The following is a 56,911-nucleotide window of genomic DNA, read 5'->3' on the forward strand; positions in this document are numbered from 1 at the left end:
CCATGGCGGCACGGGCGTCACGGGCCCTGACGTGCGGGAACGCCTTGGCCAGCCGGTCGGTCTCGGCCGGGTCCATGGAGAGCGCGGCCCCGACGTCCCGGATCGCGTGGCGCACCCGGTAGGTCTCGGGCATGGCGACGGTCGCGACCCGCTCGGTGCCGAAGCGCCCGATGATCGCGCGGTAGACGTCGAGGCGCCGGGCCGACTCCACATCGATGTCGATGTCGGGCAGCACGAAGCGCCGCGTGGAGAGGAAGCGCTCCATGAGCAGCCCGTGCTCGACCGGGTCGGCGTGCGCGATGCCGAGGAGATGGTTGACCAGGGAACCCGCACCGGAGCCACGGGCGGCGACGCGGACACCCATGTCCCTTATGTCATCGACGATTTGAGCGACCGTCAGGAAGTACGAGGCGAAGCCGTGGTAGGCGATGATGTCCAGCTCCTGGTGCATCCGCTCCCAGTAGTCACGCCTGCGGTCCAGGCCGCGCAGCACCATGCCCGCGGCGGCCCGGGAGGCCAGCACGCGCTGGGCGGTGCGCCGCCCCGCGCCGACGAGGTGCGGTTCGGGGAAGTGCACCGCGCCGATCCCGAGGTCACCGGCGGGGTCGACACGGCAGGCGTCGGCCGTACGACGGGTCTCGGCGAGCAGCGCCGCCCCCGCGCCCGGCCCGAGGCCGGCGGCGGCGGTGATCCGCCCGGCGGTCTCCGCCATCGCACGGGCGTCCTTGAGCCAGCGTTCCCCGCTGTCGAGGGGAGAGCGGCGCGGGTCGACCGGGACGAGTCCGCGGGCGGCGTCGAGCACGTCGGCGATCCGGTTCTGCCCGGCGTCGGCGTACCGGACGGCGTTGGTCAGCACGGCCCGTACCCCCTGGTCCGCGGCGAAGCCGACGGTGCGGGCGGCGAGCCGCAGCGAGCCGGGGCCGGTGCCCTCCCTGCCGTGGTGGACGGCTTCGAGGCGCAGGCCGTCCCCGTAGATCTCGCGCCAGGGCGCGAGCAGCGCGGCGGCCAGGTCCGGCCGTCCGGCGGAGAGCGCCCTGCCCACCTCGGAGTCGGGTCCGAGCAGCACGGTGAGCCCTTCGGCGGGCAGTTCGGACCAGCCGACCAGGGGCTGCCCCGCACCGGTGGGCGGGGCCGGCGGACCGGCCGGCGCGGCATGGGCGGCGGTGACGAGCCGGCACAGCTCGGCCCAGCCCTGGGCGCCGTCCCGGGCGAGAAAGGTGACCCGGGGTGCGGATTCTTCGACGAAGGCGCCACCGCGGGCCGGTGTCCGCCGATGCGCGCGGCCGTCATCCGCCGTACGCCGCGCCACCGCGAGGTCCACCCCGAACAGCGGCCGCACCCCGGCCCGCCCGCACGCCTTGGCGAAGCGGACCGCGCCCGCGAGGGTGTCGCGGTCGGTCAGCGCGAGGGCGTCCATCCCGCGCTCGGCGGCGCGCTCGGCCAGCCGCTCCGGGTGCGAGGCCCCGTACCGCAGGGAGAACCCGGACACGGTGTGCAGATGCGTGAACCCTGGCATCCGCACCTCCTGGACCGATCCGTACTCGCCACCCCCTCTCTCTCCACCATAGACCATGTTCGAACACTCGTACGATAACCGGGGCAGGTGTCACCGGTCCCGTTCACCTAGGCCATCCGGTCCCCTCCCGCCTGCGCGAACACCGGGCCGCCCGGACCGTGGGGACATGACTTTCGTCGACGAGGTGAAGAACGCCGTCACTCCACGAGCCGCACTGCTCGTCCTGGGCGTGCTCGCGCTGCAACTGCTGTTCATCGCGTCCTACGTCGGGGCGCTGCACAGACCCGAGCCGACGGACGTCCCCTTCGCCGTGGTCGCACCCCCGCAGATCTCGGAGCAGCTCGTCACCCGGCTCGACGCGCTCCCCGGCGGCCCGCTGGATCCCCGCCCGGCCGACGACGCGGCCGAGGCCCGCGAACAGATCATGAACCGCGACATCGACGGCGCCCTGATCGTCGATCCCACCGGCACCACCGACACCGTGCTCGTCGCCTCCGGCGGCGGCACCGTCCTGGCCGACTCCCTGACGAGGATCATGGAGAAGGTCGACGCGACCCAGCGCCGCACGGTCAGGACCGTCGACGTGGCCCCGGCCTCCCCGGACGACTTCGACGGGCTCTCGTCCTTCTACCTCGTGGTGGGCTGGTGCGTCGGCGGCTACCTCTGCGCCTCGATCCTGGCGATCAGCGCGGGCACCAAGCCCGCCAACCCGCAGCGCGCGCTGATCAGGACCGCCACCATGGCGCTGTACGCGATCGCGGGCGGAATCGGCGGCGCGGTCATCATCGGACCGGTACTCGGCGCACTGCCCGGCAGCGTGTGGGGGCTGTGGGGCCTGGGAGCACTGGTCGTCTTCGCGGTCGGCATGACCACCCTCGCCCTGGAGGCCCTCACCGGCATCATCGGTATCGGCCTGGCGGTCCTGATCATCGTGATCGCGGGCAACCCGAGCGCGGGCGGCGCCTTCCCGCTCCCGATGCTGCCCGACTTCTGGCGTGCGATCGGCCCGGCACTGCCCCCGGGAGCGGGCACCTGGTCGGCCCGCTCGATCGCCTACTTCAAGGGCAACGCACTCACCGGCCCGCTGCTGGTGCTCTCCGCCTGGGCCGTCGCGGGCACGGCCCTCACCCTGCTCCTGTCGATGCGCCGCAAGCCGGCCGACACGCACGACGGAACCCCCACCGCCGACTCGGCCACCGGCACGGCGCCCGGCGGTCCGACCGCCGCCTGAGGCCACCGGACCACTGGCAGCACGTACGTAGAGCGGGGCTCCGGGGAGGCCTGTTGTGAGGCCGCACGGAGAAGGGGCAGATTCACGATGGCGGACACCACGGCAGCCGAGTGGTGGGAACTGCTCCCGGCCGGTATCCGACGACAGGCCGACGGATACGTCCTCCAGGACGCGCGCTTCCAGGCGATCCGACTCGTCTGGGAAGCCGGCCGCGCTCAGGGACTTGGCCTGAACGACGCCCAAGTCGTCGTCCACGAGCGCTACGTCCACTTCGGTGAGGCCATAGCCCGCACCCCCGACAGTCCGCTCGACCTGGAGTCACTCGCCGCCCGGGCGGCCGGTGCCCCAGGACGCGTAGTGGCGATCGAGGCGGTATGGGACGGGGACACCGTCCACGACTGGTTCGTGGACCTGGTCGCCGTGACCTCCGAGCCGGCGGGCGAGCAACGACTGGCCACCATCTGCCGGGACGCCGCCGTGCGCTACCTCGGTGACGAGGACCGTGGTGCGCGCCACCCGGCGGCGGTCGCGGCGGACCGGGCCGGGAAAGCCCTGTCGGCCCGCCTCTCGGTCCCGTTCCACTTCGCGAGCCCGCACACCCCGGACGACAGCGCTCCTCGCCGGCGGCCCTGAGCCGGCCCCGGTCAGGCGGAGGACGTCGAGCGGGGCGCGTCCGCCGGGCCGCCCGGTGCCGGTACCCGGTCCCGCGTGGCGGAGAGTTCCGTGACCTCCGCGCGCAGCGCCCGTACCTCAGCCGTGAGTGCGATGATGGCCTCCGTCTGCATACGGTCCACGGCGCTGTCGCTCTCGAAGCGGGAGATGAACCAGGCCGCGATGTTCGCCGTGACCACACCCAGCAGCGCGATGCCCGACAGCATCAGGCCGACCGCGAGCATCCGGCCCAGACCGGTGGTCGGGGCGAAGTCGCCGTAGCCGACGGTCGTCATCGTGGTGAAGGACCACCACACCGCGTCGCCCAGGGTCTTGATGGTGCCGTCGGGGGAGTCCCTCTCGACCTCCAGCACCGCGAGCGAGCCGAACATGAGCAGGCCCACGCACGATCCGGCCACGTAGGTGGTCAGCTGCACCTGCGAGGCCATCCGGGCCCGCTGCCCGGCCAGCAGCAGGGTGGACACCAGCCGGAGCAGTCGCAGCGGCTGCACCATCGGCAGCAGCACGGCGATCAGGGCCAGCGGATGACGGCGTACGAACTGCCAGCGTTCGGGCGCGAGCAGGAGCCGCACGGCGTAGTCGACGGCGAAGGCGCCCCACACCACCCACTCCACGCCCCGGCACAGCCGCAGCGTCACCTCGCCCGCGCCGGGCGCCATGACGGGCACGGCGTACGCGACGGCGAACAGGAGGGCCAGTACGAGCAACGGCAACTGGGTGCGTCGCTCCCAGCGCTGCTCGGCTCCCGTCGCGTCCCCTCCCGTCGCGTCCCCGGATTCCTTCTCCGTCGTCTCCGTGCTTCTCATGGAGTCATCGTAAGGAGCGGAATCCGGCCGGAAATACCTGGCAGACCGCGGGGCCGGACGTTATGCTCCCCCACGATGACCACTCGATCCGTAATCAGATTGGGGGACCCGTCCGCGCAAGGTGAGTGCTGATGCTCATCGGGAACGCGACGGGGAACTCCCTCCCTTCCTTCTGGCCGCGCGTGCGAGAGTTCGCCGTGCCGCCCTCCATGATCGATACTGCGACCGCCCGTCGTTCCACCGGGGACTGGGCAGGAGCGTGCGCCGCCGCAGGCGTCGATGTCGATCTCAGCCTTCGGGCCGTGGCACGTACCCACGGCCAGGACCTCTCCGCCCGACTCCGGGCCGATCTACGGCAGTTGGTCCCCGACCTGCTGCGCTGGCATCTTCCGAGAATCGCGCCGCACGGCCTTCTGCGGCCGGGACTGACCCTCGCACTGGCCCGGTACGACGACGCCGGGCCCGACGAAGGCGCGCATCCGGTGCACCTCGTGGTCCGGACCGCTCCCGCCTGGGCGGATGCCGGTCAGCGGATCAGCCTCGCGCTGTGGGACGGCTCGCGCTCCGACGCCGGTACGCGTCGCCATCCGCACCCCCGTCCGAGCCGGCGGTTCCGTCTGGACCTGCACCGTCATCTGTGGGACGCGCGCAGGACCGACGAGCTGCGGGTCCGGGCCGGGGCCGGCTGTCCGCCCGGACACCATCCTGATCTCCTGCAACTGGTACCGCCGGGACGCAGTTGCGCCGTCGAGCGGTGGGCCGCCGAGGCGGAACTGCTCCTCCGTGCCGAGGGCCGGTGCACCGGTACCGTCGCCGTGCGGTTCAGCGGTCGCCACCGGCTGCTCCTCGACCTGTTCAGGGACCCGGACGATCCCGCGACACCCCGTCTTCGGGTCTCGTCGGCCGCGGACGGCGACGTCCCGATGCCACCCGTCCTGCCCGACGCGGCGACCTGGGTCCTGCCCGACCTGGAGCTCCTGCGCGGCGGTGCGATCGACGCCGACCGGTTGCACCCGCTGGTCGCCTCGGCACTCGTACCGGGCCATGAGCCGTCGGCTCCGTCCCGGGCGCCGGACCGGGCGGGGCACCCGCATCTCGTGGACTGCCGGGGCCATCAGCACCGGATCGGTCTGGTCGACGGGGTCCTGGCCCCGCTGGACCACGATCCGGTCGAGATCCGCCGGGAAGAGCTGCTGGTCGCGCTGACCGGCACTCCACTGCCCTGCCTCCAGGCCATCGACGAGGCGCACCGCCGTCCGGACTGCCTCGCCGGTGTACGGGGGCGGCTGGACCACGGCGACATCGCCGGGGCACTGGCCGTCGTCGAGGGTCTGCTCGGCCCCGGCGCGGTGCTGCGCGCCGGCGCTCTGCGGGACGAGCTGGAGGCGGCCGCGCGACGGCGGATCACCTACGGGCTGTTCAGGGCCGGCCTGGTCGGTCCCGGGCCCGGGCGCCACGGCCCTGACCGCACGCATGTCCCCGACCGCCTCCCGCGCCCGCGCCGGACCGAATCCCGCCACCGGGCAGCTACGGCCTGAGCCGGTACGACGCCCCACCTGCCCCACCGCCCCCTCCTCCCTTCCTCCCTCTTCTCCTCCCGCGACTCCTCCCGCGACTCCAAAAGGTGATCACTCATGCCCACACGCACCCCGTTCGCCCTGCCCGGAACCCTCGAATCCCCCGCCGCATCCGCTCACGCCTCCCAGCTCGACATCGCGGGAGAGCTGACGGCGCTGCTGCGCGACACCACCACCGAACTCCGCCCCGACGACCAGCTGGAGGCGCTGACCCTGGCGGTGGCCGCCGACCTGCCCGTCCTCCTGTGGGGCGAGCCGGGCATCGGCAAGACCGCGGCCCTGACCCAGCTCGCCGCGTCGCTGGACCTTCCGCTGACCACCGTCATCGCCAGCGTGCACGAGCCGTCCGACTTCTCGGGGCTGCCGGTCGTCGGTGACGATCCGGCGGAACAGGGCGTCCCGATGGCCCCGCCGGACTGGGCGGTCCGGCTGGTGCGGGCCGGGCGGGGGCTGCTGTTCCTCGACGAGCTGTCCACCGCTCCCCCGGCCGTCCAGGCCGCGCTGCTCCGTCTCGTACTGGAACGGCGGATCGGTTCGCTCCAACTGCCTCCCGGCGTACGGATCGTGGCCGCCGCCAACCCGCGGTCCTCGGCCGCGGACGGCTGGGAGCTGAGTCCTCCGCTGGCCAACCGGTTCGTCCATCTGCGGTGGACGCACGACCACGAGGTCGTGGTGCGCGGCCTCGGCGGGACCTGGCCGCGGGCGGCGATGCCCCGGCTCGACCCCGGAAAGCTGGCGCACGCCGTGGACTTCGCCCGGCGCGCGGTGTGCGGACTCCTCGCCGTCCGCCCCAAGCTCGTGCATCAGCTGCCCAGCAGCGAAGCCCGTCGCGGCGGCGCCTGGCCCTCGCCCCGGAGCTGGGACATGACGCTGAACCTCATCGCCTTCGCGACCGCGGCCGGCTCCTCACGCGACGTGCTCTCCCTGCTGATCAGGGGCACCGTGGGCGACGGCCCCGGCCTCGAACTGCTGGCGAGCCTGGACCGGATGGACCTTCCGGACCCCGAGAGCCTGCTCGCCGACCCGGCGGCTGGCGAGCTGCCCGAGCGGGGGGATCTGCGGCAGGCCACGCTCGACGGCGTGGTGGCGGCGGTGCGCAACCGCCCGGACAAGCCCCGCTGGGACGCCGCCTGGGCTCTGCTGGTGCGGGCGCTGGAGACCGGAGCCCCGGACCTGGTGGTCGTCCCCGCGACCACACTCGCCGCGCTGCGCCAGGAGGACTGGGATGTTCCGGCTTCGATCGAACAGCTCGCCGGCGTGGTGTCGCTGTCCCGGCGGGCGGACCGGGCTGCCGACCGTGCCACGGCCCGCATCGCGGTCGCCGCCAAGGCGGGCCGGTGACCCCGGACGCGCCGGGGGCACTGGACCTCGACAAGCTCTTCGCCGCCCGGCTGCACGCCGCCCGGGCCCGGCCCTACCTCGCGACGGCGCTGTTCGCCCTGCACACCGTGGAGTCGCGGCAGGTACCGACGATGGCGGTCGACCGGCACTGGCGGTGCTACGTCTCGCCCGCGTTCGTGGACGCGACCCCGGTGGAGGAACTGGCCGGTGTGTGGGTCCACGAGGTGTCGCACCTGCTGCGCGACCACCACGGACGCGGCGACCGGGCCGCCCGGGTCCTCGGGCTGACCGGGCCCGGTGACCGGCTGCGGATGAACATCGCGGCCGACTGCGAGATCAACGACGACGTGTTCGGTGACGGGCTGGTCCGACCCGAGGGCGCTGTCGAGCCGAGCGCTCTGGGGCTCGCCGAGGGTGAGCTCATGGAGGACTACGTCCGGCAGTTCAGGCTCGGGCCGTACACGCAGCGGTTCGCCTGGCTGGACTGCGGCAGCGGCGCCGACGGGCTGGACCGGGAGTGGGACCTGGGGCCGGACGGCGCGCACGGACTCAGCGCGCAGGAACAGGACGCGGTCCGGTTCCGGGTGGCGCAGGGCATCACCGGCCGCCCGGGCAGCTCCCCGCAGGGCTGGAAGCGGTGGGCGGAGGAGGCGTTCCATCCGCCGCAGCCATGGCGGGAGTTGCTGGGTGCGGCCGTGCGCTCGGCCGCCTCCGGCTCCGGTGCGGGCGAGGACTACAGCTACGGCCGTCCGTCGCGGCGCTCGGCCGGGCTGCCCGGCGTCGTCCTGCCGAGCCTGCGGCGCAGACCGCCCCGGGTCTCGGTGGTCATCGACACCTCGGGATCGGTCAGCGACGCCGAGCTGGGCAGCGCGCTCCTGGAGGTCGCCGCGATCTCCGCCGCCGTGGGTGGCCGCCGCGACCTGGTCAGCGTGCTGCCCTGCGACGCGGCGGCCCGGATCGTGCACCCGCTGTGCCGCGGCGAGGGCATCCCGCTGGTGGGCGGCGGGGGTACGGATCTGCGTACGGGCTTCGCCAGGGCGCTGCGCGCGAACCCCCGCCCGGACGTCATCGTCGTGCTGACCGACGGGCAGACGCGGTGGCCGCGTGCGCAGCCGCCGTGCCGGACGGTGGTGGGCCTGTTCCCGCGGCCGCACAAGCGCACCCCGTGGGACGAGAGCGATCCCGACTACGTACCGGACTCACCGCCCGAGTGGGCGCGCACGGTCACCATCGGGTGATCACCCCGGGTAATGTCCGCTTGTTCGAACAGAGCCCCGGGTCGGGGCGGCACGCGGAGGGGCGTCATGAGCGGTGCGGAGTCGGTCGGAAGCACGTGGAAGCTGAGCGACGAAGAGGGCGGGAAGCTGGCGGGCGACTGGTGGAAGTGGGCCTTGTCCGCCCCTGACGACCGCAGTCCGGTGAGTGACACGACGGGCGAACACGCGGCCTGGAAGCAGCCGAGCGGCCTCTGGTTCCTCGCCGGCACCTACGGCGGGCGTGTGGTGCGGCGCTGCGCGGTGCCCTCGGACCGGCCGTTCTTCTTCCCGGTGCTCAACATGCAGCACACCAGGGCGTATGCGAGGGTCCCGCAGTCCATGAAGGTCGTGGAGGCCACCGCGTCGCTCAACAGCGTCCCGCTGCCGCTGCGGGAGTTCACGGCGCCGTTCAGGACGGGGCTGACCCAGCGCTACGCGTGGGGCATCTGGGGCGGCTTCGCCCCGCTGACTCCGGGCGCCTACGTGCTGGAGATCAAGGCCAGGGCCACGAACGGATTCTGGGTCGACACGACGTACCACCTGGAGTCGACGGCCCTCTGACCCCCGTGCCGCCGTGGCGGGCGGCGGCCGCTCGGCGACTGCCGCCCGACCTCCGGAACAATTCTCGGCGATCAGTTGACGCAACGACTAGGCATGACAGGTACATGGCGTCATTCTTGGGGTCCTCCTCGCGAGACCCGCGGGGAGCAACGCCGTTTCCAACTCCCTGTCATCCGTCGGAGGTTGTCCATGCGTCGCCGTTTCGCAGTCCCGCTCGCCACGGTCGCCCTGTCGCTCCCGCTCGCCCTGCTCCCCGCGGCGTCCGCCTCGGCCGCCCCCGCGGACAAGCCCCAGGTCCTCAGCTCGTGGACGCAGACGAGCCTCTCCAGCTACAACGCCTGGAACTCCGCCCGCAACAACCAGGGCGCCTGGTCCGCGTACGGCTTCGACTGGGGGACGGACTACTGCAGCAGCTCGCCCGACAACCCCTTCGGATTCCCCTTCCAGACGGCCTGCGCCCGCCACGACTTCGGCTACCGCAACTACAAGGCCGCCGGAACGTTCTCCGCCAACAAGTCGCGTCTCGACTCGGCCTTCTACTCCGACCTCAAGCGCGTGTGCGCCGCCTACACCGGCGCGAAGCTCACCTCGTGCAACAGCACGGCGTGGACGTACTACCACGCCGTGGACATCTTCGGAGTGGCACCGGCGAAGGCGAGCCCCGACAGACTCGCGCCCGCCGCCTGACCCCGGACCGGCGGAAGGGCCCGCCCGCCTCACACGGAGTGAGGCGGGCGGGCCCGTTCGTGGCGTCGGCCTGATCAGCCGATCTCGGCGCCGTACGCCGCCAGCGCCTCCGGCACCGGCTGGAAGAACGTCTCGCCGCCCGAGGAGCAGTCGCCGCTGCCGCCCGAGGTCAGGCCGATCGCGGTGTCGCCCGAGAAGAGCGAGCCACCGCTGTCGCCCGGCTCGGCGCAGACCGTCGTCTGGATGAGCCCGTTGACGATGTCGCCGTTGCCGTAGTTGACCGTGGCGTCCAGCGCGGTGACCTCACCCTCGTGCACCTGGGTGGTGGAGCCGCTCCGGGTCACCGCCATGCCGACCGTCGCCTCGCCCGCCTTGGTGATCGGCTGCGTGGAACCGTTGTAGAGGTCGACCTCGCTCGGGTGCTCCACGTCGGAGGTGTACTTGACCAGCCCGTAGTCGTTGTCCGGGAAGCTGGAGCCCTCGTTCGCGCCGATCTCCGCGCCGCCCTGCGCGTCGGACCAGCTGGTGATGGACTCGGTGCAGTGCCCGGCGGTGAGGAAGTACGGCTCCCCGCCCTTGACCACGTTGAAGCCGAGCGAGCAGCGCCCGCCGCCGCCCCAGATGGCGTCGCCGCCCGCGATCAGCGGCTTGAACTCCCCTGCGGAGCGGTTGAGTTCGGCCTTGCCGCCGAGGTTCTCGACCACGGCGGAGAGCTTGTCCCAGGACGCGCCCTTCACCGTGCGGTCGGCGGTGACGACCACCTTGTTGCTCACCGGGTCGACCGCCCAGGAGGTGCCGGGGATGGTGGCCCGGTCGGTGAGTGTCTGCCGGGCCGAGAGCAGTTCCGCGGCCGAGTTCTGTACGACTCTGGCCTTGCCGCCCGCCGTGCGCACCTGCTCCGCGGCGGCCTGGTCCAGGACGTTCACGACCAGGCTCTTCGTGCCGGCGTCGTAGTACGCGCCCGCCGTCCCGCCGACCAGGGTCTTGTCCAGCGTGGTGGCGAGCTTCCCCGCCGCGCCGGCCGTCAGCGTGCGTACGGCCGGCCGAGGCGTGTCCTCACTCGCGTTCGCGGTCTGGAGGGTGACTCCGGCCGCGACCAGGGCGACGACGGCCGATCCGGCCGTCAGTGCGCGCTTCCTGGATATGCGTCGATGCTTCAACTTTCGACCTCCTGTGGGGCCGCGCGGGGGCAAGTGGGGTGTCCCCGCGCGGAGGATGGGGCGCTCACTATTCCCATGCGGTGAAACGCACACAAGGTCGAACCGAGGACGCACACACGACGACGACGCTTCGGTTTCGCTATGTTCACTTCCCCGGCGGACGGCCGGGCGCGCTGCCCGGGAAGGGCGTCCCGGTCACGTACGAAGAGCCCCTGCCCGGAAAACCGGGCAGGGGCTCTTCTCCTGACAACTGTGTTCCGCGCCGTCAGTAGACGCTGACGCCGTACGCGCTCAGTGCTTCGGTGACCGGCTGGAAGAAGGTCGTGCCGCCGGACGAGCAGTTGCCGCTGCCGCCGGAGGTGAGGCCGATCGCCCTGGTACCGGAGTAGAGGGGACCGCCGGAGTCGCCGGGCTCCGCGCACACGTTGGTGCGGATCATGCCGTAGACGATGTCGCCGCCGCCGTAGTTGACGGTGGCGTTGAGACCGGTGACGGATCCGCTGTGGGTGCCGGTGGTGGAACCGCGGCGGGTGACGGACATGCCGACCGTGGCGTTGGCCGCACTGGTGATGTCCTGGCTGCCGACCGTGCCCGACTTGGTGACCGAGGTGTTGGTGTACCGCACGATGCCGTAGTCGTTGGTCGGGAAGCTGGAGCCCGATGTGGTACCGAGGACGGTGGTGCGTCCGGAGTTCGACCACCAGGTGCCCGCGCCGTCGGTGCAGTGACCGGCGGTCAGGAAGTAGTACGTGGTGCCGCTGCGGACGTTGAAGCCGAGGGAGCAACGCCAGCTGGACGCGTAGATCGCGTCACCGCCGGAGATCAGTTTGCTGAAGGTGCCAGGGGTGCGCTCGATCCGCAGGGCTCCGGCGGTGCTGCCCGCGGAGTCCTTGATCTTCTTGATCTCCGCCTGCGAGACCGTGCTGTCCACGGTGACGACGACGCTCTTGGTGGCCGGATCGATGTTCCAGGCGGTGCCCGCCACATCTGCTTCGAGCACGGCCTCGCTCGCCGCACCGAGCTGCCCGGCGCTGAAGGTGGCGGTGGATTGGGCGTTGGCGGAGGGGACCGCGAGTGCCGCGACGGCGACGAGGCCGGCCGAGACGGCGACGACCCTGCTCCGTCTCGCGATGCCGCTGAGGGGGATGGTGCGCTTGATCCTCACTTTTTCGTTCCTCCCGAGGGGGATCGGGGGCCCTGCCTGTGGGGTGGCGGAACCCGTGAGGCGCAGTCAGGGGGACATCCGTACACCGGGGTGTTCGCACTCCGGACGCTCCGTACCCCTGACAAGCGCTGTTCGGGAGTATTCGGGGAGCACAACAGGCCGCGCAAGGGCGCGTTTCGGCCGCCCGCGGACGGGCGCGCGGACAGCCCCGGCAGCATGTCCGCTGCCGGGGCCGGGCGACCGGGTCCACCGTCCGTGTGGCGGTGGGACGGATCAGGCGTCGATGCGGTTCCGCTCACCCGCAGGGACGGGGAAGGCGAGGGTGTTGCCCGGCGGCGGGAAGGGGCAGATGAAGTGGTCGGCGAAGGCGCAGGGCGGCAGGAGCGCACGGTTGAAGTCGACGTTCACGCTGCCGTCCGCGGCCGGCGGCGCGGGCCGCAGGAAACGGAATCGGTAGCTGCTGCTTCCGCTGGTCGCGTCGGCGAAGACGGCCCAGAGCGACCCGTCGTGCTCGACCGCCACCTGGAGCGTGTGCTCGGTTCCGTCCACGTCGAAGACGATCTCCCCGCCGAGCCCCAGACCCCGTTCGACGCCGTCGGCGTTCTCGACCCGGATCGTGCGGTCCGCGGGGTACGGGCGGAAGGTGCCGGGCAGCGCCCAGTCCGCGTCGTACGGTGTGGCCTCGATGGTCCGGAACGCCTGGCGCGCGGCGGACCCCGGGTCGAAGTCCCGTACCGCCCAGAGCCCTTCACGGCTCAGGACGACGAGTCGGCGTCCGCCGTGCGTCACCCGGGCCTCGCCGATCGGGCCGCGGTCGGCCGCGAGCCTGATGTCGCCGGTCAGCGGCTTGCCGTCGACGCTCAGACCGTCCTCGGGCGTGGCCGTGAGCAGCACGGCGTCGCCGTCTTCACGCCACCGCCCCGGGACGGCCGGAATTCGACCGTCCGGGTGGTCGGAGAGCCAGTGGGTGCCCGACAGGGAGAGCGGACCGTGCGGCGCCGCGACCGTGACGATGCGTCCTTCGTGCCAGCTCTGCCAGTCCTGCTGTTCGTCCGTGCTCATGGAATCAACCTTTCCACACCGGGTCCGCCAGCCCGAGGTGCGACCGCAGCGTGGAGCCGGTGTACTCGGAGCGGAAGACCCCGCGTTCCCTGAGCAGCGGCACGACCCGGTCGACGAAGTCGTCGAGACCACCCGGGGTGAGGTGCGGTACGAGGATGAAACCGTCGGCCGCGTCGGCGGCGACGAACTCGGCGAGGCCGGCGGCCACGGTCTCCGGTGAACCGATGAAGGACTGCCGGGCGGTCGTCTCGATGACGGTCTGACGGATGGAGAGCCCCTTGGCCTCCGACAGCCCGCGCCACTTCGCGGCGACCGCGAGGGGGTCGCCGACCCTGACCCGGCCCTGGACCAGACCGGAGTCGGGGTCCGGGTCCGTCGCGGGAAGCGGGCCGTCGGGGTCGTAGGAGGAGAGGTCGCGGCCCCAGACCTGTTCCAGGGCGAGTATGGCGTTCTGCGGGGAGACCTGCAGCCGGCGGATCTCGTCGGCGTTGCGCTGGGCCTCCGCGTCCGTGTCGCCGAGGACGAAACTGACTCCGGGCATGATCTTGAGGTCCTCGGGCCGGCGCCCGTACGCGGCCAGCCGCCCCTTGACGTCCGCGTAGAAGGCGCGGCCGGCCTCCAGGGTGCCGTGCCGGGTGAAGATGACGTCGGCGGCGGACGCGGCGAACTCGCGGCCCTCGGCCGAGTCCCCGGCCTGGATGACCACGGGGTGCCCCTGCGGCGCGCGGGGGACGGTGAACTCCCCCGAGATGTCGAAGTGCGTGCCCCTGTGGGTGACCGGCCGGGAGACCCCGTCCGGTGTCCAGGAGTCCCACAACTCCCGTGCGGTGGAAACGAACTCGGCGGCCCTGGTGTAACGGTCCGCCCGGTCGAGGAAGCCGCCCCGCCGGAAGTTCTCGCCGGTGAACGCGTCGGAGGAGGTGACCACGTTCCAGGCTGCCCGGCCGCCGCTGAGGTGGTCGAGCGAGGCGAGCCGGCGCGCCAGTTCGTACGGTTCGTTGAAGGTGGCGTTGACCGTGGCGGCCAGGCCGAGCCGGTCGGTGACGGCGGCGAGCGCGCTCAGCACGGTGAGGGATTCGGGCCTTCCGACCACGTCCAGGTCGTGGATCAGGCCGTTGTGCTCGCGCAGCCGGAGCCCTTCGGCGAGGAAGAAGAAGTCGAACGTGCCGCGTTCGGCGGTCCTGGCCAGGTGCACGAAGGAGGAGAAGTCGATCTGGCTCCGCGAGCGTGGGTCGGCCCAGACCGTGGTGTTGTTGACGCCCGGGAAGTGGGCGGCCAGATGCATCTGCTTCGGCGTGCTCATGCCTCCTCCCCCGTGCCTGCCGCAAGGGCGTAGCGGCTGGCCGGGCGGGCCAGTCCGAGGTGTTCGCGGAGGGTGCCCCCCGGATAGAAGGTGCGGAACAGGCTTCGGTGCTGGAGCAGGGCCACGGTGCCGTTGACGATCCTTTCGAGGTCGCGCCCGGGTGCGATGGGCGTGAGGTGGAAGCCGTCCACGGCTCCGCCGCGGTGCCAGCGGGTGATGAGTTCGGCGAGGTCCACCGGGCCGCCCCGGTAGTAGGAGCCCGCCCCGGCGAGCTGCGGTCCGTCGATGAGTCCCGGTTCGGGCGCGGTCTCGACGTCGCCCAGATCGACGGTGAGCGCGACGAGGACCCGCAGCGTGTCCGGATCACGGCCGTGTGCGGCGGCCCGGTCGCGCAGGTCGGTACGGATCGCGGCGGCCTGCTCGGGCGTGGTGGCTCGCGCGAACACGACGTCGGCATGGCGGGCGGCCGGGCCACGGGCCGGTCCGCTCGTGCCGTCGATGACGGTGACGGGCCGGCCCTGGGGCGGCCTGGGCACGATGGCCGGGCCCCGGACGGAGAAGGTGCGGCCCTCGAAGTCGACGTAGTGCAGCTTGTCCCGGTCGACGAACCGTCCCGTCGCCACGTCGCGTATCTCCGCGTCGTCCTCCCAGCTGTCCCACAACCGGGCGGCGACCTCGGCGGCATCGCCCGCCTCCTCCCACAGTTCGGCGGCGGGCGCGGCGGGGCGGCGGCCGAACAGCCTGGCCTCGGCCTCCGTGGTGGACACGTCGACGTTCCAGCCGGCCCGGCCCCCGCTGACCCAGTCGAGGGTCGCCACGGCGGACGAGACGTGGAACGGCTCGGTGTGGGTGGTCGTGACGGTCGGCACCAGGCCGATCCGGTCGGTGGAGGGCGCGATCCGGGAGAGTACGGCGAGCGCGTCGGGTCCGGGACGGGCGAAGGAGTCGCCGAGCGTGACGAAGTCGAGTGCGCCCTCCTCGGCGAGGCGGGCGAGGGCCAGGTGGTGCGCGGCGTCGTAGCGGGGCTGGCCGCCGATCTCGGCGGCCAGATGCAGGGGTCTGCTGGCGGACATGGGGGCCTCTCGGCTGGGATCCCGGGCGTGGGCGGGCGTGGACGGGCGGGGCTGGCGGGGTCGGACCGCCGGAACAGGAGGACGGGGCGTCGCACCCCCGACTGCACGGCCCTCAGAGGACCTTGGAGAGGAAGGCGCGGGTGCGTTCCTGGACGGGACGGTCGAGCACGTCCCCCGGGGTGCCCTGCTCGACGATCCGCCCCTCGTCCATGAAGACGACGGTGTCGGCGACCTCGCGCGCGAAGCCGATCTCGTGGGTGACGACGATCATCGTGGTGCCCCGGTGCGCCAGGTCCTTGATGACGTCGAGGACTTCGCCGACGAGCTCGGGGTCGAGCGCCGAGGTCGGCTCGTCGAAGAGCAGCAGCTTCGGTTCGAGGGCCAGCGCGCGGGCGATGGCGACCCGCTGCTGCTGCCCGCCGGAGAGCTGGGTGGGGTACGCCTCGGCCCGGTCGGCGAGACCGACACGCGCCAGGAGCTCCTTCGCGGCGGCGACGGCCTCCTTCCGTGGCCGGCGGAGCGCGGCGACCGGGGCCTCGATGATGTTCTCCAGGACCGTGAGGTGCGGGAACAGGTTGAAGTTCTGGAAGACGAACCCGATGTGGGTGCGCCGGCGCAGGACCTCCCGCTCGCGCAGTTCGTGGAGCGTGTCGCCCGACCTGCGGTAGCCGACGAGGGTGCCGTCGACGCTGACCCAGCCGCGGTCCACCTTCTCCAGGTGGTTGATGGTGCGCAGCAGGGTGGATTTGCCCGAGCCGGACGGGCCGAGCACGACGGTCACCTCTCCCGGGCGTACGGAGAGGTCGATGCCGCGCAGCACCTCGGTGCCGCCGAAGCTCTTGTGCACGGAGCGGATCTCGACCATGGGGTGCGCCGGACGCGTGTCTTTGTCGACGAGTGGATCAATGGATGAACCGAGTGACTGATCGCTGATGAGTGACATGGGGTTCCTTTAGCGACTTGTGTACGGGAGGGAGCGCCGCGCACCGGGCGCCGGGTGGTCGCGCAGGAACGCCAGTACGGCTCTCGCGGTGGCGTCGTTCTGCCCGAAGGCGGGGCCGCCGGTGCGGGGGCGGGTGAACGCCCCGCTGGAGCGCGCGGTGGTGTTCGGCCCGAGGGCGAAGCGGCGCGGGTGCGGGCTGCCTCCGCGGTCCAGGATCCGGCCGTCGGCCGGGTCCACGGAGAGCAGTCCCGTATCGGTGGCGGCGGCCCCGTCCTCGTGCAGAGCGCGGAGCAGGGCGCTGCGGGTGTACGGGACGGAGGGGTCGGGGAGCCTGGCCTCGACCAGGGCCCGGGCCTCGGTCCGCTCCCCGGGCACGGAGGCGCTGCCGGCCCGGAACACACCCCGTTCCTCGTCGGTCCCGACGGTGACGCCGGCGCCGAGGAAACGGACGACACCCGCCCGGGAGAGGGCGAGGAGCTGACGGAGCCGGGGGCCGGGAGGACCGGAGGCGAGGTAACTGAAGTAGCCGTGCCACCACGTCCCGATGTCGCCGAGCCGTATCAACTGCCCGTAGACGGACAGCAGTCGGAGGAAGACAGCCAGGTCGGCACTGTGGGCCGGGTCGTGGCGGCGTTCGAGGTCGGCGGCTATGTAGGAGCGCAGCCCGTCCTGGAGGCTGTCGTAGGAGGAGTGCCGTACGCCGTCCAGCGGGTGGTCGAGCGCGGTCAGGTCGAGCCGGTCGGCCGGGTCGGGCACGGCCGCGGAGACCAGGGCGTCCAGCTCGGGGCTGCCCGGCTCCGAGACGTCGTACTTCTCCTCGAAGTCGGCCCGGTCGACGGCCGTGCGCTCCGGATGCGCGGTGAACAGCCGGTGGTAGTGGGCGTGCCCGAGCTCCTTCTCGACGAGCGGCCACACGTCACGCCGGAAGTCGAGCGGCCCGCTTCGCCTCAGCAGTTCATCGGTCTGCTCAGGGCCGAAGTAGCGGGGCTGCGGGAGCGGTTCACCCTCCCAGCCGTAGCCGATCTTGGAGTGGTACGGGACACCGCGCCGCGAACCGACGTACAGCACGGGCTCCCGGCCGGAGGGCAGGTAGACGCCGTTCTCGTACCGGCCGCCACGCCCCTCGGTGAGGAGCACCATCAGATCGATGAACGCCAGACCGAGACCGCGGACGATGACGGGCTCACCTGCCGGCAGGGCGGAGAGGTCGCTGTCGGCGGTGAAGTCGGGCGGCAGGTGGACGAGTCCGTGCCGGGTGGCGAAGTCCGTCAACTCACGCTGCTCGGCGTCCGGTTCGGCGTCGAGGTGCCCGATCGTGAGGACGACCAGGTCGGCGGTGAGAGGCTCGGCGCGTCCCTCGAGCCAGACCCGCTGGCGGCCCCCGCGCGGCCCGCTGACGCGCAGGGCCCGGTCACGGTGTTCGTGCACGGTGATGCCGGGCGGAAGCGCGGCGAGCGCCTGGTCGTGCACCCAGCGCAGATAGGCGCTCTGCAGTCGGCGGCTGGGAAAGTCCGCGTCCCGCAGTTCCTTGATCTCTTCGAGCACCCCGGGCGCCGCGCCGGCGGTGATCCGTCCGTCGCGGACGTCCGCCGCCCAGGTGTGCAGCGCGGGTCCGGGACGTACGGGACCCTCCTGGGGCACCGTGTCGTCGGTGAACATGGTGACGTCCCGGGCCATGGAGTTCATCCGCAGCAGCGGGGACTGGTCCTGCCGCCAGATCCGGCCGCCGCCCGGCGGATACGGGTCGACGAGGTGGATGTCGAGGCGCCGGTTTCCGTACAGCGCAGGGGCGTTGGCGGCGATGCGCTCGATGACACCGGTGCCGCGCGGGCCCCCTCCGATGACGACGAGGGCGGGTACGGCGCTCACCGGGAGCCCGCCGTGCCGCGTGCGTAGTGCCGCTCGACGTAGTGCTGTCCGACGGAGAGGAGCGAGGTGACGGCGACGTACCAGAGGGTGGCCACGAGCAGCAGCGGGATGACCTGGTAGGTGCGGTGGTAGACGAGCTGCACGGAGTGAAGGAGGTCCTGCACGGCGATGATGCTGACGATCGAGGTGCCCTTGAGCGTGCCGATCAGCATGTTCCCCGCCGGGGGGACGATGGAGCGCATCGCCTGCGGCAGCACGATCCGGTGGAAGCGGCGCCAGGGTCCGAGGCCGAGCGACTGGGCGGCCTCCAGCTGGCCGCGCTCGACGGAGAGGATGCCGCCGCGGACCACTTCGGCGGCGTACGCGGCCTCGTGCAGGGTGAGTCCGATGACGGCGACGGTGACGGGGCCGAGGAGGTTCACGGTGCTGACCCCGAGGATCTGCGGGTACAGCGCGCCGATGTTGAACCAGAACAGCAGCTGGACCAGGATCGGTGTGGACCTGAACAGCCAGATGTATCCCCAGCTCACCGCTCTCAGCACAGGGTTGGCGGAGAGCCTGAGCACGGCCAGGACGGTGCCGAGCGCGAAGCCGAGGACCATGACGAGCGCGGTGAGCCACAGGGTGAGGCCGAGTCCGCGCAGGACCGAGTCGGTGGCCAGGTAGGCGGCGACGACGTCCCACTGGAAGGCGTCGTTACGGACGACCGAGCGCACCGCCAGGGCGGACAGGACGAGAAGGGCGACGGCCGCCGCCCACTGTCCCGTCCGGCGCACCGGGACGATCCGCAGGACGGCTGAGCCGTCGTCCTTGCCGAGTGGGCCGGTGGTCGGCGGAACGGGGGAATCGAGGGCGTGCGGAGGCGCGGGCATGAGAAGGCTCCGTGGATGCAGAGATCTGACACGGGGCGTGCCTTCACAGCGGGACAACACGACGTGGACCGGGCCCCTCAGCGCCGGTCCGCTTCCGAGACAAGCGCTGTGCGGGGGCAGTTGTCAAGCCTGTCCACACTGTGAGTCTTACGCCGGGGGGCAGTTGACGCACTCGCGGATGCCTGTTCCACTGGGGCCATGTATGCGCAGCAGTGGCTGGTCACCCGCTCCCACATCGACTTCGGTCGCGTGTGGTCCTCTTCCTGTTGAGCTGACCCCCTGCTTTTCCGCTCCACCCGCTCGCGCCCTTCCGCGCTCCTGAGCGATTCCCCCCGCGTGCCTTCTCGTACACGACGCCGCGTCACCCTCCCCTCGCACGGCTGATCCCCCGCCCGTGCTCCGTGCTGCCCACGCACCGGAGCACGGCCGGTCTCCCCGACGACCCTGGAGTCGCACCGCCATGCCCCGAACCCGCCACACCGCCGCCTTCGCCCTGATCACCGCCGTAGCACTCACGCTCACCTCCTGCGGATCGGCGGACCCGGCACCGGCCGGTGGCGGGCGGCCCGCCGCCCCGGGTGAGGGCAGGCTCCCGACGACCGATGTCGTCTCGGCCGTACGGAAGGACGAGGCAGCGGCGAAACTGCTGCCCCCGGACGTCCGCGCCTCCGGCGCCCTCACGCTCGCCACGAGCGTCGGCGCCCCGCCGGGGGCCTTCTACCTGGAGGACGGCAGAACACCGGCCGGCGCCGACATCGACTTCGCGGACGCCGTCGGCCGGGCGCTCGGCGTGCGGATCGAGCGCGAAGTGGCGTCCTTCGACGCGATCCTGCCCGCGCTGAGCAGCGGAAAGTACGACGTGGGCACGGGCAACTTCGGGGTCACCGACGAACGCCGCGAAACCATCGACTTCGTGACGTACATCAACGACGGCCAGGGCTTCGCGGTCCGGCAGGACAGTCCGCTGAAGAAGGTCACCGACCTCACTCAGCTCTGCGGCCTCACCGTGGCCACCGGAGCGGGCACCACCTTCGAGGTCACCCTGGAGGAGAACAGGCACCGGTGCGCGGAGGCGGGCAGGAAGCCGTACGAGGTGCGGACGTACGCCGACCAGGCCGCCATCTGGATCTCGCTCCAGCAGGGTCGCAGCGATGTCGTGATGTCCACGATCAACGGACTGCGCTACGCCGTGACGCAGCAGGAGGGTCTGCGCTTCCTCAACGAGTTCAAGCGGCTCGACGTCGGTTTCGCGTTCAGGAAGGGCACCCCGCTGGCGCCCGCGTTCCAGGCTGCCGTCAACAGCATCAAGGCGGACGGCACCTACGACCGCATCCTGAAGAAGTGGGGCACCACCGAGTCGGCGATCAGCACCTCGCGGATCTCGCCGCCCGAGATCAGGTGACCACGCCCCGCCGGCTTCAGCAGTCGCACCCGCAGTCGCAGTCGCAGCAGCCGCCCTCGCCGTCCCCGCCGCAACTGCTGCAGCAGTTGCACACGTCGCAGCAGGAGCCGCAGTCGCACTGGCTGCAGAGCCCTCCGCGCTCCTCGCGGCTCCACGGCCCCTGGTACGTCCCACAGCACATCTGACCCGTGCAGGCGAGGCCCGTCCACACGAGACAGCCGGCGATCAGCCCGCGCCGGTCGCGCGGCGGCCGGGGCGGCGGCGGGGAGGGCGGACCGTACGGCCCGCCGGGCGTCGGGCCGTACGGCGAGCCCGGGGGCGGCCCGAACGCGCCGGACGGGCCGCCGTCGGCCTGCTGACTGCCCGTCCGCTGCCCCCGGTCCAGCAGTACGGCCCCGGGGAAGGCGTCACCGAGGTGCTCGCCACCCCCGTGCGCGTCCTGCTGGTGCGAACAGGACGTCGAGCCGAACGCCCGGTCCACCGAGCGCCTCAGTTCGTGTACGAGCAGGACGTGCGCCAGCTTGCCGTCGGTGAACTCCGCGTCACCCAGCGCCAGCCGTACGCCGTGCAGCGCGTCGTCGCACAGGCGCCGCGCCTCGGCGAGCGAGGTGCCGGTCGCGGTGAGCGGGTTCCAGGCACCCGACGCGGCGTCAGCCTCCCTGTCCTCCACGGCGTCCAGCAGATGCGCGAGCCGGCCGAAGAGCCGGCCGGCCTCGGCGAGCGGCGCCGCGTTCCGCGGCCTGCCCGCCAGGACGGCGGTGTGCGCGAAGGCCGCTGCGGTCGCCGTCTCGGTGGGCTCGGTCACCGTCAGCAGCGGGGTTCCGAGGCCGGCGAGCGACTCGATCCCGGTCTGCCGGTCGACCGCGTCGACGAGGACGGCCGTATCGAAGCCGAGCTCGGCTCCCGTACGCGCTCCGGCGCGGTCCCAGCCCGCGGCGACCCTGCGCGCCGCTGCCGCGACCGGGCGGCGCGCCAACAGGCCGTCCCGGTCGGCCACGTGGTCGCGCACCTTCGCCGAGGCGAGGACGAGCGAGACGGCTGCGGCGAGCCGCGCCCCCTCGCCGCGGGCGACCGGCGCGGTGCGCATGGAGCGCAGCGGGCAGGGACCGGCGGTACGGCGCTGCCCGGTGCCGCGCTCGGTCTGAGCCTCCGTCAGGACCGAGACGATGAGACCGTCATAGTTCGTGACAACCCGGGCGAACTGTCCGTGGTCCGAGCGCAGCGCGAGGCAGAGGCCGCAGAGATGCGCCATCCACTCCGTCTTCATCCGCTCCGACAGGCGGTGCGTGCAGGGTCTGACGATTCCGAACACAACGGCCCCCCGGGAGTCGTTCAGAGACTGCGCCGGGCTCGTGCACCTGCGCGGCGTGCATCGTATCGAGTGATCCGTTCACCCGTACGCCCCCCATGTCACCCGTACGGACCGGAGCATCATATTTTCCTTCTGCCAGCTGCCCTATGCAGGAGGAACCTTGACGAATCGCCACATCTTCTGCACCAGTACCGTCACGAATCCCCTGCGCGCCGACTATCCACTTGGCGCCGTATCCGCATCATGGACGACCATAGGGATACGAGAGAGATGCGGAACGCCAAGAAACCGCGGTGATGAGGAGGCGTCCATGGGATCGGTGCGTAAGGCGAGTGCGTGGCTGGGCCTCGTAGAGGACAACGACGAGCGGTACTACGACGACGAGTACTCCGAAGGTCCCGAGACGGGAACGGGCCAGGCGTGGGTGACCGACCCGCGTGTGCAGGTGGCTTCCGAGACGGCCGAGGAGAAGGGCCGCCGGATCGCGACCGTCACCCCGGACAGCTTCCGGGACGCGCGGGGAATCGGTGAGCTCTACCGGGACGGTGTCCCGGTGATCGTCAATCTCACGGGCATGGACCCCACCGACGCCAAGCGCGTCGTGGACTTCGCCGCGGGGCTGACCTTCGGGCTGCGCGGCTCGATCGAGCGCGTCGCGACCCGGGTCTTCCTGCTGACCCCTGCCGACACGCAGGTACTCAGCGGCGAAGCCGCCGGCCGGCCGGCCGACGGCTTCTTCAACCAGAGCTGAGCAGGGCGCTCGCCGGAATGATCCGGCCGGGGCCACGGCTGCTTTACCGGAAGGCATCCAGACCGGTGAGCGCCTTGCCCAGCACCAGCTGGTGCATCTCCACGGTCCCCTCGTAGGTGAGCACCGACTCCAGATTCGTCGCGTGGCGCATCACGGGGTATTCCAGCGAGATCCCGTTGGCGCCGAGGATCGTGCGTGAGGTGCGGCAGATCTCGATGGCCTCCCGCACGTTGTTGAGCTTCCCGAAACTGACCTGCTCCGGGCGGAGCGTGCCCGCGTCCATGCGCCGGCCCAGATGGTGGGCGAGCAGGATGCCCTTGTGCAGTTCGACGGCCATGTCCGCAAGCTTGGCCTGCGTGAGCTGGAAGCCGCCGATCGGCCTGCCGAACTGCTCCCGGGTCTTCGCGTAGTCGACGGCGGCCTCGAAGCTGGCGCGCGCCGCGCCCATCGCGCCCCAGACGATCCCGTACCGGGCGTGACTGAGGCAGCTCAGTGGCCCGCGCAGACCGGTGACCCCGGGCAGGACTGCGTCGGCGGGCAGCCGTACGCCGTCCAGGACCAGCTCGCTGGTGACGGAGGCCCGCAGCGACCACTTGTGCTTGATCTCGGGCGCGGAGAAGCCCGGGGTGCCGGTCGGCACGACGAAGCCGCGGATTCCGGCTCCGGCCGTGCCCTCGTCGGTCTGCGCCCAGACGACGGCGACGCCTGCGACCGAGCCGTTGGTGATCCACATCTTGCGGCCGTCGAGCACCCAGTCGTCGCCGTCGCGCTTGGCGTACGTGCGCATCCCGGCCGGGTCGGAGCCGTGGTCCGGTTCGGTGAGGCCGAAGCAGCCGATGATCTCGCCCGCCGCCATGCCCGGGAGCCACTGCCGCTTCTGTTCCTCGGAGCCGAAGCGATGGATCGCGTACATGGCGAGGGACCCCTGCACGGAGACGAGGGAGCGGATGCCGGAGTCGGCGGCCTCCAGTTCCAGACAGGCCAGTCCGTACTGGACGGCGGTGGCGCCCGCGCAGCCGTATCCGTCCAGGGACATGCCGAGGGCGCCGAGCGAACCGAGCTCCCTGGCGAGCTCTCGGATACCGGGCAGCTCGCCGCTCTCGTACCACTCGGCGATGTGCGGCATGACGCGGTCGGCGGCCCAGGCCCGGACGGTGTCACGGATCGCGAGGTCCTCGGGGCCCAGCAGATCGTCGATGCCGATCGGGTCGGTCGCGTCGAACGGCGGAAGCTTGGACGGCTTCGAGGGCGGCGTGGTGGACATGAGGGTGCCTCCGGCGGCTCGCACGGAACGAAAACTAGCAGCGGTAGTTATGGCTCCGTGCCGACATTACGGCTCAGTGTGCCGCTCGTCCAGAGCCGGTCGCCTCGGCGGGTTCACGTCGCGCGGGCAGCGGCAGCCTCGGCTGGGGACGCTCCTCGGCACCCGCCGGCCGGGGCTCCACGACGGACGGTTCGCGGAGCCGGCAGGGCTCCCCCACGGAGCAGTCCATGATCTTCGGCAGCCGCAGCGCGGCCAGCGCGCCGAGCAGCAGGAGACCGGCGCTGACCAGCAGCGTGAGGTGGAGACCGTCCATGAAGGCGTGCCGGGCGGTGGTCCGCAGCAGGGCGCCCGCCGGGCCGCCCAGCTGCCCCGCCACCTGGTACGCCTCGCCCAGCGAGTTCGAGGCCGCCGAACCGGCCTCGGCGGGCACGCCCCGGCCGTGCAGCCCGGAGAGCCCCGGAGCGTAGGCGGCGTTCATGACGCTGCCGAGCAGCGCGATACCCATTCCGGCACCCAGCTGGTAGGACGTCTCCCCGATCGCGGCCGCGCCGCCCGCCCGCTCGGCGGGGACCTCGCTCAGCATCGACTCGTACGCGCCGAAGAGCGTGGACTGCAGCCCGAAGCCCAGCAGCACGAAGCCGGTCGTCAGCAGGACGGGGCGGTCGTGCTGCCCCATCAGGGTCAGCAGCAGCACCGCGGCGGCCGTCAGCACGAAGCCCCAGCCGACCATCCGGCGGGGGCCCACGCGACGCAGGGTGTACGAGCCGGTGGCGCCCGCCGCCATCGCGGCGAAGGTCAGCGGCAGCAGCCGCAGGCCGGTCTCCAGCGGGCTGAGGTCCAGGACCAGCTGGAGGTACTGGACCGCGATCAGTTCCAGGCCGACCAGGGCGAGCATGGCGAGGATGATGCAGCCCACCGCCGTACTGAACGCGGGGCGGGAGAACATCGCTATGTCGATCAAGGGATGCGCACGGCGCTTCTGCCTGCGTACGAAGAGGACGAGCAGGGCGGCGCCGATCACCAGCGGGGCGATCGTCGGGAGGCTCAGCACGCCCTCCCCGCCGCCCAGCCGCTTCACCCCGAGGACGACACCGAGCACACCGGCGGCGGCCAGCAGCGCTCCGAGCACGTCCCACGGACCGTCGCCCGCGCCGCGTGACTCCGGCAGCAGCCTGCGGCCGAGCGGCAGCATGACGGCCATCAGCGGGATGTTGATCAGGAAGACGGAGCCCCACCAGAAGTGTTCGACGAGGAAACCGCCGATCACCGGACCGGTGGCGGCGCCGACCGCGGCGACCGCCGTCCACACCCCGATGGCCAGGGCACGCTCACGACGGTCGGGAAAGACCTGGCGGAGGATCGACAGCGTCGCCGGCATGATCATCGCGCCGCCGACGCCGAGCAGGGCACGGGCCGCGATCAGCACGGCGGGGGTGTCCGCCATGGCCGCGATCGCGGAGGCGACACCGAACAGCGCGTAACCGAACAGCAGGACCTTGCGTCTGCCGATCCGGTCACCGAGCGTGCCGAAGAGAATCAGCAGCGAGGCGCACACCAGCGGATAGGCGTCCACGATCCACAGCAGACCCACGGCGCTCGGCCGCAGGTCCTCGGTGACCGCGGGGACCGCGACGTGGAGGACCGTCGCGTCGAGAGCGACGAGCAGCAGGCTGAGGCAGAGGACGACCAGCACGACCCACCGGTTGGCGGCGGCGCCTGTTTCACGCAGCCGGTTTCCGGCCGTGGTCATCCCGGACATGCACGTACCTCCCAGAGAGTCCCTCACGCTCGGCAGACCGACGGGAACTCCGCGTACGGCGTCCCTCAGGCCCGGCATCGATGGGCGAGTGATCCGTCAGCGTACGCGAGTTCGGCGTGGTCAGACGTGGTCCACCTCATACCCCGGTGCGCCACGGAGTGTGGCGTACGCCACGCCGACCCGCCGCGGCGGTCACCTCCTCGAGACCTCGCCGTGAGCCGCCCAGGGGCGTGGGAGCGGGGCGGACAGCGGGTCCCGGACACGCGGGCGGCACCGCCGCGACATCCTTCGGTCACCTTCCGTACACGCACGGCGAATGGCCCGGAGAATTTCATACAAGATCAGTGCGACCCTGATTTCCGCGGGCCCAAACAGGCTTACGGCACGGCTGGGCAACCAATTGGACGAAAGGTCACCGGGATTCTCCGTGGCGTTCGGAATTGAGGCCCTGCTGAGACAAAGTCCACATCACATCGTCATCACAAAGCGGCCGGGACGGCCTGTCACCACACTCACTCGCTGTAACGTCGATTGGGTGCGTACCGACATCTTTGCCCGTCTGGACCGGGAGCCGGAACCGCCGAAGATAGAGATCCCGCGGATGAGTCGTCACCGCATCGCTCTCTTCGGCGGGACTTTGGCGTTCTATCTCGCCATCGTCTTCGCCGTCCTGGTCTCGTCCTGGCTGGTGGCCCTCGACTGGAAGGTCATGCTGTTCCGGCCCTACCAGCAGTGGCCCGAACTCCACGCCTTCCTCGACTACTACGTCGTTCTGGGGCAGCGGGGCCCGACGGCCGTGATGGTCGCCTGCTGGCTCGGCTGGCGGTCCTGGCGCCAGCACACCCTGCGTCCGCTGCTCACCCTCGGCGCCTCGCTGCTGCTGCTCAACGTGACGGTCGGCGCCGTCAAGATCGGCCTCGGGCGGCTCGGGCCGCACTACGCGACACAGATCGGCTCCGCCGAGATGTTCGCGGGCGGCGATATATTTCCTTCCGGACACACCGCCAATGCCGTCGTGACCTGGGGAATCCTCGCCTATCTGGCCACCACGCCGCGGGCCAGGCGCTACCTCTCGGCCCTGTCGGCGACGGTCTCGCTCGGCGTCGGACTCACCACCGTCTACATCGGCACGCACTGGCTCAGCGATGTGCTGCTGGGCTGGGCTGCCGGTCTGCTGATCATGCTGGGCCTGCCGTGGTTCGAGCCGGTGATCACCCGCGCCGAGGCCTGGATCTTCGCGATGCGTGAGCAGTGGCGGGCCCGCAGGCGCCTCACCGCGGCCGTACCCGTCGCCGTGGGCGGGCCGCAGCCCGTGATGCTCTCGCAGTCGCTCGGCACCGAGGGAGCCGGGGAACCCGATGAACCGGGTGCGCCCCTCGGCCCGGCCGGCCACACGGCGGTCGGCACCAGGCCGCGCGCGCACACGATGCGCTCCGAGCGGACCCCGGTCACACCGGCCGGCCCCCGGCGCCCGCCCCACGCGGACCGGGCTCCCCGGGCCAACACCACCCCGGCCAGGCCGGTGGGCGGCGGCTGAACCCGCCCCCGAACCGCGGGGGCGATACGCACGGCCTCCTGCGCGCAGAGCGAAGGCCCCGACTCCGGTCGGGGCCTTCGCTCGTTCGGGTGGGCCCCGCTCAGCCCACCCAGCAGCGGGTCACGGCGGCTCCTTCGACCTCGAAGTTGATCCGCCCCCGCATGTACTCCATGGTGATGATCGAGCCCGGTGGCAGCGCCCTGACGGTCTTCCAGCCGCGGGCCCTGGCCTGCCGCTCGGCCGCCGCGGCGTCAAGGCCGACGTACGACTGCGGGCTGTCGTCCGGCTGTGCGGGAGGAGTCGGTGTAGGTGCCATACCCCCACCGTAGGCGGCCCCGGACCGTGACGGAAGGCGGGATACCGGCGCTCCGCACTGCATCCCCACATGCCGTACCGGTCACGCTTGTGTCACAGAATCCCCACACCCGTTTACGTCGAACACGTTCACTCGAACGGGCAGTCCAGAACTGCGGAGTGTTATCCGCGGACAACCGGGAAATGGCCCGCGGGCCAAAGCGCGGCTGCGAATTACCCGCAGCACGAACTCGGCGTGACCTGCTATTTCTCCGCACACACGGCAGTACGGAAACGCCCGCGCCACCTGAAATTCATGCTTCCTTATGGTGGACTTATATTTCTCACCGATCCGGGGCCCCTTACCGCCCCGCTGTCCGGAATCCACTGCTCCGGACAGCCCGGAGCGCGGCCGATCAGCCCAGCGCCCTGGAGAGGCGGTCCCTGGCCGTCCTGATCGCGTCCGTCAGCTCAGCCGGCTCCACCACCTCGAAGTCGAAGCCCATGAGCATCACGTGAATCACGAGCACATCCAGGCTCGCCGCCCCCGTACGCAACAACGACGTGTGCTCGTCGACCGCCTCCAGCACACCCGAGGACGGCGGGATACACGCGGCCGCCCGTTCGAGCGGGACCTTCAGCCTGATGACCGCCCGCACCGCGTGCACCGCGGAGGAGACGCCCTTGGAGACGTACGCCGCCAGATCCTCCGCGGGGGCGGCGCGGGGCTCGAAGCGGGGGCCGTGCGGCGGGGTGAGTGTGAGGCGGTCCGCGCGGAACGTACGCCAGTCGGAGCGGTCCACGTCCCAGCCGACCAGATACCAGCGGCGTTCCGTGCACACCAGCCGGTGCGGCTCGACGGTCCTGCGCGAGACCGAGCCGCCGTGGTCGCGGTAGTCGAACCGCAGCCGCTCACTGTCGCGGCAGGCACCGGCCAGCTCGGTGAGCACGCCGGGGTCGACCGTGGACGCCTCCGGCCCACGCAGCATGGGCACCGTGAAGGCGCCGAGCGCGCTCACCCGGCGCCGCAGCCGGTTCGGCAGCACCTGTTCCAGCTTGGCGAGCGCCCGGACGGAGGTCTCGCCGATGCCCTCGACGCCGTGGCCCGCCGCCGTACGCAGTCCCACGGCGACCGCCACCGCCTCCTCGTCGTCCAGGAGCAGTGGCGGCAGCTCGGCGCCGGCCCCGAGCCGGTAGCCGCCGCCCGTGCCCGGATGGGCATGGACCGGGTAGCCGAGCTCGCGCAGCTTGTCGACATCGCGTCGGACGGTACGGGGGGTCACGCCGAGGCGGTCCGCCAGGTCGGCTCCTGACCAGTCCCGGTGGGCCTGCAGCAGTGAGAGCAGACGCAGCAGTCGTGCCGAGGTCTCCAACATGGGGAGAGTGTGTCAGCGGTTGCGGACAGCTGGTGTCCGCAACCGCTGACGGACCTCAGGCAGCCGCCTTCCCCTTACGGATCACGTCGGCTGCCTTGTAACGCAGTGCGTACGCCCCGTCGAGCACGGTGCCGCGGGAGCGGTGCAGTACGGTGCGCAGCGCACTCTGCGACCGGCCCCGCGCACCCCGTGCGGCCAGTTCCGTGAACAGGCCCAGGTGGCGCTCGGCGACGGTCGCCGGGTCGAACCGGGCGGACGAGGCCAGAGCGGCGCTCCCCATCCGGTGGCGCAGCCCGTCGTCCTCCATCAGGGAGAGCAGCGCGGCGGTGATCGCGGCCTTGTCCCCCACAGGCACCAGGCGCCCGTCGATGCCGTCGTCGATGATCTCCGCCGGACCGTAGGGGCAGTCGGTGGCCACGACCGGCAGCCCGCAGCGCATCGCCTCCACGATGGTCATGCCGAAGGACTCGCGCTCCGAAGTCACCGCCGCGATCGAGCCCTTGGGCCACTCGGCCTCCATCGGATGGACCGCCCCCATCATGAACACCTGCTCCTGGAGCCCGAGTTCATCGATGAGCCGGCGCAGGGCCTGCTGTTCGTCACCGGTGGCGTCGCCGCTGCCGTAGATCCGCAGCCGCCAGTCCGGCCGGACCGACGCCACCTGCGCGAACGCCTCGATCAGGAGGTCGTAGCGTTTGACCCGGTGCAGCCGGCCGGCCGCGACGACCCACTTCTCGTCGCAGGCCGCAGGTGGACCGGCGGGCGCGGGAACGCTGTTGGCGATGGCCTCGATCCGAACTCCCGGCAGCCGAAGCCGGGTCCGGTAGTCCTCGGCGTCGGCCTCGGTGACGGTCGTGACGGCGTCGAGGAGCCCGTAGCGGTGGCCGATCTCGCGGCGCAGCCGGTACGGGTGGCTGCCGAGCGTCAGGTGCTCCTGGGCGACACGCACCGGTCCGCGCCTCGCCTGCCGGCTGATGTGGACGTTGAGACCCGGCCGCGTGCCGACGACCACGTCGGCCTGCAGCGACTGAAGATGGCCCGCGATCCGGGCGTCGGTGAGTCTGCTGTACTGCTTGTGCCGGCTGTCCCCGCGCGGGAACACCGAGGCGGGCCTGGCGTGTTCAGCCGCGTCACCGTCGTAGGCCGGACTCTTCCTGCGCAGGTCGACGAGATGCCTCAGCCGCACGCCCGCGGGAGCGCCCAGTGTGGGTGCGTCACGGTGCCGGAAGACGGAGACGATCTCGATGTCGTGGTGCTCGGCCAGCTGGCCGGCCAGATTGAACGTCGTACGGATCGTTCCCCCGATGCCGTACGCGTTGTGAAGCAGAAATGAAATGTGCATTGCGTCGCCGTATCCCCCTGGTCGACTGGTCTGCTGGGGACTGTACTTGGCGCCCGGACGGCACACAGCATTCACACAGAAGTTCTAACTGCGGGTCACGGGCCGGTCACTTCGAGCCGATGACCAGCACTGTTCCCGGAATCAGCCGGTCCGGATCGGGGCCGACCCTCCGGGAGTTGGCGTTGTACAACGCTCGCCAGCCGCCGACGACGCGGTAGTGGGCGGCGATGGAACTGAGCGTCTCGCCGGACCTGACCGTATGCACTTGACCCAGACTCCGGTACGGGGCTCCGCAGTACGGCCAGGCACCCCAGCCCTGGGTTCCCAGCACCGCCTCGGCGACCTGGATCTGCTCCCCCCTGGTCGCGAGGTCGGCACGCCGGGCGTGGCGCAGGCCGTCGTGCTCCTCCCAGGTCGACTGCCGGAACTGGAGCCCGCCGTAGTAGCCGTTGCCCGTGTTCGCCTGCCAGTCGCCACCGCTCTCGCAGGCGGCGACGCAGTCCCACGGGCCCTTGCTCGCGTCGCAGGCGTATCCACCGGGCCGGAACGCGCCGGGCGGGCCGCTCGCGGGCGCGCCCGGGGAGGGCACCGGGGGCGGCGGCGCGGCCAGCGCGGCCGACGGCGCGGACAGCAGCGCGAGGCAGAGGAGAACCGCCGCCACCGGAACGGAGGGCGGGACTGCGGGGCTGGAGCGCGGATGCGGCATCGGGTCACGCTAAGCGGACTGAACTGTTCCGGAAGGGGGCCACGCGGCGCCCGGCCACAGCCGCACCCGGTCGGCCCCGTACACGCGTCGTACGCGCCACGGCCGGCCGCGGGCCGTCCGTGAGCGGGTCACTACCCGATTTCCGGATAGGCCGATCCCGCCGCCGGCAGACTTCCGCACTTCGGTGCCCCTTCGCGCGTGACCCAGGCCCGTGGTCTTCCGTTGTTCTTTCATGAGCCGGGAACAGCCCGGCCCACGCACCGAGTTCGAGGAGCCACCCGTGCCGCGCATGCTCGACGTCAGCGAGGACGTACGCGCCGAGATCGGCGATGCCGAAGCCGACCGGCTGCTCGTCGGCGACAGCGCCCCAGGCAGTTACGACTGCACTTCCTGCCGGACCCCAGGCGACTCCGAGCAGGAACGCACCAGCACGGTGCTGTTCGTCGGCGAGGAGACCGCCGTGCTCGCGTTCGCCCACGCGACCTGCATTCCCTCGCAGGTCGTCCAGGTGGCGGAGGACCAGCTCCAGGGAGCGGTGCGATCCATCACCGGCAGCGAGCCGGAGAACCCGGAAGGTCTCATGCCCGAACAGGCTGTCCTCGGCATCACCAGCGGTCTCGTCCTGATCGAGGACGACCTCCGGCCGGCCCTCGTGGTCGAGCCGACCGGCCCCATCGCCCGGCCCGGCACCGACGGCAGCGGGGGCGACGAATTCCTCCAGCTGCTGCTGGAGCAGGGGTTCCAGCCCACGCCCGACGTGAGCAGGCTGCCTGCCGTGCTCCCCGGCTGGTCGGTCCTCCTGGCCATGGGGCAGCTGCACGCCGTGCTACAGCCCGGCTCCGGCGGGGGCACCCCCGTCGCCTGGTGGCAGGCCCACCAGCCGCTCCAGGTCACCGAGGGATGGCGGACCGCGGCCAACAAGGCACGGTCCGTCCTGGTCTTCGCTGCCCCGGCCGGCTCGATCGGCCAGCAGCCGCGCGAGGATCTGCTCCGTGACGCCCTGGAGAAGGCCGCCGTCAACGGTCTCCTGGTGGCCGCGGCGATGCCGCTGGCGGGTACCTGACCGTGCCGGTGCGTCCCTCGTACCCCCGCCGATCAGGGATTTCTCACCCGGGCCCGCATCCGACCGGCGATGAGGTCGTTGGCACCTACGTGCACTCATACGACCCCTCCCGCCAGCACCAGAGTCAGATCCCTGCCATGCGTCCGTCGCAGGACCCATCGGGCGGGAAGTCGCCGACTCCGATCTACGACGCGCTGTACTCCGAGTACCGGCGATCGTTCCGTGCCCTGCCGGGCGACCGGAGCGGTGAGGAGAACCTCTCCTACCCGGGCTTCGGTGCCGGTCTGTTCAGCACCCGGCCCCCGCTGAGCGCCCAGCCGGCCTCCGGGGGGCAGACCACGCACACCGGGAACCTCGGTTCCTGGCAGCGCGTCGGCAGGCACGCGGGCCGCGCCCAGCCCGCCGCTCTGCCGCCGGGTTCCCGGGAGCACTGACGGCACGACGGAGCCCCGGACCACTCGCCCTGCGCGAGCGGTCCGGGGCTTCGTCGTGCGGGCCCTCGAACGGGCCTACGACGTCACTTGTTGCGGCCGCGCTTCTCGCGGACACGGACCGAGATGTGGATGGGGGTGCCCTCGAAGCCGAACTCCTCGCGCAGGCGGCGCTCGACGAAGCGGCGGTAGCCGTGCTCCAGGAAGCCGGAGGCGAAGAGCACGAACCGCGGCGGCTTGATGCCCGCCTGGGTGCCGAAGAGGATGCGGGGCTGCTTGCCGCCCCGGATCGGGTGCGGGTGCGAGGCGACGATCTCACCGAGGAAGGCGTTCAGCCTGCCGGTGGGAACGCGGGTCTCCCAGCCGCCGATCGCGGTCTCGATCGCCGGAACCAGACGATCCATGTGCCGGCCGGTGACCGCCGAGACGTTGACGCGGGGCGCCCAGGCGACCTGCGCGAGCTCCGTCTCGATGTCGCGCTCCAGGTAGTAGCGGCGCTCCTCGTCGAGGGTGTCCCACTTGTTGAAGGCGAGCACGATCGCACGGCCCGCCTCCACCGCCATGGTGACGATCCGCTGGTCCTGGACGCTGATGGACTCGCTCGCGTCGATCAGGATGACGGCCACCTCGGCCTTCTCCACGGCGGCCGCGGTACGCAGCGAGGCGTAGTAGTCCGCGCCTTCCTGGAGGTGCACCTTGCGGCGGATACCGGCCGTGTCGATGAACTTCCAGGTGATGCCGCCGAGCTCGATCAGCTCGTCGACCGGGTCACGCGTGGTGCCCGCCATGGCGTTGACGACAACTCGGTCCTCTTTGGCGACCTTGTTCAGGAGCGAGGACTTGCCGACGTTCGGGCGGCCGATCAGCGCGATACGGCGCGGGCCGCCGATGGCGGTGCCGAAGGTCTGCTCGGGGGCCTCGGGGAGCGCCTCCAGCACGGCGTCGAGCATGTCGCCCGTACCGCGGCCGTGCAGCGAGGAGACGGGGTGCGGCTGGCCGAGACCGAGCGACCAGAGGGCGGTGGCGTCGGCCTCGCCGCTCTGTCCGTCGACCTTGTTGGCGCACAGGACGACGGGCTTCTTGGCCTTGCGCAGCAGCCTGACGACGGCCTCGTCGGTGTCGGTGGCGCCGACCGTCGCGTCGACGACGAAGACGACGGCGTCGGCCGTGGAGATCGCGTACTCGGCCTGGGCGGCGACCGAGGCGTCGAGCCCCAGCACGTCCTGCTCCCAGCCGCCGGTGTCGACGAGCTTGAAGCGGCGGCCTGCCCACTCGGCCTCGTAGCTGACGCGGTCACGGGTGACACCCGGCTTGTCCTGCACGACGGCCTCGCGACGGCCGAGGATGCGGTTCACCAGGGTCGACTTGCCGACGTTCGGGCGGCCGACGACAGCGAGGACGGGAAGCGGTCCGTGACCGGCCTCACCGATCGCGCCCTCGACATCCTCGGGGTCGAACCCCTCCTGCGCGGCGAGCTCCATGAACTCCGCGTACTCGGCATCGCCAAGTGCTCCGTGCTCGTGGTCCGAGCTGTCGGAGTGAATCTGGTCGTTCATGAAGTCCGTTCCTCTTTGCATCATCATCGATGGGCCACTGTCAGCGCGACCCACTACTCAAGTGTCACCCGGCGCCCGGTGAGGCGCCTGGCGTTTTCCAGGTGGGCGGTCAGCCGGCCCTGGATGCGTACGGTCGCCTCGTCCAGCGCCGCACGCGTCCGGCGCCCGCTGCCGTCACCGGCCTGGAAGGCGTCGCCGAAGACGACATCGACCCGGCTGCGCAGCGGAGGCAACGCCGATATCAACCGTCCCCGGCTCTCCGTGCTTCCCAGGACGGCCACCGGGACGATCGGCGCCCCGCCGCGCACCGCGAAGTACGCGAGCCCGGCACGCAGGGAAGCGAAGTCGCCCTCGCCCCTCGTCCCCTCGGGAAAGATCCCGAGGACCCCGCCGTTCCCCAGCACGCCGAGCGCGTGGGTGATGGCGGTGCGGTCGACGGTCGTACGGTCCACCTTCAGCTGACCGATTCCGCGCAGGAACGGGTCGAGGGGGCCGACGAACGCCTCCTTCTTGATCAGGAAGTGGACGGGCCGGGGCGCGGTACCCATCAGCATCGGTCCGTCGATGTTGTGCGCATGGTTCACCGCGAGTATGACGGGTCCGGCGGCGGGTACCCGCCACGCGCCGAGTACACGGGGCCTGAACAGCCCGTACATCAGCCCGATGCCGATCCCTCGCCCGACGGCCGCTCCGCGCAGCGTGGGCGCCCCCGTGGCGTCGGTCACTTCGCGGCCCGCTTCTCCTCGACCAGGGTGACGACGCACTCGATGACCTGCTGAAGGGTCAGCTCGGTGGTGTCCACCTCGCACGCGTCGTCCGCCTTGGCCAGCGGCGAGGTCTTGCGGCCGGAGTCGGCCGCGTCGCGCTTGATCAGCGCCTCCTTGGTGGCGGCGAGGTCCGAGCCCTTCACCTCACCGCTGCGGCGTGCGGCGCGCGCCTCCGGGGAGGCGGTCAGGAAGATCTTGAGGTCGGCGTCCGGCAGGACGGTGGTGCCGATGTCGCGGCCCTCGACCACGATGCCCCGCTCCGCCTCCGCCGCGATGGTCCGCTGCAGCTCGGTGATCCGGCTGCGCACCTCGGGGACCGCGCTGACGGCGCTGACCTTGGAGGTGACCTCCTGCGTACGGATCGGGCCCGCCGCGTCCTCGCCGTCGACGGTGATCGTGGGCGCCGCCGGGTCGGTGCCGGAGACGATGACCGGCTTGGCGGCGGCCGTCGCGACCTCCGCCGCGTTCTGGACGTCGATGCCGTTGTTCAGCATCCACCAGGTGATCGCCCGGTACTGGGCACCGGTGTCCAGGTAGCTGAGCCCGAGCTGGGCGGCGACGGCCTTGGACGTGCTCGACTTGCCCGTGCCGGAGGGCCCGTCTATGGCGACGATCACCGCGGCCGGGGCGGTCGGAGCGGCGGCTGCTGCGGTTTCCACGGTGGTGGACACCTTCCTGGTACACGGGGTGGGCGGAGTCGGGCCTCGATACGGCCTCCCCCAAGGTTACCGAGTGCCGGGCGGCCCCTCGTACCCCGTGGGTCCGGGCCGCTCACTGCCGGATCGACCAGCCCCTGTCCTTCAGGGTCGCGGCGAGCGCCGGCGCCGCGCTCGGCGCCACCATGAGCTGCACCAGGCCCGCCTGCTGGCCGGTGGCGTGCTCGATGCGGACATCCTCGATGTTGACCCCGGCCAGTCCGGCGTCGGCGAAGATCCGGGCGAGCTCGCCAGGCCGGTCGGTGATGAGCACGGCCACGACCTCGTACGCGGCCGGGGCCGCCCCGTGCTTGCCCGGCACCCGGGTCCGGCCCGCGTTGCCGCGGCGCAGGACGTCCTCGATGCCTTCGGTGCCCGCCCGGCGCTTGTCCTCGTCGCCCGACTGGAGGCCGCGCAGCGCCCGGACCGTCTCGTCCAGGTCCACGGCGACCCCGGCCAGCACATCGGCGACCGGTCCCGGATTCGCGGCGAGGATCTCCACCCACATCCGGGGATCGGAGGCCGCGATCCGGGTGACGTCCCTGATCCCCTGCCCGCAGAGGCGTACGGCCGTCTCGTCGGCCTCCTCCAGACGCGCGGCGACCATGGACGAGATCAGCTGCGGGGTGTGGGAGACCAGCGCGACGGCGCGGTCGTGGGCGTCCGCGTCCATGACGACCGGTACGGCGCGGCAGAGAGCGACCAGCTCCAGTGCCAGGTTGAGGACCTCGGTGTCGGTGTCCCGGGTGGGGGTGAGGACCCACGGGCGGCCCTCGAACAGGTCCCCGGTGGCCGCGAGCGGGCCCGAGCGCTCCTTCCCGGCCATGGGGTGCGTCCCCATGTAGGGCGCGAGGTCGAGCCCGAGCGCCTCCAGCTCGCGGCGCGGGCCGCCCTTGACGCTCGCCACGTCCAGGTAGCCGCGCGCCAGGCCGTCGCGCATGGCGGAGGCCAGCACGGAAGCGGTGTGGGCCGGCGGCACGGCGACGATCGCCAGGTCCACGCGGCCTTCGGGAGCCTCGTCCGTACCGGCGCCGAGCGAGGCCGCGGTACGCGCCGACGACGGATCACGGTCGACGAGGTGGACGTGCACGCCGCGCCCGGCGAGGGCGAGCGCGGCGGACGTGCCGACGAGGCCCGTACCGATGACGAGGGCTGTTCTCACTGGGCGATGTCCTTGCGGAGGGCGCCGGTGGCGCCGAGGTAGACGTGGCTGATTCCGGCTTTGGAGAGACCGGTCTCGACGTGGGCGAGGATGCGGATCACGCGGGGCATGGCCCCCTCGATGTCCAGCTCCTGCGCGCAGATCAACGGTACGTCGACTATGCCGAGGCCGCGGGCGGCGGCTGCCGGGAAGTCGCTGTGCAGGTCCGGGGTGGCCGTGAACCAGACACTGATCAGATCGTCGGCGACGAGGCTGTTGCGCTCCAGGATGGCGGTGAGCAGGGCGCCGACCCGCTCGTCCATGTGCCCGGCCTCGTCCCGCTCCAGCTGGACGGCTCCGCGGACCGCTCGTACCGCCACGTCGTACCCCTCGCTTCTTCACCCGGCGCGCTCGGTGCGCACCTGTGCATTTCAGCGTAGAGGGGCGGCGGGGCCCGTGGTCACGGCGCTCTGTCCGTGAGACAACGAGGTGGCCCGGATCTCGCGGCTAACACACCCGCCGGGTTGCTTCGCCATTCAGGTCCGTGGCGTCACGATCGTCGCCACGGGGAGTCCCGACACGAGGAGAGCGATGAACGCACGGCGAAGGACAGTCCTGACGGCGGGAGCCGCTGGCGCGGCCGCACTGGCGACGGGCTGCGGGTCGTCCGGGGACGGCGGCGGGGACAGCACCCCGACACCGGCCACCACGTCGCCCGGCGCCTCGGCGTCCGGGACGCCGGCCCCGGGGGGCGAGGAGCTCGCCCGGACGTCCGACATCCCGGTCGGCGGCGGCACGATCTTCAAGGAGCAGAAGGTGGTGGTGACCCAGCCCGAGGCAGGCGAGTTCAAGGCCTTCTCCGCGATCTGCACCCACGCCGGGTGCACGGTCTCGAAGGTCGCGGACACCACGATCGACTGCGCGTGCCACGGCAGCAAGTTCGCCATCACGGACGGCGCCGTCGAGTCCGGGCCCGCGACGCGTCCGCTGCCCGCCGAGCGGATCACCGTCACAGGGGGGAGCATCCGGCTCGCGTAAACCGCTGGCGCGGGGCACCCCCGCCGCACGTACCCTCTCGGCATGATCACCCCGGAAGCCGAGGCTCTCGTCCGCGATCACACGGTCTACTCGTGTGTGATGGGCTCCCGCGCCTTCGGGCTCGCCACCGTCGGCAGCGACACGGACCGGCGGGGTGTCTTCCTGGCCCCCACCCCGCTGTTCTGGCGCCTCGACAAGCCGCCGACCCATGTCGACGGACCGTCCGAAGAGCAGTTCTCCTGGGAGCTGGAGCGCTTCTGCGAGCTTGCGCTGCGGGCCAATCCCAATGTGCTGGAGTGCCTGCACTCACCGATCGTCGAGCGGATCGACGCCACCGGCCGGGAGCTCGTGGACCTGCGCGGGGCGTTCTTGTCGAAGCTCGCCCACCAGAGCTTCGCCGGCTACGCGCTGGGGCAGCGCCGCAAACTGGACGCGGACGTCCGGCAGTACGGGGCGCCGCGCTGGAAGCACGCCATGCATCTGCTGCGTCTGATGACGAGCAGCCTGGACCTGTTGCGCACGGGCCGGCTGACGATCGACGTCGGCGACGCCCGCGAGGACCTGCTCGCGGTCAAGCGCGGCGAGGTCCCGTGGGCCGAGGTGGAACGCCGGATGACGCGGCTGGCCGAAGAGAACGAGGCGGCGGCCACGACCACGCCCCTGCGGCCCGCGCCGGACCGCGCCCGGGTGGAGGACTTCCTGCTCCGCACCCGCCGGGCCTCGGCGTCCGCCTGACCCTTGTCGGTGGTCGGGCGGGTCGGTCACGTGACCGGGCCACCGGACCCCGGACCGGCCGGCGCTTGAGGGGACGAACCCCGGGACGGGCCCGGGATCACGCGTCCCAGAGCGCCCCGAGCGACAGCAGGTCGCTGCGGTACTCGATCCGCTCCGACCACTCCTTCGGCCACGCCCCCGCCCCCAGATGCGCTCCCGACAGCGCCCCCGTCAGGCAGGCAAGCGAATCGGAGTCGCCCCGGGTGCAGGCCGCCCGGCGCAGGGCCGTCAGCGGCTCCTCGGGGAAGAGGAGGAAGCAGTGCAGGGCCGTGGCCAGGGCCTCCTCCGCGATCCACCCGTCGCCGGTCACCTCGCACGGGTCCGTCTCGGGCGACGGATCGCGCAGCGCCTCCTGGACCTTCGCCAGCGCGGTCAGGCACTCGTCCCAGCCACGCCGGATGTACGCCTCCGGCGACGCGTCGCCCGCGTGGCGCCACAGGTCGCCGAGCCAGCGCGTGAGGTAGCGTCCGCCGCTCTCGTACGCGTAGCTGCGCAACTGCCCGACGAGACCCAGCGGTTCCGCCCCCTGGGCCAGCAGGAACACCGCGCGGGCCATCAGGTCCGAGGCGGCCAGGGCCGTGGGGTGGCCGTGGGTCAGCGCGGCCTGGAGCTGCGCGGCTCCGGCGCGCTGTTCCTCGCTGAGCCCCGGTACGAGCCCGATCGGCGCGACCCGCATGTTCGCCCCGCAGCCCTTGGAGCGTGTCTGGCTGGCCTCCTGCCAAGGACGGTCGCTGTCCAGCAGGCGGCAGGCCTGGAGGCAGGTGTTGCCGGGGGCCCGGTTGTTGTCCGGGTCGTGGTACCAGGAGACGAACTCCTCGCGCACCGGCCCGGCCAGCCGCGGCGGCGTGAGCAGGCCGCTGTCCATCGCGGTGCGGATGCCCCGCCCGAGGGCCAGCGTCATCTGGGTGTCGTCGCTGACGAACGCCGGTGTCGCCAGGTCCATCTGCCGCCACGGCCCGCACTTCGCGAGGATGGAGGGCACGTCGTTGAACTCGGTCGGGAAGCCCAGCGCGTCCCCGAGCGCGAGGCCGGTCAGGGCCCCCGTGGCGGCCTGTTTCGTCGTCGTCCTCGTCACGGTCATTCGGTTCGTCCTTCCGGGCGCAGGAGTGGAGGGTGCAGGGCGGCAGCGGCACCCGCCCGGTACAGGGCGGCGGGTTTCCCCCGTCCGCCGGTGCGGCGCGGTGATCCTTCGACGGCTTCGACGAAACCGGGTGTGGCGAGGACCTTGCGCCGGAAGTTGGGGCGATCGAGCTCGACGCCCCAGACCGTTTCGTACACCTGCTGGAGCTCGCCGAGGGTGAACTCGGGGGGACAGAACGCGGTGGCCAGGCAGGTGTACTCGAGCTTGGCGCCGATCCGGTCGTACGCGTCGGCGAGGATGCGCTCGTGGTCGAAGGCCAGGTCGCCGGGGTCCGTCGCGTCCCACCACCGCGCGCTCGCCGCGTCCCCGCCGCCGCGGGGCTCGGGCAGGTCGGGCAGGAGCGCGGCGTACGCGACGGAGACGACCCTCATCCTCGGGTCGCGGTCCGGTTCCGTGTAGGTGCGGAGCTGTTCCAGGTGGAGCCCGCCGACGGCGCCCTGGGTGAGGCCGGTTTCCTCGGCCAGTTCGCGGCGGGCGGCCTCCTCCGCCGACTCCCTGGGCAGGATGAAGCCGCCGGGCAGCGCCCACCGGCCCTTGTACGGTTCCCCGCCCCGTTCCACGAGCAGGACGTGGAGCCGGGCCTCGCGGACCGTGAACACGGCGAGGTCGACGGTGACCGCGAAGGGGACGAAGGCGTGGGGGTCGTACCCCTCGGGGGCGGTGCTCATCGTCGTTCCGGGAGGGGCGGGGCGAAGTTCCAGCCCCGGTCGAGCAGGGCGTCCACGGCGGCGACCGCCGTCCTGAGGCGTTCGGGGTGGGGGCCGGTCAGCTCGATGAACTCGCGCCCGGTGCGGGTGAGTTCGTCGCGGAACCGGTCCGTCATCCAGGGCCGCAGCTCCTCGCCGTCACGCAGCCCGTCGTCCTCGAAGGCGACCCCCTCGTGGTCGGTGAGCAGCCAGAGGTGATGGGTGACCAGGTCGGCGGTCCGCTCGACGAGCGGGTTGCGCCCGCCGACGTAACGCTCGTGCCAGACGGTGGTGGCGAAGGAGTCCGTGTCGCAGAAGAGGACCGGGGAGCCGGTGGCGGCGGCCGCGTCCTCGCGTGCGTTCTGGGCGGCGGCGATCAGTGGGAAGTCCTCGGTGGTGAAGACCACGTCCTCCCATTGCGCGCCCGGTTCGCGGCGGCGGAGATCGGCCAGTTTCCGTTCGCTGAACTCCCGTCCGTACTCGTCGACGCAGCCCGTCCGTGCCCAGATGCCGCCGCGCCCCCGGTAGTGCTCGGCCAGGGCCCGGGTCATCGTCGTGGTGCCGGTGGACTCGGCGCCGAGGACGACGACCCGGCGGGCGAGAGCGGCGCGTACGGGCGGCGCGAGGAAGTCCCAGGAGCCGACGGGGTCCTTGCGCACCGCCGTGCCGGAGACCGGGAAGAGGGTGCGGTCGGGGTCGACGCAGACGGATTCGGCGCCGAAGCGGCGGGCCAGTTCGTCCCCGTACGACTCCGAGGTGAAGACGGCGTCGACGCGCTCCGGGACGGCTGCGGTGAAGACGGCCATGTGGGCGTCCCACACCGCCGGGTCGTGGAGGTCCATGCGGGTGTCGTCGAGGGCTCCCACCACGGTGGCTTCCGGGTGCGCCTCCCGCATCCAGGCGACCCTGACGGCGAGGGGGACGGACTCCACCGAGGAGGCGCAGACAAGGACCGTCAGCCGTTCGCACCGGTCCTGGGCGGTGCGGACCAGGTGGTGGTGGCCGGCGTGGGGCGGGTAGAACTTGCCGAGGACGAGGCCGTGTTCGTAGCGCTTCATGCCGCGACTCCCGTCAACTGGCGCTTCTGAGGGACGAGTTCGCGGCTCCAGTTACGCAGGCCGATCAGGCAGAGCGTCAGGAAGCCCGCGTACAGGAGCGAGGTGAGGTAGAGCTCCTTGTACGCGTACAGCGGGATGTAGACGATGTCGGCGGCGATCCACAGCCACCAGGACTCGACCCGCTTGCGGCACTGGCCGTAGGTCGCCATCAGCGAGAGCGATGTGGTCAGCGCGTCCCAGAACGGGACCGTCGAGTCGGTGGCGCGGGAGAGCAGGAGGGTCAGGGCGAGAGTCCCCACCGCCCCCGCCGTGAGCAGCCAGGTCCATTCGGTGCGCGTGGTGCCGCGCACCGGCAGGACGGACGCACCTGGTCCACCCCCGTGGGTCCAGGTCCACCAGCCGTACGCGGCGAGGGCGATGAAGACGATCTGGAGGCCGGCGTCGGCGTACAGGCCGGCCTGGGTGAACAGCAGGATGAAGAACAGGTTGTTGGCGATGCCGATCGGCCAGTTGGCGAGGTGCTGGCGGGCCACGAGCCAGACGCAGAGCGCTCCACTGCCGAAGCCCAGAACCTCGGTCCAGCTGACCGGCGTACCGAGGAGCGTCACCAGGGGTTGCTGCAGGGGATCCAGAATGTCCGCGAGACTCACGCCCGCCTCCTTAATAGTCACTCTGACTATAAAGGCGGAACGGCGACAGCAAAAGGCCCGCGGCCGATTTCCTGTTCGGATACGAACAGGAGCCGGACGCGGGCCCTTCGAGGAGTGCGGTTACAGGCCGACCTCGCGCATCAGCATGCCCACCTCGGTGTTGGTGAGCCTGCGCAGCCAGCCGGACTTCTGGTCGCCCAGCGGGATCGGCCCGAAGGACGTGCGCACGAGCCGCTCGACCGGGAAGCCGGCCTCGGCCAGCATCCGGCGGACGATGTGCTTGCGGCCCTCGTGGAGGGTCACCTCGACCAGGTAGTTCTTGCCGGTGTTCTCGACGACCCGGAAGTGGTCGGCGCGGGCGTACCCGTCCTCCAGCTGGATGCCGTCCTTGAGCCGCTTGCCGAGGTCACGCGGCAGCGGGCCCTGGATGGCGGCCAGGTAGATCTTCTTCACCCCGTACCCGGGGTGCGTCAGACGGTGGGCCAGCTCGCCGTGGTTGGTGAGCAGGATGATGCCCTCGGTCTCGGTGTCGAGCCGGCCGACGTGGAACAGCCGCGTCTCGCGGTTGTTGACGTAGTCGCCGAGGTTCTGGCGGCCGTCCGGGTCACCCATGGTGGAGACGACACCGGCCGGCTTGTTCAGCGCGAAGAACAGGAACGACTGGGTCGCGACGGTCAGGCCGTCGACCTTGATCTCGTCCTTCGCCGGGTCGACGCGCTTGCCCTGTTCCAGGACGATCTCGCCGTTGACCTCCACCCTGGCCTGCTCGATGAGCTCCTCGCACGCCCGGCGCGAACCCATACCGGCGCGGGCGAGGATCTTCTGCAGCCGCTCGCCCTCCTGCTCGGCACCCGGGTGCGTCTTGGGCGTCTTGATCTCGGGCTTGTCCGCGTACCTGTCGCGGTTGCGCTGCTCGATCTTGGCGTCGAGCTCGCGCGGGCGGGACGGCGCGCCCACCCGGCGTCCGCCCTTGCTCACGTGCTGTGCGGCCTTCGGGCCGCCCTTGGCTCCGCCGCGTGCGGCCTCGCCACGCCCCTTGCGGAGGCCGCCGTCGCCGCCCGGCCTGTCGTTGCCCACGTCGTAGCGGCGCTCCTCGGGACGCGGCCTGCGGGGACGCTGCTCCTCCGGCTTGTCGTCGCGCCCGCCACCGGTCCTCGGCTGGAAGCCGCGGTCGTCGCGCCCGCCACCGGTCCTCGGCTGGAAGCCACGGTCATCGCGCCCGCCACCCGTCCTGGGCTGGAAGCCACGGTCATCGCGCCCGCCACCGGTCCTCGACTGGGACCCGCGGTCATCGCGCCCGCCACCCGTCCTGGGCTGGAAGCCGCGATCGTCACGCCCGCCACCCGTCCTCGACTGGGACCCGCGGTCGTCACGCCCGCCACCCGTCCTGGGCTGGGACCCGCGATCGTCGCGCCCGCCACCCGTCCTGGGCTGGAAGCCGCGGTCATCGCGCCCGCCACCCGTCCTCGACTGCGAGCCGCGGTCGTCGCGCCCGCCGCCGGTCCTGGGCTGGGAGCGGTCGTCGCGCCCGCCGCCCGTCCTCGGCTGGGACCCGCGGCCGGCGCCGGCACCCCGGTTGTCCCGGTTGCCGCCGCTCTTGCCGTTGCCGCTGCCGCTGCCGCTTCCGCTGTTCCTGCCACTGCTTCGCATCAAAATTCCGTCTTGTCGTCTGCGTGAGTATCCGGGGTGTCCGGTGCGTCCGGATCGAACGACGGCACACCCTCTAGCGTCTCAGCCTCGATCGCGTCCGCCTCGGGGAGGAAGGGCGCGAGCTCCGGGAGCTCGTCCAGGCCTCGCAGGCCCATACGCTCCAGAAAGTAGTTCGTCGTCCTGTACAGGATCGCACCTGTTTCGGGTTCCGCGCCCGCCTCCTCCACCAGGCCCCTCTGCAGAAGGGTCCGCATCACGCCGTCGCAGTTCACTCCGCGCACCGCGGAGACCCTGGAGCGGCTCACCGGCTGGCGGTACGCGACCACGGCGAGCGTCTCCAGGGCCGCCTGGGTCAGGCGGGCGTGCTGGCCGTCCAGGACGAAGCCCTCGACGGCGTCGGCGTACTCCGGGCGGGTATAGAAACGCCAGCCGCCCGCGACGAGCCTCAGATCGAATCCACGGCGCTGGACGGTGTATTCGTCGGCCAGTTCCCGCAGGGCGTCCGCGACGGCCCTGCGGGGGCGCTGGAGCACCTTGGCGAGGTGTTCCTCGGTGGCGGGCTCGTCGACGACCATGAGGACCGCCTCCAGGGCGGGCTTGAGGTCGAGGCGGGCGACGCCGGTCGCCTGCCGGTGCTCGTTGCTCTGCTCGCTCATGCCTGTGGGTCCTCTGCTTCCTCGTGCGCCCCGTGGATCTCCTGGTCGAACTCGTCCGTCACCGTGGGTACCGCGTCCTCGCCGCCCGACCAGCGCACGACGAGTTCTCCGAGCGCCTCCTCCTGGTCCAGGGTGACGGCCTTCTCCCGGTACAGCTCCAGCAGGGCGAGGAAACGGGCCACGACGGTGAGGGTGTCCGGTGCGTCCTCGGTGAGGGCGCGGAAATTCAGCTCGCCCGCCTCGCGCAGCCGCAGGACCACGATCTCGGCCTGTTCCCGCACGCTGACCAGCGGCGCGTGGATGTGGTCGATGTACACCTGAGGCTCGGCCCTGGGCTGCATAGCCTTCACGGCGAGCCGGGCGAAACCCTCGGGGCCGATGCTGATGACCACCTCGGGCAGCAGCTCAGCGTGGTGCGGTTCCAGGCCGACGGTACGGGGGTAGCGGCGGCCCTCAGCCTCCAGCCTGGTCCGGAAGATGTCCGCGATCTGTTTGTACGCGCGGTACTGCAGCAGCCGGGCGAAGAGCAGGTCCCGCGCTTCGAGGAGCGCCAGGTCCGCCTCGTCCTCCACCTCGGCGGTGGGCAGCAGCCTGGCGGCCTTGAGGTCCAGGAGGGTCGCGGCGACGACGAGGAACTCGGTGGTCTGGTCGAGGTCCCAGTCCGCGCCCATGGCCCGGATGTGCGCCATGAACTCGTCGGTGACCTTGGACAGGGCGACCTCGGTGACGTCGAGCTTGTGCTTGGAGATCAGCTGGAGCAGGAGATCGAAGGGGCCCTCGAAGTTCACCAGCCGGACGGTGAACCGCTTGTCCCCGGGCTCCCCGGGCTCCCCGGACTCCTGGCCCCCGGCGGTGTCACCGCTCTCCCCGGACGCCGCGGGGACCGCTGCGGACGGGACATCGGGTACATCGGCGACGGGGGCAGAACCCGGGACGGGGCCGGGCAGGGGGTCGGGGTCGGGCACGGGGTCGGGGTCGGGCACGGGGCCAAGGACAGCCGGCGGCGGTGCGTCCGGTGCGGGGGCCTGGGGCTCCTCGGCCGCCTCCGGCGGTCCGGAAGGCGGCGGGGCCGGCGCGGGCGCGGCGCCCGGCCCGCGGCCGAGGGTCCGGCGGGGCGGGCGGGCGGCGTCGTCGGTCGTCGGCATCGCGGTCCAGGGGTGCGGCGGGGGCCGGGCGGGCGGTGGCCCGTGCCCGAGGGCCGGGCCACCCGGTCGGCGGCCCTCCCGGGCAGGCTACCGGCGCCGTTCCGCTCAGCGGCCGCGCAGGCGCCGTACGAGGATGCTCGCGTCGCCCCGGGACTCCAGGTCCGCGAGGACCACTGCGACGGCCTCACGGACGATGCGTCCGCGGTCGACCGCGAGCCCGTGTTCGCCGCGCAGGACCAGCCTGGCGTGCTCGAGGTCCATCAGCTCCTCGGCGGACACGTAGACCGTGATCTTCTCGTCGTGGCGCTCACGGCCGCTGGGCCTGCGGTTCGCACCGCGTCCGCCGCCGCGCCTGCGCTGCTGCTGGACGGCGGGCACGGGCTCCTGGGCGGACGGCCTGGCCCCGGAACCTGACGTACCGGCCGGCGCGGCACGGTCGGCCTCGCCGCCCCGGCTGCGCGACTCGTTCCCGTCGGCCTCGGCCGCCGCGTGCTCCTCACGGGCCGGGGCGGTCTGGCCGCCTCCGGCTCCCGCCGGTCCCCCGCCCTGTCCCGGCGCGTCCGTCCGGGAGTCGCTCTCACCGGCCGGCGCCGGCACGCGCGCCTCACCGTTGGCCTTGCGTCGCCGCTCCGCGGGTGAGGAGCCCTGGAGCCCCATCCCACCGGTCGTGCGGAACAGTTCGTCGGCCCCCGGGAGACTCACTCGGCGTGACACCGGGCGAGCACCTCCCTGGCGAGCTGGCGGTAGGCGGCCGCACCGACCGAGTTGGACGCGTACGTGGTGATGGGCTCACCGGCGACCGTGGTCTCCGGGAAGCGCACCGTGCGCCCGATGACGGTGTGGTAGACGTGCTCGTCGAAGGCCTCGACGACGCGCGCGAGGACCTCGCGGCTGTGCACCGTGCGGGAGTCGTACATGGTGGCGAGGATGCCGTCGAGCTCCAGTTCCGGGTTGAGCCGCTCCTGGACCTTCTCGATGGTCTCGGTGAGCAGGGCCACACCGCGCAGCGCGAAGAACTCGCACTCCAGCGGCACTATCACCTTGTGAGCCGCCGTCAGGGCGTTCACGGTGAGCAGGCCGAGCGAGGGCTGACAGTCGATCACGATGTAGTCGTAGTCGGCCATCAGCGGCTTGAGAGCCCGCTGCAGGGTGGACTCGCGGGCCACCTCGCTGACCAGCTGCACTTCCGCGGCCGAGAGGTCGATGTTGCTCGGGAGCAGGTCCATGTTGGGCACTGCGGTCTTCAGCAGGACCTCGTCGGCCGACATTCCCCGCTCCATGAGCAGGTTGTAGACGGTGAGGTCGAGCTCCATCGGGTTCACCCCGAGGCCGACCGACAGGGCACCCTGCGGGTCGAAGTCGACGAGCAGGACGCGTCGTCCGTACTCCGCGAGCGCGGCACCCAGGTTGATGGTCGACGTGGTCTTGCCGACGCCGCCCTTCTGGTTGCACATCGCGATGATCTTCGCGGGGCCGTGATCGGTCAGCGGGCCCGGGATCGGGAAGTACGGCAGGGGCCGGCCCGTGGGGCCGATCCGCTCGCGGCGCTGGCGCGCGGCGTCGGGTGCGAGCGTGGCCGCGTACTCCGGATCGGGCTCGTACTCGGCATCGGGGTCGTAGAAGTGCCCCTCGGGCACCTCGGCGAAGTCGGCGAAGTGGTCGGACTTGCGACCACTCTCGTTGCCGGCCGTGGCGTTCACGTGTAGGCCGTCCATCATCTGGGGGGCTGTCGTCATGTGCTGGTGAGTGGCGAAGGTGCGGACAGCGACGGAGCCGACAGCTTCGAGCCCGATCGGGCTCAGACCCCGTGCGGGCATCCCTGGTTGACCACCCCCAGGAGTAAATGTCGACTCATTCACAAGTCGTCTTACCTCCTTGGATGTGACCAGGAAACTTATCGATAGGTCAGCGTGGCACCATGCCGACGATTGGCGACTCTATGGCGTGTCACCGGTCCGCAGCAACACAATCCGCCGGACCCGGCCCGATGTGTCGGCAATCGAACGCCCCTCTGTCAAGGGTGCACGGAGAACAAGCCGCACATTTCGCGAGGGCACGAAACGGGTAAAGGGTTACGTTCGAGGCGAGTTGATCGGACCCCGCGCCGGGCCCCGACATGCCTCCGGCCGGACCTTGCTCGGCAAGGTCCGGCCGGACGCGTGAGGTTGACGGAAGTGTTGACCCGTCAGCCGAGAAGCGAGCTCAGCTCGACGTGGTCGAGGCCGTGCGCCTCGGCCACCTCGCGGTAAACGACCTGCCCATCATGGGTGTTGAGGCCCTTGGCGAGTGCGACGTCGCGGCGCAGGGCCTCGGCCCAGCCGCGGTTCGCCAGCTCCACGATGTACGGGAGCGTGGCGTTGGTGAGCGCGTACGTGGAGGTGTTCGGCACCGCACCCGGCATGTTGGCGACGCAGTAGAAGACCGAGTTGTGGACCGTGAACGTCGGCTCGGCGTGCGTCGTCGGGTGCGAGTCCTCGAAGCAACCACCCTGATCGATTGCAATGTCGACAAGTACACTTCCGGGCTTCATCTTGGCGACGAGCTCGTTGGTGACCAGCTTCGGGGCCTTCGCTCCGGGGATCAGAACGGCGCCGATGACGAGGTCGGCCTCGACGACCGCCTTCTCCAGTTCGAAGGCGTTGGAGACGACCGTCTGCACCTTGGTGCCGAAGATCTTGTCGGCCTCGCGGAGCTTGTTGATGTCGCGGTCGAGCAGCGTGACGTGGAAGCCGAGACCGACGGCGATCTGGGTGGCGTTCCAGCCGGAGACGCCGCCGCCGATGACGACGGCCTTGCCCGCGGCGGTGCCCGGGACGCCGCCCGGCAGCACACCACGGCCGCCCACGGAGCGCATCAGGTGGTAGGCGCCGACCTGCGGGGCCAGCCGGCCCGCGACCTCGGACATCGGGGCGAGCAGCGGGAGCGCGCGGTTGGCGGTCTCCACCGTCTCGTACGCGATGGCCGTGGCGCCCGACTCGAGCAGCGCGTCGGTGCACTCGCGGGAGGCGGCGAGGTGCAGGTAGGTGAAGAGCGTCTGGCCCTTGCGGAGGCGGTGGTACTCCTCGGCGACCGGCTCCTTGACCTTGAGCAGCAGGTCGGCGGCGGCCCAGACCTCGTCGGCCGTGGCCAGGATCTGCGCTCCGGCGGCGACGTACTCCTCGTCCGTGATGGACGAACCGGCGCCGGCGTTCCGCTCGATCAGGACCTGGTGGCCATGGCGGGCGAGCTCATGCACTCCGGCGGGGGTGATCGCCACCCGGAACTCGTTGTTCTTGACTTCGCGGGGGATGCCGACCTTCACGTCGATCACGGTCCTTGGCTCGGAGGGGGTTCGGGCATAGCGGTGGATACCCGGATACACCCAGCATAAATGGAGACACCGCAGTGACACGCGGCGGGAGCCAGTCTAATGAAGGACTTCGCGCTGTCTAGCCTTACAAAGCATTAACTTTCAGCCGAAGCGCTACGGATTTCGTAGGCTGAACCTTTCTCGCCGAGCAATCTCTCGGCTGCGCCCCTGTGCAGCCCCGCCGCCGCGGGGTCCCCCAGCCGGTCCAGCGTGTCGGCCAGCCGGAGCTGGAGCGCCGCCTGGAGCCGCACGTCCTGTGCCTGCCGCGCCAGCTCCACCGCTTCCCGGCAGGTGTGCAGCGACTCCTGCGGGCGGCCCGCGTACTCCTGCACCCGCGCGGCCTCGCTGAGCGCCCGCGCCTGGGCCGGCAGGTCCCCGAGCCTGCGGTGCCCGGCCGCGGCGGCTCGCCAGTTCCGCAGGGCCTCGCCGTAGCGCCCGGCGTAGGTGTGAACGGCGCCGAGGCGCCCGTACAGCCGTGCCTCGTCGGCCCGCTCCCCCTGGGTGAGCCGCTGCGCGAGCGCCCGGCCGTACCAGTCCGACGCCCGGTGGAAGTCCCCGAGCTCGGCGTACGCCCCGCCTACGGATTCCATCGCGCGGCCGGTCGCGTAGAGGTCCTTCGCCTCGCGTCCGGCGTCCAGTGCGGCCCGGTAGCGGGTCAGCGCGTCCTGCGTACGGCCGGTCCTGGCGTCCAGATCGGCGAGGTTCAGCAGGGCGGCGGCCTTCTCACGGGGCAGATCGCGGCGCTCGGCCACATCGAGGACCAGCTGATGCAGCCCGTACAGCTCAGGGGCCGCCTGCTCGGTTCCCCGGTGCACGGCGAGCGCCCGTACGAGTGCGGCCACCAGCCTCCTCGCCAGGGTGTCCAGCTCACCGTCCTCGACCGCGATCCTGGCGGAGGCCAGCAGGGCGGGCTGGCGCATCCGCAGCCAGGCGGCGGCCGACTCGGCGTGGGAGAACCGCAGGGACCTGGGCAGTCCGGCCAGCTTCCGCTGGGACGGGGAGTCCTCCGGGTCGGTGACGGCCCGGCAGGACTGGAGCTGGCGCACGGTCCGCTCCAGCATCCGCGCCCTGGCCAGCTGGATCTCGGCCGGCCTGTCCCGGTCCTCCAGGAGTGCGCGCAGCATCGGTGCGAGGCAGCCGGGCACCTCGTACTGCGGCAGAGCCGCGCCGTTCGTCCGCAGGAGGCCGAGGCCGACGAAGTCGTCCAGCGTCGACTGGGCCGCCGAGACCGAACAGCCGGCCAGCGCGGAGGCGGTGTGGGCGTCGGCCAGGCCGGCGGGCGCGAGGGCGAGCAGGCGCAGTATCCGGGCGGCGGCCGGCGGAAGGGACTCGTAGACCAGGCGGAACGCGCGGGCCAGCGGCCGGGCACCGGTCGGCTGTTCGACGTCGTCCGGCAGTTCGTGCACCTGCTTGGTGACATCGGCCACGGACGCGTGGGGACGGGCGGCGAGCCAGCCGCCCACCAGGACCAGTGCGGCGGGCTGCCCGCCGCACTCCTCGGCGAGCGTCTCGGCGGTACGCGGGTCGACGGTGATACGCACCTGGCCGATAAGCCGGCCGAGCAGCTGTACGGCGGAACGGGCGTCCAGGCCGCCGATGGTGCAGGGGCGGACGCCGGGGATGCCGGTGAGCGGGCCCGTCGAAGTGGCGACGACCAGGCAGTCCGGACTGTCGGGCAGGAGCGGGTCGACCTGTTCGGCGTCCACGGCGTCGTCGAGCAGGAGCAGGACCCGGCGTACGGCGAGGGCCTCGCGGACCATCTCGGAGAGCTCGTCCTCGTCGGCGCCGGCCGGGCCGGTCACACCGAGCAGGTCCAGGATGTCGCGGGCGGTACGTTCGGTGGGGACCCGGTGGCCGTCCGGATCGGTGAGCCCTACCCTCAGGACCCCGTCGGGATAGTCACCCGAAAGGGCGGGACCGGACCCCGTGGCGGAACCGGAAGCGGAAGCGGAACCGACGAGTCGTCGGGCGAGTTCGGCGGCCAGTGCGCTACGCCCCGAACCGGGCCGGCCTGCGATCAGCAGCACCCTGGCACGGGCGCTCCCGCGCCCCGCGAGCGTATCCAGTCCCGCCCGCTCGATATCGGCCCGGAGTTCCTTCAACTCGCGTTCCCGCCCGAAGAATTGGGGTGGGACGGCACCGGACGGCTCCTCGGTCCCCGCTACTCCCGCCGGGCCGCTGGTGTCCACCGCCTGATCGGTCACGAGCCACGCTCCACTTCGCTGCACGCGGTGCCCGCCGGAACTCCGGTCGGGGCTTACCGAGCGTAGTTCAGGCATGTGGACGATCACGGTGGAGCGTGGCGGACAAGTCCCCCGATCGGATCAGCCTTTTTACGACTGTCCGACCGGGGGCGGGTCACGGTACGCGGTGACGGACGGACCGTCAGGCCTCGAACGGCCGGGCAGGCCAGGGGGCTTCGGCCGGGCGCAGCGAGTCCACGCCCTCTCCGCCGAGAACGGCGGTGAGCGAGAGGACACCCACGACCAGGCAGTTGTTGTGCAGGTCCCCGGCGAGCACTCCGCGTACGAGGTCCTGGAGCGGCACCCGCGCGAGCTCCATGTCCGCCTCCTCCTCGGCGACCTCGAAGCGTTCGCCCACGACCTCGGAGAGGTCCCGGGCCAGGAAGATGCGCACGGCCTCGTCGCAGCCGCCCGGGGTGGTGTAGACGTCGGTCAGCACCCGCCAGTCCTCGGCCTTGACGTGCGCCTCCTCGTACAGCTCGCGCTGCGCGGCGTGCAAGGGGTTCTCACCGGGGACGTCGAGCAGCCCGGCCGGGATCTCCCAGAGCTTGTGGCGCACGGGGTGCCGGTACTGCTTCAGGACGAGGACCCTGCCGTCCTCGTCGAGCGCGAGGACGGCGACGGAGCCGGGGTGCACCTGGTAGTCGCGCCGGGCGACGCCGCCGTCGGGCATGACGACGTCGTCGGTCCGGATGCTGGTCTTCGCGCCGGTGAAGGGCGTCTCGGTCGCGGTGACCTGCCACTCCTCGGGCGTGTCCTGGAAACCCATGTACGTCCTCCCACGAACAAACAGAAACCGGGGTACGTGTCCCTGCGGACGCGTACCCCGGCCAACCGTATCGTCTGTCGGCTACTTGGCCGTCTTGCGCTCCACGGCCGCCTTCACCAGGCCCGCGAAGAGCGGGTGCGGGCGGGTCGGGCGGGACGTGAGCTCGGGGTGCGCCTGGGTTGCCACCAGGTAGGGGTGGACCTCGCGCGGGTACTCGACGAACTCGACGAGCTTGTTGTCCGGGGAGGTGCCGGAGAAGACCAGTCCGGCCTTCTTCTCCAGCTCGGCGCGGTAGGAGTTGTTGACCTCGTAGCGGTGGCGGTGACGCTCCTCCACGTACGGCTGGTCGGCGTACGTCTCACGGACGACCGAACCCTCGGCGAGCTTCGCCGGGTACAGGCCGAGGCGCATGGTGCCGCCCAGGTCGCCCGCGCCCTCGACGTAGGCGAGCTGCTCCTCCATCGTCGAGATGACGGGGTGGGAGGTGGCGGCGTCGAACTCGGTGGAGTTGGCGTCGGGGATCTCGGCGAGGTTGCGCGCCGCCTCGATCACGATGCACTGGAGGCCGAGGCAGAGGCCCAGCAGCGGCACCTTGTTCTCGCGGGCGTACTGGATGGCGCCGATCTTGCCGTTGACACCGCGGTCGCCGAAGCCTCCGGGGACACAGATCGCGTCGACGTCGGCGAGCTGCTTCGCGGCACCGGCCGGGGTCTTGCAGTCGTCGGACGCGACCCACTTGACCTGGACACGGGCCCTGTTCGCGAAACCGCCGGCGCGGATGGCCTCGGTGACGGAGAGGTACGCGTCGGGCAGGTCGATGTACTTGCCGACGAGCGCGACCTTGATCTCGTGGTCCGGGTTGTGGACGCGGTCCAGCAGGTCGTCCCACGTGGTCCAGTCGACATCACGGAACGGCAGGTCGAGCTTGCGCACGACGTAGGCGTCCAGGCCCTCGGTGTGGAGCACCTTGGGGATGTCGTAGATCGAGCGGGCGTCGGGGCAGGCCACGACGGCGGTCTCGTCGACGTCGCACATCAGCGAGATCTTGCGCTTGATGGCGGTCGGGACCTCGCGGTCGGCGCGCAGCACGATGGCGTCCGGCTGGATACCGATGTTGCGCAGGGCGGCGACCGAGTGCTGGGTGGGCTTGGTCTTCAGCTCGCCGGAGGGCCCGATGTAGGGCAGCAGGGAGATGTGGACCACGAAGACGTTGTCCCGGCCGACCTCGTGGCGGACCTGGCGGACGGTCTCCAGGAACGGCAGCGACTCGATGTCGCCGACCGTGCCGCCGACCTCGGTGATGACGACGTCGACGTCGTCGGTCGCCATGCGGCGGATGCGGTGCTTGATCTCGTTGGTGATGTGCGGGATGACCTGGACGGTGTCGCCGAGGTACTCACCCCGCCGCTCCTTGGCGATGACCTGCGAGTAGACCTGGCCGGTCGTGACGTTGGCCGAGCCGTCGAGGTCGACGTCGAGGAAGCGCTCGTAGTGGCCGATGTCCAGGTCGGTCTCGGCGCCGTCGTTGGTGACGAACACCTCTCCGTGCTGGAACGGGTTCATCGTGCCGGGGTCGACGTTGAGGTACGGGTCGAGCTTCTGCATCGTGACCCGCAGACCCCGCGCCTTGAGCAGGGCACCCAGGCTGGAGGCAGTCAGACCCTTGCCGAGGGAGGAGGCGACACCCCCGGTGACGAAGATGTGCTTGGTCGTCGTGGATGTGGGCTGCATAGCCAAAGGGGGCTCCCGTGGTCGCGATCGTGAGGTGCGTACCGGCTGCCGTACCGGGGATTCCGGAGGTGCCGTCGCTGCGGTTCGGGGGCCTCGTCCACTGTCGGGAACGACCACCGGTCCACGGGCTACCAGGGTAACAGCGACAGCGAGAGGCTGCTTCCGGCCACACTCCCTCACATGGGCACCACAGGATGCCCGCACTCGTTTCACGTCCCACCCGTTCAGCGCAGCAGCGTTGTCAAGACCGTCGCGCGGATCATCCTTTTGCGTCGTATCCTGCTCGGACACTGGCTGCCGAGTTGACCGGCCAGCGGCACCACCCCGCCCGCTCAGCCGGTGCGAAGATCTCATCGGTTCTTCTACAAGACCCTTGACCCGCAGTAAGCGCCCCTCGGGGCGACATGGCCGTTCGACTGGAGACGCACGTGGCCGGGCGCATCGAGGATTACGCACTCATCGGAGACATGCAGACCGCTGCCCTGGTCTGCCGGGACGGAACAGCCGACTGGCTGTGCCTTCCCCGCTTCGATTCACACGCCGTCTTCGCAGGACTGCTGGGCACCGAGGAGCACGGCTTCTGGCGTCTGGCTCCGACGACCGGCGCGGACACGCCACCGCCCTTCGCGGACCGGCGCCGCTACCGAGGGGACTCCCTCATCCTGGAATCGGAGTGGGACACGCCGCGCGGCACGGTCCGCGTGACCGATTTCATGCCACCCCGTGAGGGTGCGCCCCAGCTGATCCGCATCGTGGAGGGCGTGAGCGGCCGGGTGCCGATGCGCTCGGAACTGCGTATGCGGTTCAGCTACGGGCGCGTCACGCCCTGGGTGCACAAGGTCGACGGCCGTACGGTCGCCGTCGCCGGCCCGGACTCGGTGTGGCTGGACACCCCCGCCGAGACCTACGGCAAGAACCTGACGACGTACTCCGACTTCACCGTGGGCCCGGGCGACCGGGTGGCTCTCACGATCAGCTGGCAGCCCTCGCACCACGAGCCCCCCGCCCTTCCCGACCCGGAGGGGTCGCTGGAGGCGACGGAGCAGTTCTGGCGCGAGTGGGTCGACCAGTGCACGTACCACGGGCCCTACCGCGAGGCCGTGGTCCGTTCACTGATCACCCTCAAGGCCCTCACGTACGCGCCCACCGGCGGCATCGTGGCGGCCCCGACGACCTCGCTGCCCGAGGAGATCGGGGGCGTGCGGAACTGGGACTACCGCTACACCTGGCTGCGCGACGCGGCGATCACCCTGTCGTCGCTGCTGCGCACCGGCTACCGCGAGGAGGCCCGGGCCTGGCGCGAATGGCTGCTGCGCGCCGTCGCGGGCGACCCGGAGAACCTGCAGATCATGTACGGGATCGCGGGCGAACGGGAGCTGGGCGAGGCCGAGCTCGACTGGCTGCCCGGTTACGAGAACTCAGGACCGGTCCGCGTCGGGAACGGCGCGGCGGGCCAGCTCCAGCTCGATGTCTACGGCGAGGTCACCGAGGCGCTCCACCTGGCGCACATGACCGGCCTGACCCGCAACGACTACGCGGTGGGGCTCCAGCTCAAGCTGATCGAGTATCTGGAGAAGCACTGGGACGAGCCCGACGAGGGCATCTGGGAGGTGCGAGGCCCGCGCCGCCACTTCGTGCACTCCAAGGTGATGGCCTGGGTCGCGGTCGACCGCACCATCAAGCTGATCGAGTCCGGGGACACGGACGGCCCTCTGGAGCGCTGGCGGGACCTGCGCGACGAGATCCACCGTGATGTCTGCGAGCGGGGCTACGACCCCGAGCGCAACACCTTCACGCAGTCGTACGGCTCCAAGGAGCTGGACGCCTCCCTGCTGCTCATCCCGCAGATGGGCTTCCTGCCGCCGGACGACAAGCGGGTCATCGGCACGATCGAGGCGATCCAGCGCGAGCTGTCCACGGAGGACGGATTCGTCCTGCGCTATCCGACGGCGGGCGAGAACGCGGGCGTGGACGGCCTGGAAGGTGACGAGGGCGCCTTCCTGGCGTGTTCGTTCTGGCTGGCAGACGACCTGGCCATGATCGGCCGTGTCGACGAGGCACGCCGGCTCTTCGAGAAGCTGCTCGCGCTCCGCAACGACCTCGGGCTGCTGGCCGAGGAGTGGGACTCGCGGCTCCAGCGCCAGGTGGGCAACTTCCCGCAGGCGTTCAGTCACGTGCCGCTGATCGACACGGCGCTGCGGCTGACGGCGAGCGGGGCGTACGTGGGCTGAGTGCGCTGCCCTGTCACCGTGCGGTGACAGGGCATCCGCACGCCTGCCCGCCGGCGGGCAGGACAGGCACCGGACAGCGGGCGCGAGCACGCGGTAATACGCTTGGACTGTCCTGTCACGCCTCCGGAAGGGGGCCCTTGATGGCGCCCCGCAACACAGCCGAAGCCGACCTCACCGGCCTTCGTGGGGATCTCGCGGGAGACGCGCTCGCACCCGCCGACGCGGGCTACGACGAAGCGCGCAAGGTCTTCAACGGCATGATCGACCGGCATCCCGCTGTCATCGCCCAGTGCGAGTCCTCCACCGATGTGGCGCACGCCGTGCGGTTCGCCCGTGCGCACAATCTGGAGATCGCCGTGCGGGGCGGCGGACACAGCGTGGCCGGTACGTCGCTGAGCGAGGGCGGCCTCGTGGTCGACCTGCGCCGCATGAACACGGTGACGGTCGACCCGGCCTCCCGGGCGGCACGGGTCGGCGGCGGCGCCACCATGAGCGACCTGGACCGGGCCACCCAGCCGTTCGCGCTGGCGACAACCGGCGGCCGGGTGTCCACCACCGGAGTCGGGGGTTTCACGCTCGGTGGCGGTTCGGGGTGGCTGGAGCGGAAGTTCGGCCTCGCGTGCGACAACCTGCTGGGCGCCGAACTGGTGACCGCCGACGGCGAGACGGTCCGCGCGAGCGTGGACGAGAACCCCGAACTGTTCTGGGCCCTGCACGGCGGCGGCGGCAACTTCGGCGTCGCCACCTCCCTCACCCTGGAACTGCACGAACTGCCCGCGATGAGCGTGGTCCTGCTGCTGCACCCCCTGGAGGACGGCCGTCGCGTGGTGGAGACGTTCCGCGACGTGATGGACTCGGCGCCGGACGAGACGGGCGGCGGCTGCCTCTACCTCACCGCTCCGCCGGAGGACTTCGTACCGGAGCACCTGGTCGGCTCGCTGGTCTGCGCGACGCTGATCACCTTCGCGGGACCCGAGGACCGGGCCCGCGCCATGGCGGCCCCGCTGCTCGCGCTCCGGCACGAGGCGGAAGTGATCGCCGAGCTGCCGTACGCCGATCTCCAGTGCATGCTGGACGACCCGCCCGGGATGCGGAACTACTGGTCCGCCGAGTATCTCGACAGCTTCCCCGACGAGGCCGTGGACGCGTTCTGCGCCCGGGCATCGGACATCCCGATGCCCTCGGCGACCCAGCACGTCCTGTTCCCGATGGGCGGCGCGGTGGCCCGCGACACCAACGGCTACCCGCTGCCGTGGCGCTCCGCCCCCTGGGCGGTCCACCCCTTCGGCGTCTGGGAGAG

At 71.6% G+C, this 56,911-nt stretch carries 51 protein-coding genes (2 of these 51 cut by a window edge); 16 read left to right on the forward strand and 35 right to left on the reverse strand.

What is annotated here, in order from left to right; all coding sequences use genetic code 11:
• Positions 1 to 1,516, reverse strand: partial view of a DNA polymerase III subunit alpha gene (locus AB0C82_RS14720; protein ID WP_362840804.1) — the 5' portion only. The gene continues 1,970 nt to the left of window position 1, outside the view; only the first 1,516 of its 3,486 coding nucleotides appear in the window; its start codon is at positions 1,514 to 1,516; its stop codon lies beyond the left edge, outside the window.
• 166 nt (positions 1,517 to 1,682) lie between these two features.
• Here AB0C82_RS14720 and AB0C82_RS14725 point away from each other — a divergent pair, with 166 nt between their 5' ends.
• Both AB0C82_RS14725 and AB0C82_RS14730 read left to right on the forward strand, forming a co-directional pair.
• Positions 1,683 to 2,747 carry a DUF3533 domain-containing protein gene (locus AB0C82_RS14725; RefSeq protein WP_362840807.1) on the forward strand — a complete coding sequence of 355 codons (1,065 nt, stop codon included), beginning with the start codon at positions 1,683 to 1,685 and terminating at the stop codon, positions 2,745 to 2,747.
• An 87-nt stretch (positions 2,748 to 2,834) separates the two neighbouring features.
• A complete protein-coding gene (locus tag AB0C82_RS14730; protein WP_362840810.1) occupies positions 2,835 to 3,380 on the forward strand; it encodes a hypothetical protein in 546 nt (181 codons plus the stop codon).
• Positions 3,381 to 3,391: 11 nt separating this feature from the next.
• Here AB0C82_RS14730 and AB0C82_RS14735 read toward each other — a convergent pair whose 3' ends face one another.
• Positions 3,392 to 4,225, reverse strand: a complete 834-nt coding sequence (locus AB0C82_RS14735; RefSeq protein ID WP_362840813.1) for a potassium channel family protein — start codon at positions 4,223 to 4,225, stop codon at positions 3,392 to 3,394.
• Between the two features lie 131 nt (positions 4,226 to 4,356).
• Between AB0C82_RS14735 and AB0C82_RS14740 the strand changes: the two genes are divergently transcribed.
• The 5 genes from AB0C82_RS14740 to AB0C82_RS14760 all read left to right on the forward strand — a co-directional run bounded on the left by AB0C82_RS14740 (position 4,357) and on the right by AB0C82_RS14760 (position 9,647).
• Positions 4,357 to 5,763: a hypothetical protein gene (locus AB0C82_RS14740; protein WP_362840816.1), complete on the forward strand. Its 1,407-nt coding sequence runs from the start codon at positions 4,357 to 4,359 to the stop codon at positions 5,761 to 5,763.
• Between the two features lie 96 nt (positions 5,764 to 5,859).
• On the forward strand, positions 5,860 to 7,143 hold the full coding sequence (locus AB0C82_RS14745; protein ID WP_362840819.1) for a MoxR family ATPase: 1,284 nt from the start codon (positions 5,860 to 5,862) through the stop codon (positions 7,141 to 7,143).
• Entirely contained in the window at positions 7,140 to 8,381 is a 1,242-nt protein-coding gene (locus AB0C82_RS14750; protein WP_362840822.1) for a VWA-like domain-containing protein, read from the forward strand. The genes AB0C82_RS14745 and AB0C82_RS14750 overlap by 4 nt, the downstream gene beginning before the upstream one ends.
• A gap of 66 nt (positions 8,382 to 8,447) precedes the next feature.
• Positions 8,448 to 8,960, forward strand: coding sequence for a hypothetical protein (locus tag AB0C82_RS14755; protein WP_362840825.1), 513 nt, complete (start codon positions 8,448 to 8,450; stop codon positions 8,958 to 8,960).
• Between the two features lie 189 nt (positions 8,961 to 9,149).
• Entirely contained in the window at positions 9,150 to 9,647 is a 498-nt protein-coding gene (locus AB0C82_RS14760) for a phospholipase (RefSeq protein ID WP_362840828.1), read from the forward strand.
• Between the two features lie 74 nt (positions 9,648 to 9,721).
• Here the strand turns inward: AB0C82_RS14760 and AB0C82_RS14765 are convergent, their stop codons facing one another.
• The 8 genes from AB0C82_RS14765 to AB0C82_RS14800 form a co-directional block, all read right to left on the reverse strand.
• Positions 9,722 to 10,900: a S1 family peptidase gene (locus AB0C82_RS14765; RefSeq protein WP_362840831.1), complete on the reverse strand. Its 1,179-nt coding sequence runs from the start codon at positions 10,898 to 10,900 to the stop codon at positions 9,722 to 9,724.
• A gap of 172 nt (positions 10,901 to 11,072) precedes the next feature.
• Positions 11,073 to 11,972, reverse strand: coding sequence for a S1 family peptidase (locus AB0C82_RS14770; protein WP_362840834.1), 900 nt, complete (start codon positions 11,970 to 11,972; stop codon positions 11,073 to 11,075).
• 273 nt (positions 11,973 to 12,245) lie between these two features.
• Positions 12,246 to 13,034, reverse strand: a complete 789-nt coding sequence (locus AB0C82_RS14775; RefSeq protein WP_362840837.1) for a DUF1684 domain-containing protein — start codon at positions 13,032 to 13,034, stop codon at positions 12,246 to 12,248.
• Between the two features lie 4 nt (positions 13,035 to 13,038).
• Entirely contained in the window at positions 13,039 to 14,337 is a 1,299-nt protein-coding gene (locus tag AB0C82_RS14780; RefSeq protein ID WP_362840840.1) for an NtaA/DmoA family FMN-dependent monooxygenase, read from the reverse strand.
• Positions 14,334 to 15,410, reverse strand: coding sequence for an LLM class flavin-dependent oxidoreductase (locus tag AB0C82_RS14785; protein WP_362840843.1), 1,077 nt, complete (start codon positions 15,408 to 15,410; stop codon positions 14,334 to 14,336). The genes AB0C82_RS14780 and AB0C82_RS14785 overlap by 4 nt, the downstream gene beginning before the upstream one ends.
• A gap of 112 nt (positions 15,411 to 15,522) precedes the next feature.
• On the reverse strand, positions 15,523 to 16,275 hold the full coding sequence (locus AB0C82_RS14790) for an amino acid ABC transporter ATP-binding protein (RefSeq protein ID WP_362841018.1): 753 nt from the start codon (positions 16,273 to 16,275) through the stop codon (positions 15,523 to 15,525).
• A gap of 87 nt (positions 16,276 to 16,362) precedes the next feature.
• Complete coding sequence (locus tag AB0C82_RS14795) at positions 16,363 to 18,222, reverse strand: FAD/NAD(P)-binding protein (RefSeq protein ID WP_362840846.1); 1,860 nt, start codon at positions 18,220 to 18,222, stop codon at positions 16,363 to 16,365.
• The gene (locus AB0C82_RS14800; protein WP_362840848.1) at positions 18,219 to 19,094 is read right to left on the reverse strand and encodes an amino acid ABC transporter permease; all 876 of its coding nucleotides are present in this window, start codon (positions 19,092 to 19,094) and stop codon (positions 18,219 to 18,221) included. Before AB0C82_RS14800 ends, AB0C82_RS14795 begins: the two co-directional genes overlap by 4 nt.
• 460 nt (positions 19,095 to 19,554) lie before the next feature.
• Between AB0C82_RS14800 and AB0C82_RS14805 the strand changes: the two genes are divergently transcribed.
• The gene (locus AB0C82_RS14805; protein ID WP_362840851.1) at positions 19,555 to 20,496 is read left to right on the forward strand and encodes an ABC transporter substrate-binding protein; all 942 of its coding nucleotides are present in this window, start codon (positions 19,555 to 19,557) and stop codon (positions 20,494 to 20,496) included.
• 16 nt (positions 20,497 to 20,512) lie between these two features.
• Here the strand turns inward: AB0C82_RS14805 and AB0C82_RS14810 are convergent, their stop codons facing one another.
• Positions 20,513 to 21,808 carry a DUF5685 family protein gene (locus tag AB0C82_RS14810; protein WP_362840854.1) on the reverse strand — a complete coding sequence of 432 codons (1,296 nt, stop codon included), beginning with the start codon at positions 21,806 to 21,808 and terminating at the stop codon, positions 20,513 to 20,515.
• 310 nt (positions 21,809 to 22,118) lie between these two features.
• On the opposite strand from AB0C82_RS14810, the gene sepF reads away from it, so the two are divergent.
• Positions 22,119 to 22,559 carry a cell division protein SepF gene (gene sepF, locus AB0C82_RS14815; RefSeq protein ID WP_362840857.1) on the forward strand — a complete coding sequence of 147 codons (441 nt, stop codon included), beginning with the start codon at positions 22,119 to 22,121 and terminating at the stop codon, positions 22,557 to 22,559.
• A 43-nt stretch (positions 22,560 to 22,602) separates the two neighbouring features.
• Here sepF and AB0C82_RS14820 read toward each other — a convergent pair whose 3' ends face one another.
• Together AB0C82_RS14820 and AB0C82_RS14825 are read right to left on the reverse strand one after the other, a co-directional pair.
• Positions 22,603 to 23,823 carry an acyl-CoA dehydrogenase family protein gene (locus AB0C82_RS14820; RefSeq protein ID WP_362840860.1) on the reverse strand — a complete coding sequence of 407 codons (1,221 nt, stop codon included), beginning with the start codon at positions 23,821 to 23,823 and terminating at the stop codon, positions 22,603 to 22,605.
• A gap of 73 nt (positions 23,824 to 23,896) precedes the next feature.
• The gene (locus AB0C82_RS14825; RefSeq protein WP_362840863.1) at positions 23,897 to 25,582 is read right to left on the reverse strand and encodes an MFS transporter; all 1,686 of its coding nucleotides are present in this window, start codon (positions 25,580 to 25,582) and stop codon (positions 23,897 to 23,899) included.
• 535 nt (positions 25,583 to 26,117) lie between these two features.
• Between AB0C82_RS14825 and AB0C82_RS14830 the strand changes: the two genes are divergently transcribed.
• Positions 26,118 to 27,119, forward strand: a complete 1,002-nt coding sequence (locus AB0C82_RS14830; protein ID WP_362840866.1) for a phosphatase PAP2 family protein — start codon at positions 26,118 to 26,120, stop codon at positions 27,117 to 27,119.
• Positions 27,120 to 27,219: 100 nt separating this feature from the next.
• On the opposite strand, the gene AB0C82_RS14835 is transcribed toward AB0C82_RS14830, so the two are convergent.
• From AB0C82_RS14835 to AB0C82_RS14850, 4 genes are all read right to left on the reverse strand, one after another.
• Entirely contained in the window at positions 27,220 to 27,435 is a 216-nt protein-coding gene (locus AB0C82_RS14835; protein ID WP_362840869.1) for an I78 family peptidase inhibitor, read from the reverse strand.
• Positions 27,436 to 27,829: 394 nt separating this feature from the next.
• On the reverse strand, positions 27,830 to 28,789 hold the full coding sequence (locus AB0C82_RS14840) for a YafY family protein (RefSeq protein WP_362840872.1): 960 nt from the start codon (positions 28,787 to 28,789) through the stop codon (positions 27,830 to 27,832).
• A gap of 55 nt (positions 28,790 to 28,844) precedes the next feature.
• Positions 28,845 to 30,131 carry a glycosyltransferase family 4 protein gene (locus tag AB0C82_RS14845; protein WP_362840875.1) on the reverse strand — a complete coding sequence of 429 codons (1,287 nt, stop codon included), beginning with the start codon at positions 30,129 to 30,131 and terminating at the stop codon, positions 28,845 to 28,847.
• Positions 30,132 to 30,237: 106 nt separating this feature from the next.
• Positions 30,238 to 30,837, reverse strand: coding sequence for a transglycosylase family protein (locus tag AB0C82_RS14850; RefSeq protein ID WP_362840878.1), 600 nt, complete (start codon positions 30,835 to 30,837; stop codon positions 30,238 to 30,240).
• 280 nt (positions 30,838 to 31,117) lie between these two features.
• Between AB0C82_RS14850 and AB0C82_RS14855 the strand changes: the two genes are divergently transcribed.
• Positions 31,118 to 31,900 carry a hypothetical protein gene (locus AB0C82_RS14855; RefSeq protein ID WP_362840881.1) on the forward strand — a complete coding sequence of 261 codons (783 nt, stop codon included), beginning with the start codon at positions 31,118 to 31,120 and terminating at the stop codon, positions 31,898 to 31,900.
• 137 nt (positions 31,901 to 32,037) lie between these two features.
• Positions 32,038 to 32,334 carry a hypothetical protein gene (locus AB0C82_RS14860; protein ID WP_362840884.1) on the forward strand — a complete coding sequence of 99 codons (297 nt, stop codon included), beginning with the start codon at positions 32,038 to 32,040 and terminating at the stop codon, positions 32,332 to 32,334.
• An 83-nt stretch (positions 32,335 to 32,417) separates the two neighbouring features.
• On the opposite strand, the gene der is transcribed toward AB0C82_RS14860, so the two are convergent.
• The 5 genes from der to aroH form a co-directional block, all read right to left on the reverse strand.
• A complete protein-coding gene (der, locus tag AB0C82_RS14865) occupies positions 32,418 to 33,887 on the reverse strand; it encodes a ribosome biogenesis GTPase Der (RefSeq protein WP_362840886.1) in 1,470 nt (489 codons plus the stop codon).
• A gap of 53 nt (positions 33,888 to 33,940) precedes the next feature.
• Positions 33,941 to 34,612 carry a lysophospholipid acyltransferase family protein gene (locus AB0C82_RS14870; protein WP_362840889.1) on the reverse strand — a complete coding sequence of 224 codons (672 nt, stop codon included), beginning with the start codon at positions 34,610 to 34,612 and terminating at the stop codon, positions 33,941 to 33,943.
• A complete protein-coding gene (gene cmk / locus AB0C82_RS14875) occupies positions 34,609 to 35,325 on the reverse strand; it encodes a (d)CMP kinase (RefSeq protein ID WP_362840892.1) in 717 nt (238 codons plus the stop codon). The genes AB0C82_RS14870 and cmk overlap by 4 nt, the downstream gene beginning before the upstream one ends.
• A gap of 100 nt (positions 35,326 to 35,425) precedes the next feature.
• Complete coding sequence (locus AB0C82_RS14880) at positions 35,426 to 36,511, reverse strand: prephenate dehydrogenase (RefSeq protein ID WP_362840895.1); 1,086 nt, start codon at positions 36,509 to 36,511, stop codon at positions 35,426 to 35,428.
• The gene (gene aroH, locus AB0C82_RS14885) at positions 36,508 to 36,870 is read right to left on the reverse strand and encodes a chorismate mutase (protein WP_362840897.1); all 363 of its coding nucleotides are present in this window, start codon (positions 36,868 to 36,870) and stop codon (positions 36,508 to 36,510) included. Before aroH ends, AB0C82_RS14880 begins: the two co-directional genes overlap by 4 nt.
• Positions 36,871 to 37,081: 211 nt before the next feature.
• Between aroH and AB0C82_RS14890 the strand changes: the two genes are divergently transcribed.
• Both AB0C82_RS14890 and AB0C82_RS14895 read left to right on the forward strand, forming a co-directional pair.
• A complete protein-coding gene (locus AB0C82_RS14890) occupies positions 37,082 to 37,528 on the forward strand; it encodes a Rieske (2Fe-2S) protein (RefSeq protein ID WP_362840900.1) in 447 nt (148 codons plus the stop codon).
• 42 nt (positions 37,529 to 37,570) lie between these two features.
• Entirely contained in the window at positions 37,571 to 38,263 is a 693-nt protein-coding gene (locus tag AB0C82_RS14895; RefSeq protein ID WP_362840902.1) for a nucleotidyltransferase domain-containing protein, read from the forward strand.
• A gap of 97 nt (positions 38,264 to 38,360) precedes the next feature.
• Here the strand turns inward: AB0C82_RS14895 and AB0C82_RS14900 are convergent, their stop codons facing one another.
• From AB0C82_RS14900 to AB0C82_RS14960, 13 genes are all read right to left on the reverse strand, one after another.
• Entirely contained in the window at positions 38,361 to 39,383 is a 1,023-nt protein-coding gene (locus AB0C82_RS14900; protein ID WP_362840905.1) for an ADP-ribosylglycohydrolase family protein, read from the reverse strand.
• Positions 39,380 to 40,111 carry an NUDIX domain-containing protein gene (locus tag AB0C82_RS14905; protein ID WP_362840907.1) on the reverse strand — a complete coding sequence of 244 codons (732 nt, stop codon included), beginning with the start codon at positions 40,109 to 40,111 and terminating at the stop codon, positions 39,380 to 39,382. The genes AB0C82_RS14900 and AB0C82_RS14905 overlap by 4 nt, the downstream gene beginning before the upstream one ends.
• Positions 40,108 to 41,187 carry an AAA family ATPase gene (locus AB0C82_RS14910; protein WP_362840910.1) on the reverse strand — a complete coding sequence of 360 codons (1,080 nt, stop codon included), beginning with the start codon at positions 41,185 to 41,187 and terminating at the stop codon, positions 40,108 to 40,110. Before AB0C82_RS14910 ends, AB0C82_RS14905 begins: the two co-directional genes overlap by 4 nt.
• Entirely contained in the window at positions 41,184 to 41,837 is a 654-nt protein-coding gene (gene pnuC / locus AB0C82_RS14915; protein WP_362840912.1) for a nicotinamide riboside transporter PnuC, read from the reverse strand. Before pnuC ends, AB0C82_RS14910 begins: the two co-directional genes overlap by 4 nt.
• 120 nt (positions 41,838 to 41,957) lie before the next feature.
• Positions 41,958 to 43,487, reverse strand: coding sequence for a pseudouridine synthase (locus tag AB0C82_RS14920; protein WP_362840915.1), 1,530 nt, complete (start codon positions 43,485 to 43,487; stop codon positions 41,958 to 41,960).
• Positions 43,487 to 44,143: an SMC-Scp complex subunit ScpB gene (gene scpB / locus AB0C82_RS14925; protein ID WP_362840917.1), complete on the reverse strand. Its 657-nt coding sequence runs from the start codon at positions 44,141 to 44,143 to the stop codon at positions 43,487 to 43,489. The genes AB0C82_RS14920 and scpB overlap by 1 nt, the downstream gene beginning before the upstream one ends.
• Entirely contained in the window at positions 44,140 to 45,288 is a 1,149-nt protein-coding gene (locus AB0C82_RS14930) for a ScpA family protein (RefSeq protein ID WP_362840920.1), read from the reverse strand. The genes scpB and AB0C82_RS14930 overlap by 4 nt, the downstream gene beginning before the upstream one ends.
• Before the next feature lie 105 nt (positions 45,289 to 45,393).
• Complete coding sequence (locus AB0C82_RS14935) at positions 45,394 to 45,990, reverse strand: hypothetical protein (RefSeq protein WP_362841021.1); 597 nt, start codon at positions 45,988 to 45,990, stop codon at positions 45,394 to 45,396.
• Positions 45,987 to 47,105 carry a ParA family protein gene (locus tag AB0C82_RS14940; RefSeq protein WP_185301645.1) on the reverse strand — a complete coding sequence of 373 codons (1,119 nt, stop codon included), beginning with the start codon at positions 47,103 to 47,105 and terminating at the stop codon, positions 45,987 to 45,989. The genes AB0C82_RS14935 and AB0C82_RS14940 overlap by 4 nt, the downstream gene beginning before the upstream one ends.
• 368 nt (positions 47,106 to 47,473) lie before the next feature.
• A complete protein-coding gene (ald, locus tag AB0C82_RS14945) occupies positions 47,474 to 48,589 on the reverse strand; it encodes an alanine dehydrogenase (protein ID WP_362841027.1) in 1,116 nt (371 codons plus the stop codon).
• Between the two features lie 143 nt (positions 48,590 to 48,732).
• Positions 48,733 to 50,841: a tetratricopeptide repeat protein gene (locus AB0C82_RS14950; RefSeq protein WP_362840923.1), complete on the reverse strand. Its 2,109-nt coding sequence runs from the start codon at positions 50,839 to 50,841 to the stop codon at positions 48,733 to 48,735.
• 181 nt (positions 50,842 to 51,022) lie between these two features.
• Positions 51,023 to 51,649, reverse strand: a complete 627-nt coding sequence (locus AB0C82_RS14955) for an NUDIX hydrolase (RefSeq protein ID WP_362840925.1) — start codon at positions 51,647 to 51,649, stop codon at positions 51,023 to 51,025.
• Positions 51,650 to 51,730: 81 nt separating this feature from the next.
• A complete protein-coding gene (locus AB0C82_RS14960; protein ID WP_362840928.1) occupies positions 51,731 to 53,380 on the reverse strand; it encodes a CTP synthase in 1,650 nt (549 codons plus the stop codon).
• Positions 53,381 to 53,808: 428 nt separating this feature from the next.
• On the opposite strand from AB0C82_RS14960, the gene AB0C82_RS14965 reads away from it, so the two are divergent.
• Positions 53,809 to 55,611: a glycoside hydrolase family 15 protein gene (locus AB0C82_RS14965; protein WP_362841029.1), complete on the forward strand. Its 1,803-nt coding sequence runs from the start codon at positions 53,809 to 53,811 to the stop codon at positions 55,609 to 55,611.
• A 140-nt stretch (positions 55,612 to 55,751) separates the two neighbouring features.
• A protein-coding gene (locus AB0C82_RS14970; protein ID WP_362840930.1) for an FAD-binding oxidoreductase crosses the window boundary here: on the forward strand, positions 55,752 to 56,911 show its 5' portion. 232 nt of this gene lie beyond the right edge of the window; the window shows 1,160 of its 1,392 coding nt (coding positions 1-1,160); the start codon lies at positions 55,752 to 55,754; the stop codon falls past the right edge of the window.

It is taken from the genome of Streptomyces sp. NPDC048560 (genome assembly GCF_040650955.1).
In the GTDB taxonomy this organism is placed as follows: domain Bacteria; phylum Actinomycetota; class Actinomycetes; order Streptomycetales; family Streptomycetaceae; genus Streptomyces.

Excerpts from the sequence above, each read along its gene's own strand:
- AB0C82_RS14850 (WP_362840878.1), bottom strand. The coding sequence starts at position 30,837 with ATGCCGCATCCGCGCTCCAGCCCCGCAGTCCCGCCCTCCGTTCCGGTG.
- AB0C82_RS14840 (WP_362840872.1), bottom strand. The coding sequence starts at position 28,789 with ATGTTGGAGACCTCGGCACGACTGCTGCGTCTGCTCTCACTGCTGCAG.
- AB0C82_RS14800 (WP_362840848.1), bottom strand. The coding sequence starts at position 19,094 with ATGCCCGCGCCTCCGCACGCCCTCGATTCCCCCGTTCCGCCGACCACC.
- AB0C82_RS14785 (WP_362840843.1), bottom strand. The coding sequence starts at position 15,410 with ATGTCCGCCAGCAGACCCCTGCATCTGGCCGCCGAGATCGGCGGCCAG.
- AB0C82_RS14890 (WP_362840900.1), top strand. The coding sequence starts at position 37,082 with ATGAACGCACGGCGAAGGACAGTCCTGACGGCGGGAGCCGCTGGCGCG.
- AB0C82_RS14775 (WP_362840837.1), bottom strand. The coding sequence starts at position 13,034 with ATGAGCACGGACGAACAGCAGGACTGGCAGAGCTGGCACGAAGGACGC.
- AB0C82_RS14895 (WP_362840902.1), top strand. The coding sequence starts at position 37,571 with ATGATCACCCCGGAAGCCGAGGCTCTCGTCCGCGATCACACGGTCTAC.
- AB0C82_RS14755 (WP_362840825.1), top strand. The coding sequence starts at position 8,448 with ATGAGCGGTGCGGAGTCGGTCGGAAGCACGTGGAAGCTGAGCGACGAA.
- AB0C82_RS14920 (WP_362840915.1), bottom strand. The coding sequence starts at position 43,487 with ATGCGAAGCAGTGGCAGGAACAGCGGAAGCGGCAGCGGCAGCGGCAAC.
- AB0C82_RS14960 (WP_362840928.1), bottom strand. The coding sequence starts at position 53,380 with ATGCAGCCCACATCCACGACGACCAAGCACATCTTCGTCACCGGGGGT.
- AB0C82_RS14900 (WP_362840905.1), bottom strand. The coding sequence starts at position 39,383 with ATGACCGTGACGAGGACGACGACGAAACAGGCCGCCACGGGGGCCCTG.
- AB0C82_RS14835 (WP_362840869.1), bottom strand. The coding sequence starts at position 27,435 with ATGGCACCTACACCGACTCCTCCCGCACAGCCGGACGACAGCCCGCAG.
- AB0C82_RS14910 (WP_362840910.1), bottom strand. The coding sequence starts at position 41,187 with ATGAAGCGCTACGAACACGGCCTCGTCCTCGGCAAGTTCTACCCGCCC.
- AB0C82_RS14905 (WP_362840907.1), bottom strand. The coding sequence starts at position 40,111 with ATGAGCACCGCCCCCGAGGGGTACGACCCCCACGCCTTCGTCCCCTTC.
- AB0C82_RS14790 (WP_362841018.1), bottom strand. The coding sequence starts at position 16,275 with ATGGTCGAGATCCGCTCCGTGCACAAGAGCTTCGGCGGCACCGAGGTG.
- AB0C82_RS14955 (WP_362840925.1), bottom strand. The coding sequence starts at position 51,649 with ATGGGTTTCCAGGACACGCCCGAGGAGTGGCAGGTCACCGCGACCGAG.
- AB0C82_RS14735 (WP_362840813.1), bottom strand. The coding sequence starts at position 4,225 with ATGAGAAGCACGGAGACGACGGAGAAGGAATCCGGGGACGCGACGGGA.
- AB0C82_RS14740 (WP_362840816.1), top strand. The coding sequence starts at position 4,357 with ATGCTCATCGGGAACGCGACGGGGAACTCCCTCCCTTCCTTCTGGCCG.
- AB0C82_RS14745 (WP_362840819.1), top strand. The coding sequence starts at position 5,860 with ATGCCCACACGCACCCCGTTCGCCCTGCCCGGAACCCTCGAATCCCCC.
- der (WP_362840886.1), bottom strand. The coding sequence starts at position 33,887 with ATGAACGACCAGATTCACTCCGACAGCTCGGACCACGAGCACGGAGCA.
- AB0C82_RS14940 (WP_185301645.1), bottom strand. The coding sequence starts at position 47,105 with ATGCCCGCACGGGGTCTGAGCCCGATCGGGCTCGAAGCTGTCGGCTCC.
- AB0C82_RS14930 (WP_362840920.1), bottom strand. The coding sequence starts at position 45,288 with ATGCCGACGACCGACGACGCCGCCCGCCCGCCCCGCCGGACCCTCGGC.
- AB0C82_RS14780 (WP_362840840.1), bottom strand. The coding sequence starts at position 14,337 with ATGAGCACGCCGAAGCAGATGCATCTGGCCGCCCACTTCCCGGGCGTC.
- AB0C82_RS14860 (WP_362840884.1), top strand. The coding sequence starts at position 32,038 with ATGCGTCCGTCGCAGGACCCATCGGGCGGGAAGTCGCCGACTCCGATC.
- AB0C82_RS14805 (WP_362840851.1), top strand. The coding sequence starts at position 19,555 with ATGCCCCGAACCCGCCACACCGCCGCCTTCGCCCTGATCACCGCCGTA.
- scpB (WP_362840917.1), bottom strand. The coding sequence starts at position 44,143 with ATGAGCGAGCAGAGCAACGAGCACCGGCAGGCGACCGGCGTCGCCCGC.
- AB0C82_RS14820 (WP_362840860.1), bottom strand. The coding sequence starts at position 23,823 with ATGTCCACCACGCCGCCCTCGAAGCCGTCCAAGCTTCCGCCGTTCGAC.
- AB0C82_RS14730 (WP_362840810.1), top strand. The coding sequence starts at position 2,835 with ATGGCGGACACCACGGCAGCCGAGTGGTGGGAACTGCTCCCGGCCGGT.
- AB0C82_RS14760 (WP_362840828.1), top strand. The coding sequence starts at position 9,150 with ATGCGTCGCCGTTTCGCAGTCCCGCTCGCCACGGTCGCCCTGTCGCTC.
- sepF (WP_362840857.1), top strand. The coding sequence starts at position 22,119 with ATGGGATCGGTGCGTAAGGCGAGTGCGTGGCTGGGCCTCGTAGAGGAC.
- AB0C82_RS14725 (WP_362840807.1), top strand. The coding sequence starts at position 1,683 with ATGACTTTCGTCGACGAGGTGAAGAACGCCGTCACTCCACGAGCCGCA.
- AB0C82_RS14845 (WP_362840875.1), bottom strand. The coding sequence starts at position 30,131 with ATGCACATTTCATTTCTGCTTCACAACGCGTACGGCATCGGGGGAACG.
- AB0C82_RS14825 (WP_362840863.1), bottom strand. The coding sequence starts at position 25,582 with ATGTCCGGGATGACCACGGCCGGAAACCGGCTGCGTGAAACAGGCGCC.